We start from the raw sequence: 57,138 nt of genomic DNA on the forward strand, positions 1-57,138 counted from the left end.
GACCATGCTTTAGGGCAAAAACGCCGTACATCAGCTCAAGGCTGAACCAGACCGCCGGTACCGCCGTGCCTTCACGCAGCATGTAGAAGCGATAAAACGGCAGGTTTTTCCACCAGGTGGACGGCACAGGCCGCACATAGGCTTTGCGTTTAGTCGTCATCATGCACTCCTTAGCGTGGTTTCAGGGTAGCGATAAGAAAGTCTTTCGAACTTTCCACTTTACCCTGCTGAATTGCGGCGGCCGGGTCGACGTGCTTCGGACAAACTTCGGAGCAATAACCCACAAAAGTACAGCTCCAGACGCCGTTCTGGCTGTTAAGCTGCGCCATACGTTCTTTTTTGCCGTGATCGCGGCTGTCCTCGTTATAGCGGTGCGCCAGGGTAATGGCGGCCGGGCCGATGAACTCCTTGTTCAGGCCAAACTGTGGACAGGCGGCGTAGCAAAGACCGCAGTTGATGCAGCCGGAGAACTGATGGTATTTCGCCATCTGCGCCGGCGTCTGGGTGTTTGGCCCCTGATCCGGCGTGCGCGGATTACCAATGATGTACGGCTTAATGGCTTCCAGGCTTTCGATAAAGTGGGTCATATCGACCACCAGATCGCGTTCAATCGGGAAGTTGCCCAGCGCTTCGACCTTAATGCCTTTGGTGTATTCGCGCAGGAAGGTCTTGCAGGCCAGCTTCGGCACCTTGTTGACCATCATGCCGCAGGAGCCGCAGATTGCCATGCGGCAGGACCAGCGGTAGCTCAGGTCTGGCGCCAGGTTGTCTTTAATATAGCCGAGCGCATCCAGCAGGGAGGTTTGCTCGTCATAAGGGACTTCATAGAAAGCGCTGTGCGGTGCGGCGTCCACTTCCGGATTGTAGCGCACCACTTCAACCTTCATTTTTTGCATCTCAGCCATTCGCCTTCTCCTTCTTCTCGGCGGCTTCTGCTTCTGCACCGTACACGCGTTTAGCCGGCGGCAGCGTGGTGATTTTCACGTCGCTGTAGTCCAGACGTGTGGTGCCATCAGCATCGCGCCAGGCGAGAGTGTGTTTCAGGAAATTGACGTCGTCACGTTCGGTACAGCCTTCGTCCAGACGTTGGTGGGCCCCACGCGACTCTTTACGCGCCAGCGCAGAGTGCGCCATACATTCCGCCACGTTCAGGCCGTGGCCTAGCTCGATGGTGTAGAGCAGGTCGGTGTTGAACACGCTGGAGGTATCGGTGATGCGCACGCGCTTGAAGCGCTCCTGCAGTTCCGCCAGCTTGTCGACGGTTTTTTGCATCAGCTCTGGCGTACGGTAGATACCGCAGCCTTCTTCCATCGACAGGCCCATCTCGTCGCGGATCTTCGACCAGTTCTCGTTACCCTCCTGGTTCACCAGATCTTTCAGGCGTTTTTCAACGTCTGCGACCTGCGCATCCAGCGCGGCACCGTTGGCTTCGCCTGCTGTAGCTGCCCGCTCCATCGCGCGCTCACCCGCCATGCGGCCAAAGACGACCAGCTCCGCCAGCGAGTTAGAGCCGAGACGGTTGGCGCCGTGCAGCCCCACAGAGGAACACTCGCCGACGGCGAACAGGCCTTTAATTCGGGTTTCACACTGCTGGTCGGTTTCAATCCCGCCCATGGTGTAGTGCGCGGTTGGACGCACCGGAATCGGCTCTTTCACCGGGTCGACGCCCACGTAGGCTTTCGCCAGCTCGCAGATGAATGGCAGCCGTTCCAGTAGTTTTTTCTCGCCCAGATGACGCAGGTCGAGATAGACCACATCGCCGCGCGGCGTGGAGATGGTGTTGCCTTTGCGCCACTCGTGCCAGAAGGCCTGAGAGACTTTGTCGCGCGGGCCGAGTTCCATGTATTTGTTCTTCGGCTCGCCGAGCGGGGTTTCCGGGCCCATGCCGTAATCCTGCAGATAACGGTAGCCGTTTTTATTGACCAGAATACCGCCTTCACCGCGACAGCCTTCCGTCATGAGAATGCCGGAGCCTGGCAGGCCGGTTGGGTGATACTGGACGAACTCCATATCGCGCAGCGGTACGCCGTGGCTGAGCGCCATGCCCATGCCGTCACCGGTGACGATGCCGCCGTTGGTGTTATAACGATAAACGCGACCCGCACCGCCCGTCGCCATCACTACCGCGTTGGCGCGGATCTGGACAAGCGTGCCTTCCATCATGTTCATCGCCACCAGGCCGCGCGCCTGTCCGTCATCAACAAGAATGTCGAGGACGAAATGTTCATCGAAGCGCTGAATTTGTGGGAACTGAAGGGAGGTCTGGAACAGGGTGTGCAGCATGTGAAAGCCGGTTTTATCGGCGGCGAACCAGGTGCGTTCAATCTTCATTCCGCCAAAGCGGCGAACGTTGACGCTGCCGTCCGGACGGCGGCTCCACGGACATCCCCACTGTTCAAGCTGGGTCATTTCCGTTGGACAATGATGCACAAAGTAGTCAACGACATCCTGTTCGCAAAGCCAGTCGCCCCCTGCAACCGTGTCGTGGAAATGGTATTCAAAGCTGTCATGATCCTGCGCAACGGCGGCGGACCCTCCTTCTGCTGCCACTGTGTGACTACGCATTGGATAGACTTTTGAAATCAATGCGATTTTAGCGTTGGGATTAGCTTGTGCTGCAGCAATCGCAGCACGTAATCCAGCCCCGCCAGCGCCTATTACGGCAAGATCGGCTTGAAAAGTTTGCACGACATTCCTCCAGATTTTTGTTATTTCGCAACGCGACAAACTAAAGGTAGTTCACCCGTCCAAAAGGACGATTGCGAAAGCGTTTCCACTGCTCCTTTATGGGTAAAACAGTATAACCGTGAAGATTTCAGGGAAATTTGACGTGTTCGATTTTTTTGCTGTTCTGTCAGGCGATTTATCATGAAGATTGATGAAATACGTCACGAAAAAGTTCACCTAAATGAAATGCGCTTTTTTACTGCGCAAAATTTGTCTCTGCCCCTGCTAACGAGTAGACTTCGTGCCCTTGTCTGAAATCGGAGAACAACTCATGAGCGAAACGGCCACCTGGCAGCCGAGCGCGTCCATCCCTAATCTGTTAAAACGCGCTGCAATTATGGCGGAGATCCGCCGTTTCTTTGCCGACCGCGGAGTCCTGGAGGTGGAAACGCCGTGCATGAGTCAGGCAACGGTAACGGATATTCATCTGGTCCCGTTTGAAACCCGTTTTGTTGGCCCCGGCCACTCTCAGGGCATGAATTTGTATCTGATGACCAGCCCGGAATACCACATGAAACGCCTGCTGGCGGCGGGATGTGGCCCGGTGTATCAGCTGTGCCGCAGCTTCCGTAATGAAGAGATGGGGCGTCACCACAACCCGGAATTCACCATGCTGGAGTGGTACCGCCCGCATTATGATATGTACCGCCTGATGAATGAGGTGGACGATCTGCTCCAGCAGGTGCTGGACTGCTCAGAAGCCGAAACGCTCTCCTATCAGCAGGCTTTCCAGCGCCATCTGGAAATCGATCCGCTGTCGGCGGACAAAACGCAGCTGCGCGAAGTGGCGGCAAAACTGGATCTGAGCAACGTGGCGGATACCGAAGAGGATCGCGATACGCTGCTGCAGCTGCTGTTCACTTTTGGTGTTGAGCCGCAGATTGGCAAAGATCGTCCGACGTTTGTCTATCACTTCCCGGCAAGCCAGGCGTCACTGGCGCAGATCAGTACCGAAGATCATCGTGTCGCAGAGCGTTTTGAGGTCTATTACAAAGGCATCGAACTGGCGAACGGCTTCCACGAACTGACTGATGCCCGCGAGCAGCAGCAGCGCTTCGAGCAGGATAACCGCAAGCGAGCCGCGCGCGGTCTGCCTCAGCAGCCTATTGATGTAAATTTGCTTGAAGCATTAAAAGCAGGTCTGCCGGATTGCTCCGGCGTGGCGCTGGGTGTTGACCGTCTGGTGATGCTGGCCCTGGGCTCAGAGCAGCTTGGCGATGTGATTGCCTTTACCGTAGATCGAGCCTGAAGGCAGTTTACCCTCTCCCGTGGGAGAGGGTTGCACCCCTTACCTTACAAACTTCCCGCCGGGCGCGTACGCGTCGCTGACGTCAGCGTTCTTCCCGTTTTACGCCCGTCCAGGCTTTCCAGACGCATCTGGAACGGTGGGAACGGCATATCTATACCGTGCTCGCGGAAGCCCGCCAGAATCAGCTGGTGGATCTCATGGCGCAGCGGCATACGGTGTCCCATTTCGGCGGCGTAGATACGCAGCTCGAAAATCTGGATCCCCTGCTGTAAATCCACAAGGAATACTTCCGGTGCCGGGTTGTCAATTACCAGCGAGCAGCGCTCAGCGGCAGTGTAGAGGATCTGGGTGACCTCTTCGCTATTGGCGTCCGACGGCGCCGGTACCGTCAGTACCACGCGGGTAACGGAGTCTGACAGCGACCAGTTGATGAACTGCTCGGTAATAAACGCCTTGTTTGGCACGATGATCTCTTTACGATCCCAGTCGCTGATCGTCGTCGCGCGGGTGTTGATCTTCGTGATGCTGCCGGTCAGATCGCGGATCGTTACGGTATCGCCAATACGGATCGGTTTTTCGAACAGAATAATCAGGCCAGAGATGAAGTTGGCGAAAATCTCCTGTAAGCCAAAACCTAACCCAACACCGAGTGCCGCCACCAGCCACTGCAGCTTCGACCACTCAATACCGATCATCGAGAAGCCAACCAGTCCACCAAACAGCATGATCAGATACTTGGTAATGGTCGTGATCGCATAGCCCGTACCCGGCGTTAAATCCAGATGCTGCAGCAGCGCCAGCTCCAGCAGCGCCGGGAAGTTGCGCACCAGCTGCGTGGTGATGATCAGCACCAGGATGGCAATCAGCACTGCCCCTAAGGTGATCGGCTCCAGGCTTTCAACGCCCTGCACCGTTGACGTCACGTCCCACAGAGAGATGTTCTCCAGGAAGCCAAATGCGGAGTGGATCTCCGACCAGAGGAAGATGACCGACAGGAGGGCAATCAGCATCAGGATGGAGCGAACCAGACGCAGGGACTGGGTGCTGATGGCATCCAGATCCAGTTCGACCTCGTCTGCTTCCGTTGTCCCTTCCGTACTGTTGACGTGGTTTGGCTCTTCCTCACCTCGCGCACGCTGGGCGAGGATCTCTGCCCGGCGATGCTTGGCACGGTCAAACGCAAGACGGCGGCGCTGGATCAGCATCCAGCGGCGGATCACGTGGTACACCACCAGAAGCAGGAACCAGATGGCCACCGAGGTTTCCAGCCTCGCCAGCAGCGCCTGCGCGGTTGCCAGATAGCCCACCGCGGCTGCCAGCATCGCAAACAGCGGCGCGCTAAGCAGCAGGTTCCAGAGCAGCCGGTTGAACATGTTGTCGCCGCTGCCTGATTTATCCAGATAGAGCGGTATCTCGGCGCGTTTCAGGCTGAGCGTGACGATGGCCAGCGCCCCGCATATCAGCATAAAGCAGAGGCGGCCCAGCGAGCCTGAGAATTCACGGTCGTTGAGATTATCGAACATGATCAGCGCCATAATCAGCGGCACAATCAACCCGATGCTCATCAGGTAGTAGCGCATGGCGCGCGCAACGCGATTACGCGGCCAGCCAAAGTGGGTGATAAACAGGCCATTAGGGCGCGCGAAGGTGGCGCAAATCATGACCACCCACAGCAGCGGCACCGTAGCGGTGACGCCATCGCCAATCGCGACCGCGAGCGGATAGGGCCATGCTTCCCGCAGGCCATACCCCAGCGTCATCCACAGCACCGGCAGCGGGGAGGCGACGAGAATCGACCAGAATACGGTGCGCAACGTTAGCCAGAAGTGATCCTGGGTGACTTTCCCGACCCTGGAGCTGGAACGCTCCAGGAAACGGGTGAAATGTCTGCGTGAGTAAATGCTGAAGCCCACCAGAATCAACGCTCCCAGCAGCGGGAATATGGTCTCTTTGCTGGTGAACATCATTACGCTGGCCTGCCCCAGCTGGCTGAAGGTGTCGAGCGAAATCAGGCGACGCAGGTCCTGGACAATCTCAATCGGCCACGAGAAGGTCATCGGACGCACGTCGGACGTCCAGAAGAGATAACGGTGCGTAGCTTCGTTCACCTCTTTCAGCGCATCTTCCAGCTGACTATTGGATACTTTTAGCTTGGTCAGCTCCAGAATCAGCGTATCCCCGCCCTGGAGCAGGGAGTTCAGCAGTTCGCGCTGGGTACGCAGCTGGGCTTCCAGAATACGGTTTTGCTCGCTGGTCAGGGGCTGTCCGTCAGCCTGACGGATCTGGCGGATTTGCGGCTGTTTATTGAGGAGGTCTTCAAAGTGCAGTCGCTGAACGCGCAGCTGGGCCATCTCGGTATCCAGCTGTTGCGGCTTCGGCATTTCCGGCAGGCGCGCGACCTGGGCGCGCAACGCTTCGCCCAGCAGGTTTGATGACCCGAGCCACTGGGACTGCTCGCGCAGGGTGTTGAGCGCCTGGCGAACCTGAAGGGTTTGATTGGTGGCCTGACGCTGCTGCGAGGCAACCAGATCCATACGCTGCGCCTGCTGATTCAACGCGGCAGAAAGCTCGCGGTTGACCCTGAATTGTTCGTTGATACCGGCAGGCAGGTTTTCGCTGTTTTCAGCCAGCAGTTCGGTGCTTTCAAGGGCTCGCTCGGCTTCGCGCTGACGCTGGCTGTTGAGCTGATTTCGCAGCGCCTGGAGATACGCATCCAGCTGCTCGCTCTGCTTCTGCGCGAGTTCAGAGCGCATCCGCGACAGCTCCTGGCGGTTATTGGCGGAAAGCTGCGCCAGCTCCAGCTCATCGACAAGGGCCTTCAGGCGAGCCGATTCTGCCTGCAGGCCCAGATTTTGGGCCTGAGCCTGTGGCGTATTGCCGCTTTGCGTACCCACGCGACGCTCAACTTCATTAAGCTGGCGGCGGGCGTCGGTTTGCTGCTGCGGAAGTTGGCTGAGGGAGTCGGCAATTTCACGTGCTCGCTCCTGTTCCTGCTGGGCAAGGCGGCTCTTTTCCAGAAGCTGGCTGCTGACCTGCAGGATCTCCTGGTTCAGGGCGTCGGAGGTCATGCCTGCGGGCACGTCGCGCGGTTCGTCACGCAAATTATTGAGCTGCGCGCGCAGCGTCTGCGAGAGTTTGGGGAAGTTGTCGATAACCTGCTGATACTGCTGAGCGCGCTCAAGTGAGCCTTTCCGCTCCTCAAGCGCGTTCAGGGCAGCCTGGAGCGATTCGACGGTCTCTGGCTGAGCGGGTTTAGCCGCTTTTGCCTGCTCCAGTTCCTGGGTTATCTGTTTGGCGTCGGGGGCTGTCGCTGCGTACGCCCCCATGCTGAGGCACCAGGCCATCAGTAGAACGATAATCGGGCGCACGTCAGCGATCCTTCTGTTGTTAGCCTTCGTCTTTGTTGTCGTCAACCAGCGGGCTGGCGTTGTGCTCGGCGTTGATCTCTTCCTGTGACAGCGGAGCAGGTTCTGCATCTGGCATCACGAAGGTTTCGGTAGAGACCGCTAGCGGCTGACCCAGTTTGGTGACCGACAGGCTTTCGAGTTGTTCAGCCAGCTTCACTTTGCCCGGCGCAAACAGGTTGATTACGGTAGAGCCCAGCTTGAAGCGACCCATCTCCTGACCTTTCAGCAGGGCCACAGAGCCTTCCGCTTCACCGGCAGGCCAGGTCCAGCGTTTGATTACGCCTTCGCGCGGCGGGGTGATGGTGCCGGCCCAGACGGTTTCGATGCTGCCTACGATGGTTGCACCCACCAGAATTTGTGCCATAGGACCAAATTCAGTATCGAACAGACAGATGACGCGCTCATTACGGGCAAACAGATTCGGCACGTTCTGCGCGGTCAGGTGGTTTACGGAGAACAGGTCGCCCGGGACGTAAATCATTTCACGCAGGATACCGTTACATGGCATATGCACGCGGTGATAGTCGCGCGGTGAAAGATAGGTGGTGGCAAACGTACCGTTACGGAACAGATCCGCCATCAGGTAGTTACCTGCCAGCAGCGCTTCCAGACTGTAGTTATGGCCTTTCGCCTGCAGGATTTTGTCGTCTTCGATGTTACCCAACTGGCTGATCACGCCGTCTGCTGGCATCACCAGGACGTTAGGGTCGGTGTTCAACGGGCGCACTTCGTCACGCAGCGGACGCACGAAGAACTCGTTGAAGGTGCGGTAGCTGGCGGTGTCCGGCTTCTGCGCCTCTTTCATGTCGACCTTGTAATATTTTACGAAAAGATCGATGACCAGTTTGGTCAGCCAGCCCGCGCGTTTGCTTGCGCCCCAGCCCGCCAGGCGAGTGAGCCACAGTTTTGGCAGAATGTATTGAAGCGAAAGTTTAAATGCGTTTAACAAGGTAGCCTCCAGGCCATTGTTTTGTCGTTCCTGATCCGGCGTTAAGCCGCCGGAACCTAAAAAAAGGGGACGATTTTAGCGATGCTTATCTTAGTTGTCAGTTATCGGAATCAGAAAAGTTTTTACGCGTTTTTACGTCTTCCATGCTCTCAAGAATGCGGTGGTAATTCTCGAAGCGAGTTTCCGCGATCTCGCCTTTTTCAACCGCTTCACGGATAGCACAGCCTGGGTCGTTATCGTGTTTACAGTCCCGGTATTTGCAAGCACCTAAATAATCATGGAATTCGACAAATCCGTTAAAGATTTGTTCCGGCTCAAGGTGCCACAAACCGAACTCACGCACGCCCGGGGAGTCGATCACGTCGCCGCCGTGCGGGAAATGATACAGACGTGAGGCGGTGGTGGTGTGCTGGCCCAGACCCGAGACGTTGGACACATCGTTGGTCAGGATCTCTTGCTGGAGACCAAGCAGGTTGTTCAGCAGGCTCGATTTACCCACGCCGGACTGGCCCGCAAAGATGCTGATGCGGTCGGTCAGTGCCTCTTCTAACGGCTTAAGGCCATCTTTGGTGTGGCTGGAGACCATCAGCACGCGGTAACCAATCTTGCGGTAGATATCCATTTGCTCATTCACGAAGGCCATGCCGTCGTTATCCAGCAGATCGATTTTGTTCAACACGATGATAGGTTCAACCTGCAGCGTTTCGCAGGCGACGAGATATCGGTCGATAATATTGAGCGAAAGTTCGGGCAAAATCGCCGATACGATAACAATCTGGTTAATGTTGGCGGCAATCGGTTTGACCCCGTCGTAGAAATCGGGACGGGTTAATACGGACGTGCGCTCATGAACCGCTTCAACGATACCTTTTACCGTAACACCTTCTGCCGCCTCTTTACCCGGTCGCCAGACCACGCGATCGCCGGTAACCAGTGAACGGATGGTGCGACGGATATTGCAACGGTGAATATCCCCGTCGGCGGATTCGACATCGGCATGCATACCGAAACGGCTGATGACTACGCCCTCTGTCGCTTCACCAAACAGGTTGTCGTCATAATCCGGCTTCTCCGAAGTGGTTTTAAGACGGCGCTGGTGGTTGGCGTTTACGCGGCGCTGCTGCCCTTTGGAGAGTTTATTTTTACTCAATCGTGCTGGCTCCTGGTCGCCCGTAAGGGGCAAAACCTCTATGATACACTCTAATTAATACTAGTTAACCTGCTACTGCCGGTTATGCGAGAAGGGTGGAAAATAACATGAGCGCGGATGAAAACAACCTGATTTGGATCGATCTCGAAATGACCGGGCTGGATCCCGAGCGCGATCGCATCATTGAAATTGCTACTCTGGTGACGGACGCCAACCTGAATATCCTGGCTGAGGGGCCTACGATTGCAGTGCATCAGTCCGACGACCAGCTGGCTTTGATGGATGAATGGAACGTGCGCACCCACACAGGCAGTGGCCTGGTAGAGCGCGTGAAGACCAGCACGTTCGGCGATCGTGAGGCGGAACTGGCGACGCTTGAGTTTCTGAAACAGTGGGTTCCGGCAGGCAAATCGCCTATCTGTGGGAATAGCATCGGCCAGGATCGCCGTTTCCTGTTTAAGTACATGCCGGAGCTGGAGTCTTATTTCCACTACCGCTATCTGGATGTCAGCACCCTGAAAGAGCTGGCGCGTCGCTGGAAGCCTGAAATCCTCGACGGCTTCAAAAAGCAGGGGACCCACCAGGCGATGGACGATATCCGTGAGTCCGTGGCGGAGCTTTCCTACTACCGCGAAAACTTTATTAAGCTGTGATTTTGCGATCCGGCGCCTTGCGTGGCCGGGTTTTTGTCGTTAAATTGTGCAGCTTGCCCATTAAATAAGCATTTGAACTTAATTTCGAAAAAATCGCTTTAAGGGGGGTTGCAGCTAAAAGGATTTCTCGTATAATGCGCCTCCCGTAACGACAGAGAATTACACGTTACGACAGCAACAAAAGCAGTGCAGATTTGCGGGAATAGCTCAGTTGGTAGAGCACGACCTTGCCAAGGTCGGGGTCGCGAGTTCGAGTCTCGTTTCCCGCTCCAAAATTTGAAAAGTGCTTCCAAAGCACGGACCACCCAAGCGGGAATAGCTCAGTTGGTAGAGCACGACCTTGCCAAGGTCGGGGTCGCGAGTTCGAGTCTCGTTTCCCGCTCCAAAATTTGAAAGTGCTTCTAAAGCACGGACCACCCAAGCGGGAATAGCTCAGTTGGTAGAGCACGACCTTGCCAAGGTCGGGGTCGCGAGTTCGAGTCTCGTTTCCCGCTCCAAATTCTTCTTAATCTCTAAAATATCCACAGCGAAAAGAATCGTTGGGGACGTTTTCTATTGTCTCTGAAATATTCTTGTGAACAGAGTTATCCACAGAAACTGCGCTTTAGCGGAACAAGGTTAAAACTTAGCAGGGTGAATAATATCTTTTTAACATTCTGTTTTTAATGAATAAAATTTGATTTCAAAATGTTATTGAGATCACTTGACCTCTTCTCCAGCCCAGATGGCGCTTGAGTTTGTAATTTTATTCACAGGCTGTGAATAGTTCAGGCATCCCGCGGAAGCCCTTTTTCAATCACCCTCACCAGACGCTGTTTCTTCGGTAGCTGTACCTCGATCGCGCAGGCATTACGCTTCTCTATTTGCTGCGCAATCGCCCATTCTATGTGCTCATCAAGAAGTGGGTGCTCACCTCTGCGGCTTTCAAGCGCCCGAATATTGGCTTCATCCCACGGGGCATTACCCAGCGCGACGGCAACATTACGCAGCCAGCGCAGATGACCGATACGGCGAATAGCCGAACCTTCCGTCACTTTCAGGAACCAGGCTTCGGTCCAGGCGAATAACTCAATGAGCTGTGGCGCATGCAGCGCCTGACGCGGGCTGAAATCCTCTTCGTCCGTGAGCTGCGAATAGCGGTTCCACGGGCAGATCAGCTGGCAGTCGTCGCAGCCGTAGATACGGTTGCCGATAAGCGGTCGAAATTCCTCTGGAATGGCCCCTTCAAGTTCGATAGTGAGGTAGGAGATACAGCGGCGCGCATCAACGGTGTAAGGCTCAACGATGGCACCCGTCGGGCAGATGGTCATGCAGGCCACGCAGCGGCCACAGCCTTCCTCTACCGGGCCGTCCACCGGCAGCGGTAAATCAATCAGCAGTTCACCCAGGAAGAAGAACGAACCGGCGTCGCGGCTGAGGATAAGTGAGTGCTTACCTGTCCAGCCAAGCCCGGCTTTTTCGGCGATAGGTCGCTCAAGAATAGGCGCAGAATCGACAAAGGGTCTAAAATTCAGCGAAACACAGTGCTGCTGAATAGTTTCCCCGAGTTTTTTTAAACGGTTACGCAAGAGCTTATGGTAATCACGCCCCAGGGCGTACCGGCTGACGTAACCCAGTGAGGGATTTTTTAGCGTGCGCGCAAAGGCCGCATTGGCAGGTAGATAGTTCATGCGCACGCTGATGACGCGTAATGTGCCTGGCAAAAGCTCGTGAGGACGGGCGCGCATCATGCCATGACGCGCCATCCATTCCATTTCGCCGTGGTATTGTTTGTCCAGCCAGGCCTGCAGCTTTGGCTCGCTGGCGGAAAGGTCGGTATCGGTAATGCCCACTTTCTGGAAGCCAAGCTCAGCACCCCACTGTTTTATTTTTTGCGCTAATTCATTGAGATCGAGGGGCTGTGACATGACGGACCATACGGTGAAGAAAAACCCCGCAAGTATACCACATTCCATCTGGCATGCGGATGACCTCCGGCGCGCCGAAAAAGAGGCCGCAGACAGCCTCGGAATTACCCTTTATGAACTGATGCTGCGCGCGGGTGAGGCGGCGTTCAACGTTGCCCGCAGCGCGTACCCGCAGGCCGCCCACTGGCTGATTCTGTGCGGTCACGGCAATAACGGCGGCGACGGCTACGTCGTCGCCCGTTTAGCGGTTGCGGCAGGTATCCGCGTGACGTTGCTGGCCCTGGCGAGCGATAAACCGCTGCCGGAAGAGGCCAGCGCGGCGCGGGAGGCGTGGCTTAACGCAGGCGGTGTGATTCATGCGCCTGATATCGTCTGGCCGGAAGAGGTGGATCTGATTGTGGATGGTCTGCTGGGTACCGGTCTACGCTGTGCGCCTCGCGAGAACATTGCCGTGCTTATTGAACACGCTAACAGACATTCCGCGCCGATAGTCGCCCTGGATATTCCCTCTGGCCTGATTGCTCAAACCGGCGCGACGCCGGGAGCGGTCATTGAGGCTGCCCATACGGTGACCTTCATCGCCCTCAAGCCGGGGTTGCTGACCGCTAAAGCACGAGACGTCGTTGGCGTGCTGCATCACAATGCCCTGGGGCTGGAGAGCTGGCTGGCCGGTCAGGAAACGCACCTTGCGCGTTTTGATGCTTCGCAGCTTGCAGCGTGGCTTCCGCCGCGCCGACCAACGTCCCATAAGGGCGAGCACGGCAGGCTGGTGATTATTGGCGGCGATCGCGGAACGGCTGGTGCGATTCGCATGACCGGCGAAGCGGCTCTGCGCTGCGGTGCCGGATTAGTGCGAGTACTCACTCGCATTGAGAATATTGCGCCGATCGTTACGGCCCGACCGGAGCTGATGGTCCACGAGCTTACGCCCCAGGCGCTTGAAGAGAGCCTGGAATGGGCGGACGTGGTAGTGATTGGCCCCGGGCTTGGGCAACAGGCATGGGGCAAACAGGCCCTGCAAAAGGTCGAGAATTTTCGTAAACCGATGCTGTGGGATGCTGACGCGCTTAACCTTCTGGCAATAAACCCGGATAAGCGTCACAATCGCATTCTGACGCCACACCCCGGCGAAGCCGCGCGGCTGCTTAACTGCAGCGTGGCAGAAATTGAAAGCGATCGCTTACTTTCTGCCCAGCGTCTGGTAAAACGTTACGGAGGTGTTGCTGTTTTAAAAGGGGCAGGAACCGTTGTTGCCAGTGACGAGACGCAGGGCATTATTGATGCTGGAAATGCGGGCATGGCAAGCGGCGGCATGGGTGATGTGCTTTCCGGCATCATTGGCGCATTGCTTGGACAGAAACTTCCCCTTTATGATGCAGCCTGCGCGGGCTGCGTGGCCCACGGTGTCGCGGCGGATAAGCTGGCCGCGCGTTACGGAACACGCGGTATGCTGGCGACCGATCTTTTTTGCACGCTGCGGCGTGTTGTTAACCCGGATGTGATTGACGTAGAAAATGACTAATCGAGCGATTCCTTTACCTGATGAACAAGCCACTTTAGAACTCGGCAAGCGCGTGGCGCAGGCCTGTCAGGGGGCAACCGTCATTTATCTGTATGGCGATTTAGGTGCGGGTAAAACCACCTTCAGCCGGGGTTTTTTGCAGGCGTTAGGGCACAACGGGAATGTGAAAAGCCCAACCTACACGCTGGTAGAACCGTACACTCTTGAAAATCTCATGGTGTATCATTTCGATTTATACCGCCTTGCGGATCCTGAGGAGCTGGAATTTATGGGGATCCGTGATTATTTTGCCAACGACGCCATTTGCCTGGTGGAGTGGCCGCAACAAGGTGCGGGTGTGCTGCCTGACCCGGATGTCGAAATTCACTTAGATTACCAGGCACAAGGGCGTGAGGCACGCATCAGTGCTGTTTCCTCATCAGGCAGTTCCTTACTGGCGCGACTGGCCGGTTAAGCGTAGGGATGACGGGATGATAAATCGCGTTAAAGGTTGGTTGTTGGCTGCCACCGTGCTGCTGTGCGCGCAGGCCGGGGCGGCAAACCTCTCAGATATTCAGGTATCAAACGGCGAAAGCCAGGCCAGGATCACGTTCAGCTTTATGGGCGATCCTGAATATGCGTTTTCACAGCCAGACAGCCACAGCGTGGCGCTGGATATCAAACAGACTGGCGTGATCCAGGGGCTACCGCTGCGCTTCAGTGGTAACAACCTGGTGAAAAGTATCCGTTCGGGAACGCCGCAGGATAGCCAGTCGTTACGCCTGGTAGTTGATCTCACCGAAAAGGGCAAAACGAAGGCGGTGAAGCAGCAAAACGGGGCGAACTATACGGTGGTCTTTACCATCAATGCCGACGCACCGCCACCGCCGCCACCGCCTCCGGTTGTAGCGAAGCGCGTGGAAGAACCGGTGTATACGCCGCGTCCTTCAGAACCTGCGCGTAATCCGTTTAAATCGCAGAACGACCGAATTACTGCGGCAACCAGCAGCAATACGGTGACGCGCCCGGCGGCCAGCGCGCGGCGCGCGACGGTCAGCGGTGACAAGGTGATTATCGCTATTGATGCGGGGCACGGCGGGGAAGACCCGGGGGCGATTGGCCCGGGCGGCACGCGGGAGAAAAACGTCACAATCGCGGTGGCCCGCAAGCTCAGGGCGCTGTTAAACGACGATCCGATGTTTAAAGGCGTGTTAACCCGCGACGGGGATTACTTTATCTCCGTAATGGGACGCTCGGATGTGGCGCGTAAGCAAAACGCAAACTTCCTGGTCTCCATTCATGCGGATGCCGCACCGAATCGTAGCGCGACCGGCGCCTCGGTTTGGGTGCTGTCGAACCGTCGCGCCAACAGCGAAATGGCAAACTGGCTTGAAGAGCATGAGAAGCAGTCTGAACTTTTAGGCGGCGCGGGTGATGTGCTGGCTAATAGCCAGTCTGACCCGTATCTCAGCCAGGCGGTGCTGGATTTACAGTTCGGTCATTCCCAGCGCGTCGGGTATGATGTCGCCACTAACGTACTGAACCAGCTGCAGGGCATCGGGGCATTGCACAAGCGCCGTCCGGAGCATGCGAGCCTGGGGGTTCTGCGTTCGCCGGATATTCCATCGATCCTCGTTGAAACTGGCTTTATCAGCAATAACAGTGAAGAGCGTCTGTTGGGAAGCGACAGCTACCAGCAACAAATCGCCGAAGCGATTTATAACGGCTTGCGCAAATATTTTGAGGCGCATCCTCTGCAGTCCGCGCCGCAGGGCGGAGCAGCACAGACGGCCAGTGCCGCGCTGCCGGGCGAGATGACTGCGACAAACTAAGGAGAATTCATGCCGATTCAGGTTCTACCGCCGCAGCTTGCGAACCAAATCGCCGCCGGTGAGGTGGTGGAACGCCCTGCGTCGGTGGTGAAGGAGCTGGTGGAAAACAGCCTTGATGCGGGTGCGACCCGCATCGATATTGATATCGAACGCGGTGGCGCGAAGCTAATCCGCATTCGCGACAACGGCTGTGGCATTAATAAAGACGAGCTTGCGCTGGCGCTGGCCCGTCACGCCACCAGCAAAATTGCCTCTCTGGATGACCTGGAAGCGATCCTTAGCCTCGGTTTTCGCGGTGAAGCGCTGGCCAGTATCAGCTCGGTTTCGCGCTTAACGCTGACCTCCCGTACCGCTGAACAGCAGGAAGCCTGGCAGGCTTACGCCGAAGGGCGCGACATGGATGTGACGGTTAAACCCGCGGCGCATCCTGTCGGTACGACGCTTGAAGTTCTGGATTTGTTCTACAACACTCCCGCCCGACGCAAGTTTATGCGTACCGAAAAAACCGAATTCGGCCATATCGATGAGATTATTCGCCGTATTGCGCTTGCCCGCTTCGATGTCACCATTAACCTCAGCCATAACGGCAAGGTAATGCGCCAGTACCGTGCGGTGGCAGAAGGCGGGCAGAAAGAGCGCCGTTTGGGGGCAATCTGCGGTACGCCGTTCCTGGAACAGGCGCTGGCCATTGAGTGGCAGCACGGCGATCTGGCTTTACGCGGCTGGGTTGCCGATCCAAACGCGAGCAGTGCTGCGTTTGCTGAGATCCAGTATTGCTACGTAAACGGCCGCATGATGCGCGATCGTCTCATCAATCACGCGATTCGCCAGGCCTGCGAAGACAAACTCGGGGCCGATCAGCAGCCTGCTTTCGTCCTTTATCTGGAAATCGACCCCCATCAGGTGGATGTGAACGTCCATCCCGCCAAGCATGAGGTACGATTCCACCAGTCGCGTCTGGTTCACGACTTCATTTATCAGGGCGTAGCCACTGTGTTGCAGCAGCAGGCAGAGCCAACGCTGCCGCTGGAGAACGACGCCCCTGCACCGCGTCCGCTGCCAGAAAACCGTGTGGCGGCAGGGCGCAACCATTTTGCGGAGCCTGCCGTCGCGCGTGAACCGGAAGCCCCGCGTTTCTCCCCGGCAGAAACCGCACCGCGCTCGACGGGCGCTAACTATCCGAATGCCCAGCCTGGCTATCAGAAGCAGCAGGGAGCGTTGTACCGCAAACTGCTGGAAACGCCGGTCGTGGAGCGTAAAGAGCTCATTCCGGCCGCTCAGCCTTCTCTGGACGGCCATAGCCAGAGTTTTGGCCGGGTGCTGACGATTATTGCGCCGGATATGGCACTGCTTGAACGTGACGGTAAATTGATGCTTCTGGCATTGCCGGTCGCCGAACGCTGGCTCAAGCAGGTGCAGCTCACGCCAGGCGAAAATGCGGCCTGCGCGCAGCCGCTGCTGATCCCGGTTCGTCTGAAAGTATCCACTGAAGAGGTAAGGGTATTACGGCACGCCGAGCCGCAGCTGGCGCAAATGGGTATTGAAATGGTGCTCGAACCACAACATGTGACAATTCGTGCAGTGCCTTTACCCTTACGCCAACAAAATTTACAAAACTTGATTCCTGAACTGATAGGCTACCTGGCGCAGCAAACGTCGTTTGATGCCGCTAACACCGCGCAGTGGATCGCCCGCCACCTGGCAAGCGAACATTCGCCGTGGAGTATGGCACAGGCCATTAGCGTGCTGGCGGAGGTTGAACGCCTCTGCCCGCAGCTGGTGAAGACGCCGCCGGGTGGGTTATTACAACCTGTTGATTTACAAACGGCGATGAACGCCCTGAAACATGATTGACGTAAGTAAGGCGAGCCTGCCTAAGGCAATTTTTTTAATGGGCCCAACGGCCTCCGGCAAAACGGCGCTAGCCATTGAGTTGCGTAAAGTTTTGCCTGTAGAGTTGATTAGCGTTGACTCCGCCCTCATCTACCGAGGGATGGACATCGGCACGGCGAAGCCTGACGCAGAAGAGCTGCGTGCGGCACCGCACCGTTTGCTGGATATTCTCGACCCGGCTCAGGCGTACTCCGCAGCGGATTTTCGCCGGGATGCCTTAGCCGAGATGGCCGAGATAACGGCGGCGGGACGTATACCGCTGTTGGTTGGCGGAACCATGCTCTATTTCAAGGCGTTGCTGGAGGGGCTTTCTCCTCTTCCATCAGCGGACCCGGAAGTCAGAGCGAAAATTGAGCAGCAGGCGGCAGAGCAGGGTTGGGACGTTTTGCATAAGCAACTGGCTGAGATTGACCCGGTTGCGGCAGCGCGAATCCATCCAAATGATCCGCAAAGGCTTTCCCGGGCACTGGAAGTTTTTTTCATTTCGGGTAAAACTTTAACGGAACTGACGCAAACGTCAGGAGACGCTCTGCCGTATCAGGTGCATCAGTTCGCCATCGCCCCGGCGAGCCGTGAACTGCTCCATCAGCGAATTGAGCAGCGTTTTCATCAGATGTTAGCTTCAGATTTTGAAGCAGAAGTGCGGGCGCTATTTGCCCGTGGAGATTTGCATACGGACATGCCTTCCATTCGTTGTGTGGGATACCGCCAGATGTGGTCGTATCTTGAAGGTGAGATTTCATACGATGAAATGGTTTATAGAGGTGTTTGCGCCACGAGACAGTTAGCGAAGCGCCAAATCACCTGGTTGCGCGGTTGGGAGGGGGTTCACTGGTTAGACAGTGAAAAACCGCAACAGGCGTTAAACGAAGTGATTGAGGTTGTTGGTGATATCGCTCACTGAATGTGTACAATTGAGACGTATCGTGCGCAATTTTTCAGAATCGCAAGGTTCTAAGTACAAAACAAGCATATAAGGAAAAGATAGAATGGCTAAGGGGCAATCTTTACAAGATCCGTTCCTGAACGCATTGCGTCGGGAACGTGTTCCAGTTTCTATTTATTTGGTGAATGGTATTAAGCTGCAAGGTCAGATTGAGTCTTTCGATCAGTTTGTGATTCTGTTGAAAAACACGGTCAGTCAGATGGTCTACAAGCACGCTATTTCTACTGTTGTTCCGTCCCGTCCGGTATCTCATCACAGCAATAACGCTGGCGGCGGCACTGGTAGTAACTACCATCATGGCAGCAACGCGCAGGGTTCTTCAACGCCAGCGCAGGACAGCGACGAGACCGAATAAGGTTTCGCACTGTCATCCACACGGGGAGCCAGGGATCCTGCGTTCCCCGCTGATCTTTTTAGAGAGGTTTACGCTTGTTTGACCGTTATGATGCCGGTGAGCAGGCGGTGCTGGTACACATCTATTTTTCGCAAGACAAAGATATGGAAGACCTCCAGGAGTTTGAATCTCTGGTCTCTTCCGCCGGTGTCGAAGCAATGCAGGTGATTACCGGTAGCCGTAAAGCGCCGCACCCAAAGTATTTTGTTGGTGAAGGTAAAGCAGTCGAAATTGCGGATGCCGTAAAAGCAACCGGCGCGTCAGTCGTGTTGTTTGATCATGCGCTGTCTCCAGCCCAGGAGCGCAACCTGGAAGCCCTTTGCGAATGCCGTGTTATCGATCGCACGGGTTTGATTTTAGATATTTTTGCTCAGCGTGCACGTACCCACGAAGGGAAACTGCAGGTTGAGCTGGCGCAGCTGCGCCATCTGGCAACGCGTCTGGTGCGTGGTTGGACACACCTTGAAAGACAAAAAGGCGGGATTGGTTTGCGCGGCCCGGGTGAAACCCAGCTCGAAACCGACCGTCGTTTGCTGCGTGGCCGAATTACCCAGATCCTCTCACGTCTGGAACGTGTAGAGAAACAGCGTGAACAGGGACGTCGGGCGCGAACGAAAGCCGACATCCCGACGGTGTCGCTGGTGGGCTATACCAACGCCGGTAAATCCACCCTGTTTAACCAGATAACCGAGGCCCAGGTTTATGCCGCAGACCAGCTGTTTGCGACCCTGGACCCTACGCTGCGCCGTATTGACGTTGCAGACGTCGGTGAAACGGTGCTGGCGGATACAGTAGGGTTTATTCGCCACCTGCCGCATGACCTGGTGGCGGCGTTTAAAGCCACCCTGCAGGAGACGCGACAGGCGACGCTGCTGCTGCACGTGATTGATGCAGCAGACGTGCGCGTGCAGGAGAACATCGACGCGGTGAACGTGGTGCTCGAAGAGATCGACGCTCACGAGATCCCAACGCTGTTGGTCATGAACAAGATCGATATGCTGGACGATTTCGAACCGCGTATCGACAGAGATGAAGAAAACAAACCGATTCGGGTCTGGCTTTCTGCCCAGACCGGTATTGGTGTGCCACTGCTTTTCCAGGCTTTGACAGAACGTCTTTCCGGTGAGGTAGCTCAGCACACGCTGCGACTGCCGCCACAGGAAGGCAGGCTGCGCAGCCGGTTTTATCAGCTTCAGGCGATAGAAAAAGAGTGGATGGAGGATGACGGCAGCGTGGGGATGCAGGTGCGTATGCCGATCGTTGACTGGCGTCGCCTCTGTAAACAAGAACCTGCGCTGGTCGACTATATCGTCTGATCAGAAAGGGGATGCCTGAATAATTCGCCCTTGCATAACAAATATGGAGCATATACATGGCGTGGAATCAGCCCGGTAATAACGGACAAGACCGCGACCCGTGGGGAAGCAGCAAACCTGGCGGCAACTCTGAGGGAAATGGCAACAAAGGTGGTCGCGAGCAGGGGCCGCCGGATCTGGATGATATCTTCCGCAAACTGAGCAAGAAGCTTGGTGGCCTTGGCGGAGGAAAAGGTTCTGGCTCGGGTGGCAATTCCACTCAGAGTTCGCGTCCGCCAATGGGTGGCCGCGTAGTGGGCATCGTGGCCGCTGCGGTAGTCATCATCTGGGCAGCCAGCGGGTTCTACACCATTAAAGAAGCAGAACGCGGCGTGGTCACCCGTTTCGGTAAGTTCAGCCATCTGGTTGAGCCGGGTTTGAACTGGAAGCCGACCTTCATTGACGACGTGACCGCGGTAAACGTGGAATCCGTCCGTGAACTGGCCGCCTCTGGCGTGATGCTGACCTCTGACGAAAACGTGGTGCGCGTTGAGATGAACGTGCAGTACCGGGTGACCGATCCTGAGCGTTATCTGTTTAGCGTGACAAGCGCCGATGACAGCCTGCGTCAGGCAACCGACAGCGCCCTGCGTGGCGTTATCGGTAAATACACCATGGACCGTATCCTGACCGAAGGTCGTACCGTTATTCGTAGCGATACCCAGCGCGAGCTGGAGGAGACCATTCGTCCGTACAACATGGGTATCACCCTGCTGGACGTCAACTTCCAGGCTGCGCGTCCGCCGGAAGAGGTGAAAGCCGCATTTGACGATGCAATTGCTGCCCGTGAAAACGAACAGCAGTACATCCGTGAAGCAGAAGCGTACACCAACGAAGTGCAGCCGCGCGCTAACGGTCAGGCGCAGCGTATTCTGGAAGAAGCGCGCGCGTATAAGACCCAGACCATTCTGGAAGCTCAGGGTGAAGTGGCTCGCTTTGCGAAGATCCTGCCGGAATATAAAGCGGCACCGGAAATTACCCGTGAGCGTCTCTATATCGAGACCATGGAAAAAGTGCTGAGCCACACCCGCAAAGTGTTGGTTAACGACAGTAAAGGCGGAAACCTGATGGTTCTGCCGCTGGATCAGATGCTGAAAGGCAGTTCTGCGCCAGCAGCGAAAGGCGACACCAGCGGCGCGAACAACCTGCTGCGTCTGCCGCCAGCCTCAACGGGCAGCGCCAGCACGAACACAACGCCTTCTTCGAACGATGGTGACATTATGGACCAACGCCGTGCTAACGCGCAGCGTAACGACTACCAGCGTCAGGGGGAATAAGGATGCGTAAGTCAGTTATTGCGATCATCGTCATCGTACTGGTCGCGCTTTATACCTCGATCTTTGTGGTCAAAGAAGGCGAGCGTGGGATTAAGTTCCAGTTCAGCAGCGTCGTGCGTGATGGCGACAAACGTCCGGTGATTTACGAGCCGGGCCTGCACTTCAAGGTGCCGTTCATTCAGTCAGTGAAAACGCTTGATGCGCGTATCCAGACCATGGATAACCAGGCCGACCGTTTCGTGACCAAAGAGAAGAAAGACCTGATCGTTGACTCCTATATCAAATGGCGCATCAGCGATTTCAGCCGTTACTTCCTGGCAACGGGCGGCGGTGACGTTTCTCAGGCAGAAGTGCTGCTGAAACGTAAGTTCTCTGACCGTCTGCGTTCCGAGATTGGTCGTCTGGATGTGAAAGACATCGTGACCGACTCCCGTGGTCGTCTGACCCTGGAAGTTCGCGATGCGCTGAACTCCGGTACCGCGGGCACCGAAGACGAAGTTTCAACGCCGGCAGCAGATGATGCGATTGCCAAAGCGGCTGAACGCGTTCAGGCGGAGACCAACGGTAAAGTGCCGGTGATCAACCCGAACAGTATGGCTGCGCTGGGTATCGAAGTCGTTGACGTGCGTATCAAGCAGATCAACCTGCCAGTAGAAGTGTCCGAGGCGATTTACAACCGTATGCGCGCCGAGCGTGAAGCGGTAGCCCGTCGTCACCGTTCACAGGGTCAGGAAGAGGCTGAGAAGCTGCGTGCCGCAGCGGATTACGAAGTCACCAAGACGCTGGCGGAATCTGAGCGTCAGGGCCGTATCCTGCGCGGTGAAGGCGATGCCGAAGCGGCGAAGCTGTTCGCTGATGCCTTTAGCCAGGATCCTGACTTCTACGCCTTTATCCGTAGCCTGCGCGCTTACGAGAATAGCTTCCAGAGCAACCAGGATGTGATGGTGCTCAGCCCGGACAGCGATTTCTTCCGTTATATGAAGACGCCGACTAACGCAACGCGATAAACTCAGGCTCGTTTGAGTATTCAAACCACCGCTCTCAACGGAGCGGTGGTTTTCTTTTATAAGGACGAAAAATGAATTCAACGATTTGGCTCGCGCTGGCCCTGGTTTTGGTGCTTGAAGGTCTTGGACCGATGCTTTATCCGCGCGCCTGGCGCCGAATGATCGCCACGATGAGCCAGCTGCCGGATAATATTTTACGTCGTTTTGGCGGCGGTCTTGTGGTTGCGGGTATCGTTATCTACTACATGTTGAGGAAAACGATTGGCTGATCAAAAAGTAGGCGCAATCGGCGTATTTTGAGGTCAAAAAGTGCTGTATATCTGAAAAAGCGATGGTAGAATCCATTTTTAAGCAAACGGTGATTTTGAAAAAAATGGGTAACAACGTCGTCGTACTGGGCACCCAATGGGGTGACGAAGGTAAAGGGAAGATTGTTGATCTTCTGACTGAACGGGCTAAATATGTTGTACGCTACCAGGGCGGTCACAACGCAGGCCATACTCTCGTAATCAACGGTGAAAAAACCGTCCTCCATCTTATTCCATCAGGCATTCTTCGTGATAACGTCACCAGCATCATCGGTAACGGCGTTGTGCTGTCTCCTGCTGCGCTGATGAAAGAGATGAAAGGTCTGGAAGACCGTGGTATCCCTGTTCGTGAGCGTCTGCTGCTCTCCGAAGCCTGCCCGCTGATCCTGGATTATCATGTGGCGCTGGACGTAGCGCGTGAGAAAGCACGCGGCGCGAAAGCGATCGGCACTACCGGTCGTGGTATCGGCCCGGCTTACGAAGATAAAGTTGCACGTCGCGGTCTGCGCGTGGGTGACCTCTTCGACAAAGCAACCTTCGCTGAGAAACTGAAAGAAGTGATGGAATATCACAACTTCCAGCTGGTGAACTTCTACAAAGCTGACGCTGTTGACTACCAGAAAGTGCTGGATGACGTTATGGCGATCGCTGACATTCTGACCGGTATGGTTGTTGATGTGTCCGATCTGCTGGACCAGGCGCGCAAGCGTGGCGATTTCGTCATGTTCGAAGGTGCGCAGGGTACGCTGCTTGACATCGACCACGGTACCTATCCGTACGTAACCTCTTCTAACACCACCGCAGGTGGCGTGGCGACCGGCTCTGGCCTGGGTCCACGTTATGTGGATTACGTTCTGGGCATCATCAAAGCGTACTCCACTCGCGTGGGTGCGGGTCCATTCCCGACCGAACTGTTTGATGAAACCGGCGAGTTCCTGTGCAAGCAGGGTAACGAGTTTGGCGCGACCACCGGTCGTCGTCGTCGTACCGGCTGGCTGGATGCGGTTGCAGTGCGTCGTGCAGTGCAGATCAACTCCCTGTCTGGCTTCTGCCTGACCAAGCTGGACGTACTGGACGGCCTGAAAGAAGTGAAAATCTGCGTTGGCTACCGTATGCCAGATGGCCGCGAAGTGACTACCACTCCGCTGGCTGCTGACGACTGGGAAGGCATTGAGCCAATCTACGAAACCATGCCGGGCTGGTCTGAGACCACCTTCGGTGTGAAAGAGCGTAGCGGCCTGCCGCAGGCGGCGCTGGATTACATCAAGCGCATTGAAGAATTGACCGAAGTGCCGATCGATATTATTTCTACCGGCCCGGATCGTACTGAAACGATGATCCTGCGCGACCCGTTCGACGCATAATCTTCGTGACTGCTGGCCTGCGGGGGAACCCCCCCAGGCCGGATAAGCGTAGCGCCATACGGCGACCGCTCCCGGATCTCCGCTTTTTCGCCCCGTCTGTCAAATAAATTAGCCGCTAACTATCTGGCTGGTTTATCATCATTAATGAATATCTCTGCGGTTTGTCCGCGATTTCCCTTTTTCCTGAGGTTGATGTGCAGTTAACAAGTTTCACCGATTACGGCTTACGTGCGCTGATTTACATGGCGTCGTTACCCGAGGGGAAGATGACCAGTATCTCTGAAGTTACAGAGGTCTACGGCGTATCCCGTAATCATATGGTCAAAATAATCAATCAACTTAGTCGTGCCGGATACGTTGCTGCCGTCCGCGGGAAGAATGGTGGGATCCGTCTCGGTAAACCAGCACAGAGTATTCGTGTTGGCGATGTGGTACGTGAACTGGAGCCGCTGTCTCTGGTGAACTGCAGCAGCGAGTTCTGCCACATCACGCCCGCTTGCCGCCTGAAAAAGGCGCTTTCAAAGGCCGTGCAAAGTTTTCTCATGGAGCTGGATAACTACACGCTGGCCGATTTGGTTGAAGAGAATCAACCGCTTTATAAATTATTGCTGGTGGAATGAAGAAAATTTCCACCGGAGCTGACAACGGAGGAACCGACATGTCACAAGATCCTTTCCAGGAACGCGAAGCCGAAAAATACGCGAATCCTATTCCCAGCCGCGAGTTCATCATTGAACACTTAACAAAACGCGAAAAACCCGCCAATCGTGAAGAACTTGCCGTTGAATTAAACATTGAAGGTGAAGAGCAAATTGAAGCCCTTCGCCGCCGCCTGCGCGCGATGGAGCGTGACGGGCAACTGGTCTTTACCCGCCGCCAGTGCTACGCGCTGCCAGAACGCCTCGATCTGCTGAAAGGGACCGTCATTGGTCACCGCGATGGCTTCGGCTTTCTGCGCATGGAAGGCCGTAAGGACGATCTGTACCTCTCTTCTGAACAGATGAAAATGTGCATCCACGGCGACCAGATCCTGGCGCAGCCGCTGGGCGCTGACCGTAAAGGCCGCCGCGAAGCGCGCGTGGTACGCGTTCTGGTACCAAAAACCAGCCAGATCGTTGGCCGCTACTTTACCGACGCGGGCGTGGGCTTCGTGGTGCCGGACGACAGCCGTCTGAGCTTCGACATCCTGATCCCACCTGAAGAGGTGATGGGCGCCCGCATGGGCTTTGTGGTGGTGGTGGAACTCACCCAGCGCCCAACCCGTCGCACCAAAGCGGTAGGTAAAATCGTCGAAGTACTGGGCGATAACATGGGCACCACGATGGCCGTTGATATGGCGCTGCGTACCCATGAAATTCCTTACATCTGGCCGAAAGCGGTTGAAGAGCAGATCGAAAGCCTGCGCGAAGAAGTCCCGGAAGAGTCCAAAGCGGGCCGCGTGGATCTGCGCTCCCTGCCGCTGGTCACTATCGATGGTGAAGACGCCCGCGACTTCGATGACGCCGTCTACTGCGAGAAAAAACGCGGCGGTGGCTGGCGCCTGTGGGTCGCTATTGCAGACGTTAGCTACTATGTTCGTCCGCACACCCCGCTGGATAACGAAGCGCGCAGCCGCGGTACCTCGGTCTACTTCCCGTCTCAGGTCGTGCCGATGCTGCCGGAAGTGCTGTCTAACGGCCTGTGTTCCCTGAACCCGCAGGTTGACCGCCTCTGTATGGTTTGCGAGATGACCATCTCCACCAAAGGGCGCTTAACCGGCTACAAGTTCTACGAAGCGGTGATGAGCTCGCACGCGCGTCTGACCTATACCAAGGTCTGGCATATGCTGCAGGGCGATCAGGATCTGCGTGAACAGTACGCGCCGCTGGTCAAACACATCGAGGAGCTGCATAACCTCTACAAAACGCTGGATCAGGCGCGCGAAGAGCGCGGCGGGATCTCGTTTGAGAGTGAAGAAGCGAAATTCATTTTCAACGCAGAACGCCGCATTGAGCGTATCGAGCAGACCCAGCGTAACGATGCGCACAAGCTGATCGAAGAGTGTATGATTCTGGCGAACATCTCGGCGGCACGATTCGTCGAGAAAGCTAAAGAGCCTGCGCTGTTCCGTATTCACGATAAGCCGACCACGGAAGCTATTACGTCGTTCCGCTCCGTGCTGGCCGAACTCGGTCTGGAGCTGCCAGGCGGTAACAAGCCAGAGCCGCGCGATTACGCCGAGCTGCTGGAATCCATTAGCGATCGTCCGGATGCAGAAATGCTTCAGACGATGCTGCTGCGCTCTATGAAGCAGGCGATTTACGATCCGGAAAACCGCGGCCACTTCGGCCTGGCGCTGCAGTCGTATGCCCACTTTACGTCGCCGATCCGTCGTTATCCTGACCTCTCTCTGCACCGAGCGATCAAGTATCTGCTGGCGCAGGAGCAGGGCCATAAAGGGAACACCACCGAAACCGGCGGCTACCACTATTCGATGGAAGAGATGCTGCAGCTGGGTCAGCACTGCTCCATGGCCGAACGTCGTGCCGATGAGGCAACACGTGACGTGGCGGACTGGCTGAAGTGTGACTTTATGCTGGACCAGGTGGGTAACGTCTTTAAAGGCGTGATTGCCAGCGTGACCGGCTTTGGTTTCTTCGTTCGTCTGGACGAGCTGTTCATCGACGGTCTGGTGCACGTGTCCAGCCTGGATAACGACTACTACCGCTTCGACCAGGTCGGCCAGCGCCTGATTGGCGAATCTGGTGGTCAGACCTATCGTCTGGGCGACCGTGTGGAAGTGAAGGTTGAAGCCGTGAATATGGACGATCGTAAAATCGACTTCAGCCTGATCTCCAGCGAGCGCGCGCCGCGTAACGTCGGTAAAACCGAGCGTGAAAGGGCGAAAAAAACCGGTAACGGTAAACCGGGCGGCGGTAAACGTCGTCAGGCGGGCAAGAAGGTAAACTTCGAGCCGGACAGCGCGTTCCGCGGCGAGAAGAAACAGAAGCCGAAGGCGGCGAAGAAAGAAGCCCGCTCAGCGAAAAAACCTTCCGCGAAAACGCAGAAAATCGCTGCCGCCACCAAAGCGAAGCGCGCGGCCAAGAAAAAGCAGGCGGAGTAAATTCTCCCCTCACCCTGACCCTCTCCCCAACGGGGGGAGGGGGAATATTTATTACGAGAACCATCAATGAGTGAAATGATTTACGGCATCCACGCGGTGCAGGCCCTTCTCGAGCGCGCACCGGAGCGTTTTCAGGAAGTGTTTATTCTGAAAGGGCGTGAAGATAAGCGTCTGATGCCGCTGATCCACGCGCTGGAAGCGCAGGGCGTGGTGATCCAGCTGGCGAACCGCCAGTTCCTGGATGAGAAAAGCGAAGGCGCGGTTCACCAGGGGATCATTGCCCGCGTGAAGCCGGGCCGTCAGTATCAGGAAAACGATCTGCCGGATCTGATTGCCGAGCTGGATAACCCGTTTTTCCTGATCCTCGATGGCGTTACCGATCCGCATAACCTCGGCGCGTGCCTGCGTAGCGCCGATGCGGCGGGCGTGCACGCGGTGATCGTGCCGAAAGATCGCTCCGCGCAGCTGAACGCGACGGCGAAGAAAGTGGCCTGCGGCGCGGCGGAAAACGTTCCGCTGATCCGCGTGACTAACCTGGCGCGCACCATGCGTCTGCTGCAGGAAGAGAACATCTGGATCGTCGGTACCGCCGGTGAAGCGGATCATACTCTGTACCAGAGCAAAATGACCGGCCGTCTGGCGCTGGTGATGGGGGCGGAAGGCGAAGGCATGCGTCGTCTGACCCGCGAGCACTGCGACGAGCTGATCAGCATCCCGATGGCGGGCAGCGTGTCGTCCCTGAACGTTTCCGTTGCGACGGGCATCTGCCTGTTTGAAGCGGTGCGTCAGCGCGGAGAATAAACAGCAAGGCCGTCCGCAGGACGGCCTTTTGTGTTTTCTCCCTCTCCCGCTGGGAGAGGGCTCCAGACGGTGATAGCCTCACTCCTCCAGCGACCGCAAATGGTCATCCTTCCTCAACGTCATCAGCGCGAAAATACTCACTACCGCCGTTGCCATCACGTAATACGCCGGAATATCCAGGTTGCCCGTCTGCTTAATCAGCCCGGTAATGATTAGCCCTGCGCATCCCGAGAAAATCGCGTTCGACAACGAGTAGGCCAGCCCCAGCCCGGTATAGCGCACGCGCGTCGGGAACATCTCAGACAGCATCGCCGGGCCCGGACCCGCCAGCATGCCCACCAGACCGCCCGCAATCAATACCACACCAGCCTTCACCGCCAGCGTACTCGACTCCGCCTGAAGAATTTTCAGCAGCGGCAGGGCGAGGATCAGCAGCAGCGCGGTGGCGATAATCATCACCGTGCGGCGCCCGATCCGATCGCTCAGGATCCCCGACGGAATGATGGTGAGCGCAAAACCAATATTCGAAATCACCGCTATCAGCAGCGCCTGGTTAAACCCGGTGTGCAGCGCCGACTGCAGATAGGTCGGCATAATCACCAGGTATGTGTACCCCGCCGCAGACCAGACCATGACGCGCCCAATCCCCATCACGATGGCCCGGAGCGTGGCGGCAGTATCCGCCTGAGCGACAGCAGGTTTATCCTGCTGCTGCACAAAGCTGGGTGTCTCCTCCATGCTGACCCGAAGCCACAGCGCAACGACGCCCATGGGCAGCGCCAGGAAGAAAGGAATGCGCCAGCCCCAGTCGTGCAATGCCTCAGGCGTGAGGAGGGCGGAGAGCAGCGCCACGATACCTGCGCCTGCTAACAGCCCCAGCGCCACGGTAAAGGATTGCCACGCGCCATAGAGCCCACGCTTGCCGCGCGGGGCGAACTCCGTCATCAGCGAGACCGCACCGCCGTACTCACCGCCCGCGAACAGACCCTGCAGGATGCGCAGCAGCGTAATAATGAGCGGTGCGGCAATCCCGATGCTGGCGTAGACCGGAACAATGCCTATAGCGGCGGTAGCGAGCGTCATCAGCACCAGCACGATGATTAGCGTCGGTTTACGGCCAATCCGGTCGCCGATGCGGCCAAACACCACCGCACCCAGCGGGCGGAAGAAGAAGGCGATGGCAAACGAGGCGTAGGTGAGGATCAGGCTGGTCAGCCCCGCCTCACCTTCAAGCTGGAAGAAGTTCTTCGCAATAACGGTCGCCAGAAAACCGTAGACCGCAAACTCATACCACTCGATAAAGTTACCAATGGAGCCTGCAATTAATGCTCGCTTGTGCGCATCCGGTTGCATAACGATCCTCACTGAAAAGGGTAAGAATAAATTATTCAACAAAAGCGAGGTCATGAAATAGTTTATTCTTATGTTCTGTGAGCTATTTCACGAATGATATCAGCGTGATCGTGAACGTGTGACTCCCCTCCCATGCAGCGTGTGCGCGGTCTGTCCATACTTATCGTCATTGCCACTGAAGGAGGGAGACAGTATGTACTGGCAGACCCATACCGTTTTCAATCAACCCGCACCACTCTCTAACAGCAACCTTTTCCTCTCGGACTGCGCCCTGCGCGATGCGGTGGCGCGTGAAGGGGCCGAGTGGGATATCGAGCTGCTCGCCAGCATCGGACAACAGTTAGGCACCGCGGAGTCGCTCGAGCTGGGCAGGCTGGCGAACGTCAATCCGCCGGAGTTACTTCGCTATGACACCACCGGAGAGCGGCTGGATGATGTCCGCTTTCACCCGGCATGGCACCTGCTGATGCAGGGGCTGTGTGCCAATCGGGTACACAACCTGGCATGGGAAGAGGAGGCGCGTAAAGGGGCGTTTGTCGCCCGGGCCGCACGCTTTGTGCTTCATGCTCAAGTGGAGGCGGGCACGCTTTGCCCGGTCACCATGACGTTTGCCGCGACGCCGCTGCTGCAGCAGGCGCTCCCCAAAATATTTCACGACTGGCTGACGCCGCTGCTCAGCGATCGCTACGATCCGCATCTGGCCCCCGGTGCGCAAAAGCGCGGCCTGCTGGTTGGCATGGGGATGACGGAAAAGCAGGGTGGCTCGGACGTGCTCAGTAATACCACCAAAGCGGAAAAATGCAGCGACGGCAGCTACAGGCTGGTGGGGCACAAATGGTTTTTCTCCGTCCCGCAAAGCGATGCGCATCTGGTGTTGGCCCAGGCGAAGGGCGGGTTGTCCTGCTTTTTTGTACCGCGCTTTTTGCCTGGCGGACAGCGCAACGCCGTGCGTCTTGAGCGCCTCAAGGACAAGCTTGGGAACCGCTCCAACGCCAGCAGCGAGGTGGAGTTTCTTGATGCCTCCGGCTGGCTGTTGGGGGAAGAGGGCGAAGGGGTACGGCAGATCCTCAAAATGGGCGGTCTGACGCGCTTTGACTGCGCGCTGGGCAGCCACGGGCTGATGCGTCGGGCGCTCTCGGTGGCGCTGTACCATGCCCATCAGCGGCAAACCTTCGGCAAAAATCTCATCGATCTGCCGCTAATGCGCGACGTGTTAAGCCGGATGGCGCTGGTGCTGGAGGGGCAAACGGCGCTGCTGTTCCGCCTGGCCAGGGCGTGGGACAAACGCGCGGATCCGCAAGAGGCCGCCTGGGCGCGGCTGTTTACCCCAGCGGCGAAATTTAGCGTGTGCAAAGCAGGTATCCCGTTTGTGGCTGAAGCAATGGAGGTGCTCGGGGGAGCAGGGTACTGCGAGGAGAGTGAACTTCCCCGCCTGTACCGCGAGATGCCGGTGAACAGTATCTGGGAAGGGTCAGGGAATATCATGTGCCTTGACGTGCTGCGGGTGCTGGCGAAGCAGCCGGGTATTCACGACCTCCTTGCCGACGAGTTTGCGCAGGTGAAAGGGCAGGACCGACATTTCGACCGCAGCTGGCGACAGCTTCAGCAAAAACTGCGTAAACCGCAGGAGGCGCAGGGGCGGGAGATCGCGCAGCAGCTTTTCTTGCTGGGTGCCGGAAGCCAGATGCTGCGGCACGCATCGCCTCCGGTGGCGCAGGCGTGGTGCCGCATGATGCTGGATACCCGTGGCGGTACGCTGATGAGCGAGCAGGTACAAAGCGACCTGCTGCTGCGTGCAACGGGCAGAGTCGGTTAGCCTTTTAGCTGGAACAGGCTCACCAGTTGAGTCAGGTGTGAACCCTTCTCGCGCAGCGTTTGAGCGGTTTGTTCGCTGCGTGAGATGCGATCGGCATTGATATGCGACGCTTCGCCAATATGGGTCATGGCGAGGTTCACCTGGCCGATCCCGGCGGACTGCTCGCGGGAGGCATGGTTAATCTCGGTGACCAGCTGGCTGATGTTATCGATATGAATGATGATGTCATCCATCGCCAGGCGGGTCTGTTCAGACAGCGCATGGCCCTCGCTCACTTTTCTGAGCGTATCGCCAATAAGCTGTTCAATCTCCTTCACCGCGTTAGCGCTGCGTCCCGCCAGGGCGCGAACTTCCTGCGCGACCACCGCAAACCCTTTGCCGTGCTCGCCTGCGCGGGCCGCTTCCACTGCCGCATTCAGCGCCAGAATATTGGTCTGGAAAGCGATTGACTCGATCACGCGGGTGATGTCTTCGATGCGTTTTGACGCTTCGCGAATGTCGTCCATGGTCGACACCGCGTGGGTGACCGTCTCGCCGCCCTGATGGACCGCGAGCGAGGTTTCACCTACCAGCTGCTGCGTTTGCTCCATGTTGGCGGCATTTTGCTGCACGGTGGCGGCCAGCTGCTCCATGCTGGCGGAAGTCTCTTCCACGCTGCTGGCCTGCTTGTTGATCTGCTCTGAAATCTCGCCAGTGTCGGCGGCCAGCGCGTTGGTGCCCAAATGGATCTCGCCTGCGGCCTCACGAACCTGCAGAACAATTTTTTGCAGGCCGCCGCCGATGCCGTTGATAGCGTCGATCAGCTGGCCGACTTCGTCCTTGCGCGTCACGGGCAGGCTGGAACGGAGATCCCCTGCGGCATATTGTCGGGCGAGATGGATCACATTGCGCAGCGGTCGGGTCAGCACGCGGCGAATAATGACCACGAACAGGCCAGCAAAAAGGATGGATAAGACCACGCCGGCCAGCAGGAAACGATCGCGCATGGCGGTGACGCTTGAGAGCAGCACCGATTTATCCACTTCGCCTACGATAGTCCAGTTCCAGCCTGGCAGCGGGGTATAGGCCATTTTCAGCGTGCGACCGTCGTCGCTTGTACGCTCCAGCGTGCCGGGTTTGTCACTCAGAAGCTGTTGCTGCGTCGCGCCGTCCCACTTCGGGAGTTTTCCCTCTTCGCTGGCGTGGAACAGGTATTGCCCGCGCGTTTTGCCGTTGCTGCGATCCAGCACAAAGAAGTGACCGCTCTCGCCCAGTCGGCGGTTGAGGATTTTCTCACGCATGACGTTCCAGGAGTGGGTGATGTCCACCCCGACAAAGACAATCGCAATGACCTGTCCTTCGGCGTTTTTAACGGGCTGGTACTGGGTGATGTAGCGTTTGCCGAACAGCAGCGCCAGGCCGCGGTAGACTTCACCTTTGTTGACGGCGGCAAAGGCCGGGCTGGCGTTATCCAGAACGGTACCGATTGCCCGATCGCCATTCTCCTTGCGCAGGGACGTGGCAACGCGAATAAAGTCGTTACCGCTGCGTACAAACAGCGTCGAAATGGCTCCCGTACGGTTCAGGAACTCGTCAGAAAGGGTGTTATTTTCATGCAGCCCGATGTCTCCGCCTTTCAGAAGCGGAACGCTGTGTCCGTTAATCGTCTGGGGTTGGGAATTATCAATGTTCAGAGGCTGCGGTAAAAAGGTGGTAAACAGACGGGTATAGCTCTCAACCTCTTCACTCAGGCTGGTGTTAAACATCTGCACCATGTCGACCATGCCGGTGGACTGATTATGCAGATCTTCGACCGCAAGGGCTTCAAGCTGCTGGCTGGCTTTTTGGCTGAGCAGAAAAGTGAATAGCAGAAACAGCGTGGCGACACTGACGCCAGTCAGCAGCGAGAGTTTCGACCCCAGGCCCGCACGGCGGAAAAAGTTGATCATAAATTGCTCATCATTGAAAAGTTATGGTTCTTCAACGGCAGAGCGGGGATTACGTTTACTGTTTTAATGTAACAAAATGTTAGTTAATTGTTCTTTATTGGTTTTATATAAGATAAAAAATTTGCAAAAACGAAAAGCCACTAAAAGTAAGTGGCTTTTATCAGGAGGGAGATTACACGTAGAGAATGGCCTGTACCCGCCAGTGGTCGATATGGTTATCTTCCTGCATCTGGATGATGCGATACCATGAAGCACCCTGCTCATCGGCCTTTAATGCCACGACACGTTCAACGTCTTGCGGGCTCCCCGAGATATTATTCACGGAGATCTGGCCAATTTCATTCAGGCCAGTCACACAATCAGCACTGGCGAATTCTGCTGACTGCGCGGTGGTGCTCACCAGGCCTGCGGAAAGTAACAGAGAGGTCAAAGCAAGAGTTCGTTTCATCGTCAGCTCCATTTCACATATTTCCGGTATCCGCCGGGCAATCCTTCGCGAATAAACTCCCATCCCTTGTTGTTGCTGGCATGGAGTTTATTGTGGACAGGAAAATGTCTATGGACGCAAAGCAGTGTAAATCTCGTTTAAATGAAAACCATTATTTACGGTACAAAATGGCCTGTGAATACCACTGTCCCGTAATGATGGTTTCGTCGATCATAATGATGACGTAATAATCTGCTTTGGCGGCGACGGCTTGTGCTTTTATTGCCGCTTCTGCGTCATCCGGAGAGCCGCGAACCTGCGCGGAGATGGTGCCCATTCGTTGTAATCCTTCCGTCTGATTACGTCGAATCTCCTGTGGATGATCGGCGACCGGTGGAGCGGGTTGCGGCGTTCCCTGCAGCGCGCTACAGCCAGTCAGCAGAAACACCAGCAATAAAGCAGTAAGCCTGCGCATAACCATATCTCGTTTCCTGATAGCCATAGTGTAGTTGTCTGTGAATTTAGTTTTGGGGGAATGTTCCCGAAGTGTTATCTGGGACGTATATTTCGAATGAAAATGACGTGAAAGCGTAACCCAGTTCTCAACATTATGAATCATACATTCGCACAGGGTCGACAATGATTGAAATTGAAATACGCCACCTCGGCGACCATGAAATTTTACACGCGATGCCAGCGGGTAAACGTGATAAACCGCTGCCTGTAGTGGTTTTTTACCACGGGTTTACCTCATCGAAGCTGGTTTATAGCTATTTTGCGGTCGCGCTGGCGCAAGCGGGGTTTCGCGTGGTGATGCCAGATGCACCCGACCACGGCGCCCGCTTTACGGGTAATGAACAGGCGCGGCTGGGGCAGTTCTGGCAGATACTGCACGGTAGCCTGACCGAGTTTGCCGGGCTGCGCGATGCGCTTTATGAGGCAGGGCTGGTGGCCGACAATCGTCTGGCCGTGGCCGGGGCGTCGATGGGGGGGATGACGGCGCTGGGAATTATGACGCATCATTCTGAAGTGAAGTCGGTCGCCTGCCTGATGGGCTCGGGCTATTTTACGTCGCTTGCGAAGACCCTTTTTCCCCCTCAGGATTTAGCGGAAATCACCGCGATGCTGGAAGAGTGGGAAGTAACTCGGGCATTGCCGCACCTGGCGGATCGCCCTCTGCTGCTGTGGCACGGTGACGCGGATGATGTGGTCCCGCCCGAGGGAACCTTCCGCCTGCAGCAGGCGTTAATGAATGAAGGACTGGACGGTAATCTGACCTGTTTGTGGGAAGCGGGCGTCCGCCACCGCATCACGCCAGCGGCGCTGGACGCCACGGTAGCGTTTTTTCGCCAGCACCTTTAAACGCGCAGGACTTTGACGCCCTGATCTTCCCGTTTCTGGAGGATCTCAGGGTTGGCGCCTTTGCCGGCGGTATTCCGTAACCATTGACAAAAAAAAGCCCCCGGGCAGGGGGCAACGTCAACTATGGCTATGTTCTCGTTGTTGGCTTTCCTGGTGCTAGCGTTATCGGTAAATATCTGCACTGGCGTGCATATTGCCGTTGCTGCCGGGCTCACGGGTTAACATCACGTGGTAATAGGTTGCGCCCTGCGCATCGGTTTCTTCGTTAAGGGCCTGATCTGCTTCACTTTCCGTGGCGAAATTATGATTGATGTAAATGACGCCCAAGCTTTGCACATCATCCATGTTTCTGGCCTGTCGGCTATCTATCTTGATGGCTGCCATCGCGTTTGCACTGAGCAAAAGCGCAGCCATTATGGCTAATGCGATTTTTTTCATGATATGCGCTCCACGACTGCGTGCTGCGAGAGAGGGGATGCTCCTTATTTAATTCAGGTTATCTCTGATTAAAGTGTAATCGCTGATCCGGAGGGGATGCGTGACCATTTCTGATGCAGTTGTTCAAAAAAACAGCGCTTCCGCGTGTGAGTAATTTTAAATCACCCACTTAGACCCGCTTCGCGCTTTGTGCGAATTATTTGTGCAATCAGCTTGAGTTTCCGGGGGCGCGCAAGTATTATGACGCGTCAATTTTTCAGCCGACCTTTAACACGTTCCTTGCCTCCCCGGGCCTCGGCTGACCCAGACAGGAGGCTGAATAATCCGTAAGGAGCAATTCGATGCGTCATTACGAAATCGTTTTTATGGTCCATCCTGACCAGAGCGAACAGGTTCCGGGTATGATCGAGCGTTACACTGCTGCCATCACTGGTGCAGAAGGTACGATCCACCGTCTGGAAGACTGGGGCCGCCGTCAGCTGGCTTACCCGATCAACAAACTGCACAAAGCACACTACGTTCTGATGAACGTTGAAGCGCCGCAGGAAGTGATCGATGAGCTGGAAACTACCTTCCGCTTCAACGATGCCGTTATCCGCAGCATGGTTATGCGTACCAAAAACGCAGTTACCGAAGCATCTCCGATGGTTAAAGCGAAAGACGAGCGCCGTGAGCGTCGCGATGATTTCGCAAACGAAACCGCAGATGATTCTGATGCTGGGGATTCTGAAGAGTAATTTCTGATGACCAACCGTCTGGCGTTGTCCGGCATCGTATGCAGGGCTCCCCTTCGAAAGGTCAGTCCATCAGGAATTCCGCATTGCCAGTTCGTGCTTGAGCATCGTTCTGTGCAAGAGGAAGCCGGGTTTCACCGGCAGGCGTGGTGCCAAATGCCCGTTATTATTAGCGGACACGAAAACCAGGCCATTACTCACAGTTTAACGGTCGGTAGCGCAGTAATCGTTCAGGGGTTCATCTCTTGCCACAAGGCAAAGAACGGCCTGAGCAAAATGGTTCTGCATGCCGAGCAGATTGATTTGATAGATTCTGGAGACTAGCCATATGGCACGTTATTTCCGTCGTCGCAAGTTCTGCCGTTTCACCGCGGAAGGCGTTCAAGAGATCGACTATAAAGATATCGCAACGCTGAAAAACTACATCACCGAAAGCGGTAAGATTGTCCCAAGCCGTATCACCGGTACTCGTGCAAAATACCAGCGTCAGCTGGCTCGCGCTATCAAACGCGCTCGCTACCTGTCCCTGCTGCCGTACACTGATCGTCATCAGTAATCGGGCACGGTCCATTAATACGACTTTAAGAGGATAAGGTAATGCAAGTTATTCTGCTTGATAAAGTAGCAAACCTGGGCAGCCTGGGTGATCAGGTTAACGTTAAAGCGGGTTACGCACGTAACTTCCTGGTTCCACAGGGTAAAGCTGTTCCAGCTACCAAGAAAAACGTAGAGTTTTTCGAAGCACGTCGCGCTGAACTGGAAGCCAAACTGGCTGACGTTCTGGCGGCTGCTAACGCTCGCGCTGAAGCAATCAACGCACTGGGCACTGTTACCATCGCTTCCAAAGCTGGCGACGAAGGTAAACTGTTCGGTTCCATCGGTACCCGCGATATCGCTGATGCAGTTACTGCAGCAGGCGTTAAAGTGGCTAAGAGCGAAGTTCGTCTGCCGAACGGCGTTCTGCGTACCACTGGTGAGCACGAAGTTGACTTCCAGGTTCACAGCGAAGTGTTCGCTAAACTGGTTGTTAACGTTGTAGCTGAGTAATTTCTTACTCTGCTCACGTTGAAACGCCGGCCTTGCGCCGGCGTTTTGCTTTTTACAGTTTCGGCTCTTAACGCACCCTGATAAAACTGCCGTCTGACTGGCGGGTAAACAGCACCTGTTGTCCGTTTCCTGTATCAATCGTTAATCCTGTCACCACCCCGCTGGCATTCTGGCGAATCTGCACCATCTGACCATTCTGCAGGTTACTAAGCGGTTTACCCGCACCTTCTACTTTCGCCATGGCATACACGTCGGTTGGCGGCAGGTTATGGTCGCGGAACAGCTGTGCCAGGGTTTTGCCCGGCTCTACGCGATAGGAACGCCACTGTTGCTCAATGCCGGTGGGTTGTTGCGTCTGAGGCTGTGATGGGGCGGCGGCTTGATCCTGCGGCTGTTCATCCTGAATAGGTTCTGGCTCAACCGGCGCGACCTGACCCGGATCGTTAGACGGGGTGACAAGCTGCGTCTGCATCGGCTGTGCGTCAGGCTGTGGCCGCGTCTGCGACTGAATGTCCAGTTGAGCATTTCGGGTGACGGGTGTGGTATCAACATCATCGCCCCCGGAAGGAAGCAGGAAGCCCACGATCACCATCAGCGCGCCAATGATGATCCCTCTGCGATGCAAAGGAGGCAGCGGGTCCATGATGCGAAAATTGTCCGGCGCCTGCCAGATTTTCGCCAGGGTAGGTTTCAGTTCAAATCGCCCGGGCATGGCACTCCTCCTGCTCCGCGTATTTTTTATCCTGTGCCCCGAAGTATAGTTTGCTAACTGCCTGAACGGCGTAGTAAACCCGACATCCGTGACATCAGTTCGGGATTAATCCTGGTTATCTCTATTGTTTCTGTTTCGTCGCGGTTTGTCACCTTAACTTCAGACAAAGTTTTACCCATAAGGGCATGGCTGATATGCTGCCCGCTACTTTAAATGTGATGGAAGGAAAACCCATGACCACCCCGACTTTTGACACTATCGAAGCGCAGGCAAGTTACGGTATCGGCTTGCAGGTAGGACAGCAGCTGAGCGAATCCGGCCTGGAAGGTCTGTTACCAGAAGCGCTGGTGGCGGGTATCGCTGACGCGCTGGAAGGCAAACAGCCTGCTGTTCCGGTTGACGTCGTGCACCGTGCGCTGCGTGAAATCCACGAACGTGCTGACGCCGTGCGTCGCGCGCGCTTCGAAGAGATGGCGGCCGAAGGTGTGAAATATCTGGAAGAGAACCGTGAGCGTGAAGGCGTGAACAGCACCGAATCCGGTCTGCAGTTCCGCGTGATCAACCAGGGCGACGGCGCAATCCCTGCGCGTACCGACCATGTTCGCGTACACTACACCGGTAAGCTGATCGACGGTACCGTCTTTGACAGCTCCGTGGCGCGCGGCGAACCGGCAGAATTCCCGGTCAACGGCGTGATCGCAGGCTGGATCGAAGCTCTGACCCTGATGCCGGTCGGTTCCAAATGGGAACTGACTATCCCGCATAATCTGGCCTACGGCGAGCGCGGCGCTGGCGCGTCCATCCCGCCATTCAGCACCCTGGTCTTTGAAGTCGAGCTGCTGGAAATTCTGTAATCGACTTTTCTTATTTCCTCTCCCCGATTGGGGAGGGGAAAATAGCGTGAAAACCTATAGTTACGACGTAATCAATATTTTATCTTGCAAACGAAACTGTTGCGTGTATTTTTGTGAGCTGTTTCGCGCTGTATGAGTGATATGACACTCACTTCCAACATATTATTAACATAATATCTAAATCATAGTATTCATCCCGCCGATTCTTACCTAATATCGATTAGCCCTTACAAGGGAACGTCATCTTTTGACGTATTTAAAGGCCAGAAGAGCCTTAACAACACAGTCAGGCATAAACAGGAAAATATCACATGGTAGATCAGGTCAAAGTCGTCGCCGACGAAGAGGCGTCGTCTGAACAGTCGCTACGGCGCAATCTCACAAACCGTCATATTCAGCTCATTGCCATCGGGGGTGCCATCGGTACCGGGCTGTTTATGGGGTCAGGCAAAACCATCAGTCTCGCCGGGCCGTCGATCATATTCGTTTATATGATCATCGGTTTTATGCTGTTCTTCGTGATGCGTGCAATGGGTGAACTGCTGCTCTCGAACCTCGAATACAAATCCTTTAGCGACTTCGCTTCTGACCTGCTCGGGCCGTGGGCTGGCTATTTCACCGGCTGGACCTACTGGTTCTGCTGGGTGGTCACCGGTATGGCGGACGTCGTGGCGATTACCGCCTACGCGCAGTTCTGGTTCCCGGGGCTGTCGGACTGGGTCGCCTCGCTGGCGGTCATTATTCTGCTGCTGAGCCTGAACCTCGCCACCGTCAAAATGTTCGGTGAGATGGAGTTCTGGTTCGCGATGATCAAAATCGTGGCCATCGTTGGGCTCATCGTTGTGGGTCTGGTGATGGTGCTTACCCACTTCCAGTCGCCAACGGGCGTTCAGGCGTCGTTTACCCATCTGTGGAATGACGGCGGCTGGTTCCCGAAAGGCATTAGCGGCTTCTTTGCCGGCTTCCAGATCGCGGTGTTCGCGTTTGTGGGAATTGAGCTTGTCGGAACGACCGCTGCGGAAACCAAAGATCCGGAGAAGTCCCTGCCGCGCGCCATCAACTCCATTCCTGTGCGTATCATCATGTTCTACGTCTTCGCGCTGGTCATCATTATGTCCGTGACGCCGTGGAGCTCCGTGGTACCCACCAAGAGCCCGTTCGTTGAGCTGTTCGTGCTGGTAGGCTTGCCTGCTGCCGCGAGCCTGATTAACTTCGTGGTGCTGACCTCTGCGGCCTCTTCCGCGAACAGCGGGGTGTTCTCCACCAGCCGCATGCTTTTTGGTCTGGCGCAGGAAGGCGTAGCGCCGAGCGCGTTCGCTAAGCTTTCTAAGCGTGCGGTACCGGCAAAAGGGCTGACCTTCTCCTGCATGTGTCTGCTGGGCGGCGTGGTGATGCTCTACGTGAACCCAAGCGTGATTGGCGCGTTCACCATGATTACCACGGTCTCTGCGATTCTGTTTATGTTCGTATGGACCATCATCCTCTGTTCATACCTGGTGTACCGCAAGCAGCGTCCACACCTGCATGAAAAATCGATTTACAAGATGCCGCTGGGCAAGCTGATGTGCTGGGTGTGCATGGCGTTCTTCGTCTTCGTGCTGGTTCTGCTGACGCTGGAAGATGATACCCGTCAGGCACTCATCGTCACGCCGCTGTGGTTTATCGCGCTGGGGCTGGGCTGGGTGTTTATCGGTAAGAAACGTATGGCAGGCGTAAGGTAAAAGCAAAACGGCAACTTCGGTTGCCGTTTTTAGTTTTTCTATTCCCCAGCTAATGCCCGCGGGAACAGAACGTTGTTCTCAAGACTGATGTGTTCCATCAGGTCGTCGATCATCTCGTTAATGCCGTTGTACATCGCTTTCCACGTTGTGCACGCTTCTGGCGGCGGCGTGACGTTGTGGGTGGTGTGTTTGATCACTTCCAGCAGTTCGCCCGCGTCATCATGCTCGCTTTCCATTACGCTGATAGGCCCCATCGCCTGGCTGCCCATTCCATGTTTGATCATCGGGAAGAGGATCTGCTCTTCTTTCATCATATGGCTGGAAAGCTCTTCGTGCAGCAGGGTCAGGTACTTTGCCAGACCGCGCGGTACGGAAGGTTTGTCGGCATGTACGCGCTCAACTTTGGTCGCCTGCAGGATCAGTTCCGGCAGCTGTTCACGGTGACGGTCATGGTAACGTACGATGATATGGTCGATGATTTCAGCGAGCGGGGCGGTTCGCCAGTCTTTGTCGACGGGCTGCTCGGCCAGCAGCGCCAGCTCTGCTTCAATCACCTCAACGTCCAGCTCTTTGCGTGAGGCCGCATGCGCAAGGGTTTGCTTACCGCCGCAGCAGTAATCCATATCGTATTTACGGAACAGCGCAGAAGCGCGAGGGATGGAGAGCGCCAGCTCGCCAAGGGGTTGGTCGCGAAAGGCCATAGCAGTTACCTCGTCATCAATAATATAAGATGCATATTAAATGCATCTTTATCGCGGCGCTATAACCCTTTAGAGGGAAGGGAGAAAGTGAGATGCAGATCACAAAAAAATACTGCATTTAACTCTCTGAATGGACTTAGGAAAGTGGTTTAGAAACTTTTTAAAGGTGTAGAAACAGTAAACAACCCGCCGTGCCTGCCGATATATCCACGTCAGACAAACCTGCATATAACAAAGGCAACGCATGTTTAAACGTATAAAAGTCATTACCCTTCTGATTTCGGTGCTGCTTGTGCTCGGGATCATGCAAGTGATTTCCGCCGGTATCTTTATCAACGCGCTGAATAACGATAAAGACAACTTCACCGTGTCGCAGCTCTCCAGCAAGAACGTGGCGGAGTTTACCGATGCGTGGATCAGTCTGAACCAGGCGCGCGTCACCCTGAACCGCGGGATGTTGCGCCTGCAAAGCAGCATGGCCTCTCAGATTAACGGCGGTCAGCTCAATGAGTTGGTCAACACGGCGAAAAATCTGCTCGCCGATGCGCAGGTCCATTACGATAAATACTATGCCCTGCCAAATACGCCCGGCCTGGATGAGAACCTGACTAACCAACTCGAAGAGCAGTACCGCATGTACTCTGCAACGCTGACGCAAATGAACGTTCTGCTGAGCCAGGGCAATCTGGAAGATATGTTCAAGCAGAACGCGGAGCAAAAGCAAAACGCGATGCAGAAGGTTTATCGTGAATGGCGCGAGGCGCAGGCAACGCTCACCGATAAAGGCATCCAGGACAATGAAAGTGATTACAAGCACATCCTGTGGATCCTCTCTGCGGTTATGCTGCTGGTGATAGTGGTGATTATTTCCAGCTGGGTAGCCATGCGCCGCGTGCTGTTGCTGCCTCTGGAAGAGGTGATTAACCATATTCGTGCCATTGCGGCGGGGGATTTAACCCAGCCGATTCAGGCTGAAGGTAAGAACGAAATGGCTATCCTGGCGCGCAACGTTCAGGAGATGCAAACCTCGCTAGCGAACACAGTAGGCGTGGTGCGTGAAGGCGCAGATACGATTTACACCGGTGCAGGAGAAATCTCTGCGGGCAGCAACGATCTCTCTTCACGTACCGAGCAGCAGGCCGCTTCTCTGGAAGAAACGGCAGCCAGCATGGAACAGCTGACGGCAACCGTGAAGCAGAACGCCGATAACGCGCGTCAGGCTTCCCGTCTGGCGCTGGACGCCTCCTCTACGGCGAAGAAGGGCGGAAACGTGGTTGAAGGCGTGGTGCGTACGATGGACGAAATCGCCACCAGTTCCAGTAAAATCGCGCAAATTACTAACGTGATCGACGGTATTGCCTTCCAGACTAACATCCTGGCGTTGAACGCGGCGGTGGAAGCGGCGCGCGCGGGCGAGCAGGGCCGTGGTTTTGCGGTGGTGGCAGGGGAAGTGCGTACTCTCGCCCAGCGCAGCGCCCAGGCGGCGAAAGAGATCAAAGCGCTGATCGATGATTCCGGTGAACGCGTGAGCGCGGGCTCCCAGCTGGTTAACGAAGCCGGGGAGACGATGGCAGAGATCGTCAATGCGGTCACCCGCGTCACCGACATCATGGGTGAAATTGCCTCGGCCTCTGACGAGCAGAGCCGCGGTATCGACCAGGTGGGCCAGGCGGTAGCCGAGATGGACCGCGTGACCCAGCAGAACGCCTCGCTGGTAGAGGAATCTGCAGCCGCGGCTGCGGCGCTGGAAGATCAGGCTGCACGCCTGAACGAAGCGGTGGCGGTGTTCAAAATTACCCGTAACCAGGCGGTCAAAGCGGCGCCGGTGAAAACCTATGTGCCAAAAGCGCAGCCTGTAGCGACGGCATCAGAAGGGAACTGGGAAACGTTTTAACATCATGCCGGGTAAGGCAAAGCCGCCCCCCGGCAAAAATCACATCTCCGAAGCCGGAACGACCCTCGCTTTTTCCGGCTTCGCTCTTACCGCCATCACCACCCCCACCACCAGCAGCGCGATCCCGCAGGCCGTGAATAACGGCGGCACGCTCTGGCGCATCAGGAAGGTATAAAGCAGTCCGGCCAGAGTTTCGAAGACAATCAGCGGCCCTAAAATCACCGTCGGCAGCTTCTGGCTGGCAATGTTCCAGCACAGCGCGCCCACCCACGAGCACAGCACCGCAATCGCAACCATTAAGCCAGTAAACACCCACGGTCTTGGCCCGAAGGGCTGGGCGAAGTCTGGCTGTTGATGGCCTAACCAGATGCACGCGCCGGCATATCCCACCAGTGAGACGGGCAGCGTGACCAGCGCCTGCGCCGTCGCCCACATCATCGGGTGCTTGTCCGGGTTCTCCCGCAGCCAGCGCGCGTTGCGCAGGGCATACCATGCCCAGCACGCCACGGAAATGAACGCCAGCACAATGCCAGTACCGTAACGCCACAGGTCAACACCAGCCTGCCCGTGACGTAGCTCAGCAATATTGACGCATACCAGCCCCACGGCGGTACATACCAGCGCTGGCGCCATTTTTGACCACGCCAGTTTGCCATCGCGGTGGCTGTAGAGCAGGTTAGCAAAGACGGGGATGACGACCGGCAGCGTGCCGATAATCATGGTAGATACCGGAGCACCGGTACGCTGAATGGCACTCGCGAGGCAAACGTAGTAGATAAGATTGCCCATCATGGTCAGCGCCAGCGCGGTCCCCCAGTCCTGACGGCTGAGCTGACGCAATCGCGTGCGTCCCAGCCACGCCAGGGGCAGAGCAATCAGCCCGAGCGCCAGATAACGTCCGGTCGACTGCAGTATTGCCGGATACTCGGGCACGATCAGCGGGCCGACAAAAATCAGTCCCCACATCATCCCGGCCAGCAGGGCATACAACACTCCACTAATCATTTTTTCCATCCACAGGTATTTACGCTGTATGCAGTGTAGGAGGGGAAAATGCGCGCGTATTGTATGAGGTTGCGCATTAGCGCCGGGTGACCTGCTTCTGGTAGCGGACGGGGGTAATGCCGTAGCGGTGGGTAAACGCGCGGGTTAAATGCGACTGGTCGGTCAGTCCGGTCGCGGCGGCGACCTCTGCCGCGGGCATGCCGTGCGTGAGGAACGCTTTGGCGCGCCAGAGGCGAATGGCCATCAGCATCTGGTGCGGCGTCACGTGAAAATGGGCTTTGAACTGGCGCTGGAAGTGGTACGGGCTGAGCGAAACGACGCTGGCCAGCTCGTCCAGCGTCAGGGCGCGCATATAGTTGTCGTGCAGATACTCGCGCACGCGTTCGAAGCGGTGCGCGCCTTCCTGAACCACTGGCGCATGATGGGCAAACGGCCGGAAGGTCTCAATCAGATCCAGCAGTAATCCTTTTTGCGCAAGCGGATCGTCCGTATGCCACAAGCCGTAAATGAGCCTGCCAATTTGCTGCGAGCGCAGCGGGTCATGACGCGTGACATCGCTAAACCACCAGTGCCGGAGGCCGGTCACCTCTTCCAGCAGATCGGGTTCGATATAGACCATCCGGTAGCGCCAGCCGCCTTCGGTGGCGGATTCGCCGGTATGGATCTCGTCCGGGTTCATGGTGACGACGGATTTTTCCACCGCGAGATGCTGGGTACCGCGATAGCGAAAGCGCTCGGCACCGGTTTCAATCGTGCCGATCCCGAAGGCTTCATGGGTGTGAGGCTCAAAGGCGTAGTCAGAAATATGCGCATGATAAAGCTCCAGGCCCGGCAGCTGTGCCAGATGGCGAAAGCGTGCGCTGTCTCTTTCATCATTAAACTGTTCCGGTACGCCTTGCACGGTGAGCCTCCTCGTGGTCATCTTTTCATTATCAGAGATGATCGGGGTTTATGCACTAAACATCTTTGCCCGAACGGTTTTACGGTAATCCCCCGGTGAAACCGTTGTTTTATGCTTAAACTGGCGATTGAAGTGCGCAATATCCTGATATCCAACCGCATTCGCGATTTCCTGAATGCTTAGATTGGTGGATTGCAGCATTGTCATGGCGGATTCAATTCTGGCGGTTAATAAATACTGCAGAGGGGACATGTCGGTGGCATTTTTAAAGCGGCGATTAAAGTTGCGCAAACTCATGCCAGCCATATCTGCAAGATTTTGCATAGATATATCCGATGCGCAGTTGGCTTTTATCCAGATTTGAATTTGCACGATATCTTCATCCGGATGGGGTTTGTTTTCTTCACTGTAGCATTGACGCTCAAACTGGCTACGAATTTCATGGAAAAATGTCCGTTGAGTATGTGTGGCTACGCGCTTCCCGTATATCGTTTCTATAAAATGGATCGTCAGATCTGACAGGGCCTTAACGCTTGCGGCGCAGAAAATATTATCGGCCTGCGTGAGAAAATGCTTTGTTTGTAATTTTACGCTGGGGTAGTCGCGCGCGAATTGTTTGAAGTAATGCCAGTGGGTGGTGGCGGGCTTCCCGTTGAGCAGTCCCGACTCCGCCAGAAAACAGCACCCCGTTCCGACGGCGGCAATGCGGGTTCCTCGCGCGGCCTGCTCGGTCAGCCATTCCAGAAGTTCAGGCTGTTGTCTGACCACTGCGCGAGGATTGCGCCACAGGGCAGGAAGATAGATAACGTCATAGTGCCTGTATGCGGCAAGGGTGGTATCGGCGATAATACTAAAGCCGCTGTGCGTCAGGATGGGCTCGCTGTTTATGCCAATGGTGTTCACCTTCAGAATATTCTCCGGGCGACAGAGCCTGAAGGGTGACTTCTCCTGTTTGTGCGTGACTGCGTGGGATGTTATTTTTTGCTCGGCTAAATAGCTACTGGCTGCGGCTTTCCACATTTCAATCGGAAGACTGAGACCGGAACTTAGCATGCGTTCGCATAACACAAATCCTATTTGTGTATTTGTCATTTATTATTAATACCTGTTTTGACTATTATTTTTGGCAGTTCATCGTTGTCCTGGCCAAAAAAGTCAGCATTTTGGCTGGATTTTCATATTAGCTTTTGTTGGTAATTTGTAAACTGATATCTGAAATTATCGCACTTACTTAATCAAATAAATTCACGACCACTACAGGATGAATTATGGTGAAATTACCCGTAATAACGGCTTTTGGCGGCTATAGTCCAGCTGGTCGTAGTTCTTCACATCATGCATTTCGGCGAATGATTATTGAGTCATTATCAGAAGAAGAAAGGCAGGAGACGTTATTATCGCTATCCGTCCTGATGGGCATGCTTAAATATGATGGAGATGGCTATTGCGATATTTCTGGTAAAAGACTTACACCCGCTCAGGCCGCAGAGAAGATAAAAGACGAGGTGCTTGAGGGAACCCTTATTAGAGAAATTACGCGCGACTATTTTAATGTCAATGCTATTGTCAGCCATGCAAAACTGAATATGGCTTCAGGCGAAGAAGGATTCAGTTTTAATATATCTGCCAGACAATTACCTCACCCCTTGCCGGCGGGATGGCACGTTGAAGAATTAGCGGATCGGCGTGTCCGTATCACCGTTCAGGGAGAGATGGACTGTAATATTGAGGCGTTGCTGCGCACGGAGGTTCAGGCGGCAGGGCTGTTGCCGCAGGGATTCCGCCCGGGTGACCATTACAATTCGCAGTTCCATCCGCGGGCGCTACAAATTGCGATTGTCGGCGCGTCAGACGCCATCAACGCCCTGGGGATCCCGTGGCGAGAGATACAGGCAAAAATCGCGCCGGATCGGCTCGGTGTCTATTCGGGCAATATCATGGGGCAGCTCGACGATTATGGCTTTGGCGGAATGCTGCAGTCGCGCCTTAAAGGCCAGCGCGTCAGCGCCAAACAGTGTCCGCTGGGCCTGAACAGCATGTGCGCCGATTTCCTCAATGCGTATGTGCTGGGTAGCGTCGGTCATACCAGCGCCACGCTGGGGGCGTGCGCCACGTTTCTGTATAACCTGAATGCGGCAGTTGAAGATATCAAGGCGGGACGCATTCGCGTGGCCGTTGTGGGCAGCGCCGAAGCGCCGGTCACCTCCGAAGTGATTGAAGGATTCGACGCCATGGGCGCCCTGGCAACGGAGAGCAAGCTTAAGCACATTGATGAAACGGAAACGGCCGACTGGCGCAACAGCAGCCGCCCGTTTGGCAACAGCTGCGGTTTTGTGATCGCAGAGTCCAGCCAGTATGTCGTGTTAATGGACGACGAACTGGCGCTGCAGCTTGGCGCAGAGATCCACGGTTCGGTGGGGAATGTCTTCATTAATGCTGACGGCTTTAAACGTTCTATTGCGTCACCGGGGCCGGGGAACTACATCACCATGGCGAAAGCCGTAGCCTCTGCGGTATCGATGGCCGGGATCGAGACGGTGCAGAAGGGATCGTTTATTCAGGCGCATGGATCAAGCACGCCGAAGAATTGCGTCTCCGAGGCGGATATTTTTGACCGCGTTGCGCAAGCCTTTTCAATTCGCAACTGGCCGGTGACGGCGGTGAAATCATATCTCGGTCACTCCCTGGGGCCCGCCAGCGGCGACCAGCTCATCAGCTGCCTCGGCGTCTTCCGCTATGGTATTTTGCCGGGAATTAAAAGCCTGTCGCACATTGCGCCGCAGGTGAATAACGCACGCTTAACCATTCCTGTTCAGGACTGCAAATTAGAGGAAGGCCAGGGGCAAATCGCCTTTATTAATTCAAAAGGCTTTGGCGGGAATAACGCCACGGGGGTGGTTTACTCGCCAAAGCTTACCCATCAATGGTTGCGCAAACGCTACGGGGACGCGGTGTATGCGGATTATCAGCAGCGTAACCGCCTGGTGCGACGTCAGGCGAACGCATACGACGAGGCGGCGTCGCAGGGTGAGCTCAATGTCATTTATCTGTTCGGCCAGCAGGGAATAAATGAGGAAGATATTAAGATTGATATGAACGGCATCACCATTCCCGGATTTGAAAAACCGATAACGTACGCGAAGGATAAAGAATACCCGGACTTTTAATCGTTATATCTGATTTTATTAATAATAAAGATGAGCGGGCCGGGTAAGGGAAATCACCCGGCCGCAGGAAAGAACGGTGACACCGTTAAAGAATGGCTTTAATGCTCTGGGCCAGCGGCGTCGTTGCGCGCCCGATCAGTTTGCTCAGCGTATGGCTATCGTCAAACAGTCCCCCTTTAGACGCGCCCACATCGGAATCCGCCAGCATATCGGCTAGTCCGGCAGGCAGGCCGACGCTTTTCAGCGCGGCGGCAAAATCCGCTTCACTGAGATTCTGGTAGGTGACCGGCTTTCCGCTCTGTTTGCTGAGTTCAGCCGCCAGTTCGCTCAGCGTCCAGCCGTGGTCGCCCGCCAGTTCATACACCTTGCCTTCATGCCCCTCTTCAGCAATCACTTTGGCTGCCGCCGCGGCATAGTCTGCACGGGTCGCAGAGGCAATTTTGCCTTCGCCTGCCGCACCAATAAATACGCCGTGTTCCAGCGCAGGCGGCGCGCTCGCCAGATAGTTTTCGGTATACCATCCATTGCGCAGCAGGGCATAAGGAATGCCGGATTCCGCCAGCGCTTTTTCAGTGGCAACGTGTTCAACGTGCAGACCGAGCGGCGATTTGTCCGCATGCAGCAGGCTGGTGTAGGCGATAAATTTCACGCCTGCCGTTTTGGCGGCGTTAATTACATTCTGGTGCTGGGTTGCGCGCTGGCCGACTTCGCTGGACGAGATCAGCAGGAGCTTATCCACGCCGCTGAGCGCGGCGGTCAATGCGGCTTCATCCGTGTAGTCTGCCTGACGTACCACAATTCCCTGCTGGCTTAAGGCTTGCGCTTTCGCCGGGTTACGTACGATGGCCACAATCTGGTTGGCCTGTACGGTTTTCAACAGCTGTTCGATAACGAGATGGCCAAGCTGGCCGGTAGCGCCGGTAATCGCGATCATGATGAATCTCCTTCGTGTTTATCAGGTGTTGTGGCACACTAGCACCATAGCTAACTTTTAGTAAGTACGTACAAAAAGGTAAGTATGAAAACAACGATATTGACCCTCAGCGAACAAATGCGCGATGGCAATCTTTTCGCGGAGCAGTGCCCTTCACGCGAGGTGCTCAAACACGTGACCAGCCGCTGGGGTGTACTGATTCTGCTGGCCCTGCGCCAGGGAACGCATCGCTTTAGCGATCTGCGCCGTAAAATGGGCGGGGTGAGCGAAAAAATGCTGTCCCAGTCGCTCCAGGCGCTGGAGCAGGACGGGTTTGTCGATCGCGTATCCTATCCGGTGGTGCCGCCGCACGTAGAGTATAGCCTGACGCCGATGGGCGTTGAGGTGAGCGAGAAGGTCGCTGCGCTGGCGGACTGGATTGAGGTGAATACGCCGAAGGTGATGGCGAATCGGGACGATCGCGCGGCGTAAACGCCGGGTAAGTAGGGCCTGATGCCCTCACCCTGACCCTCTCCCACAGGGAGAGGGAACAAAGTTGCCGTTTTGTTTTTACTTACTCAAATCCACCTGATAAATCGCGAACCCAATATCATCCGTTGCGACCTGTTTCATCGGATACTGTGCCTTGTCCTTAATGAACGCGGCAGCCTTATCGGACGGTGACGTTTCAAAGCGGATATCCAGTTTCGTTTCGCTGTGGATCGGTGCCAGACGCCAGTTGTTGTCCACCGCCGGATGAATTTCGCCCGCCTTCTTCGACTCCGCGCTGATCCACGCCGCCAGCACCGAGCGGTTCTCGTCCGGCGAGGCAAAGGCGATGTGGCTATCTCCCGTACCGGCAAACTTACCGCCGTAGGCGCGGTAGTTATTGGTCGCCACCAGGAAGGTTACATTCGGGTCGATCGCCTTGCCGTTGAAGGTCAGATTTTTGATGCGCTCCGCCTGCGGGTTAATGGCCTGACATTCGCCGTCATATTTCGCCGGCTGGGTGACGTCAATCTGGTAGTCCACGCCGTCGATCACGTCGAAGTTATAGGTACGGAAGCCGTCCCAGTTAATCAGCGACTGCGGCTTACTGCTGTGCGGGTCAATCTGGTTAAACTGTCCGGCAGAGCACTCCAGCCACTCTTTCACCTCCTGGCCCGTCGCTTTTACCACCACCAGCGTGTTTGGATAGAGATAGAGATCGGCGGCGTTACGGAAGGTCAGCTGGCCCTTTTCGACTTCCACATAGCTTGCCGGGTCATTCTTACGCCCGCCCACCTTGAATGGTGCTGCGGCTGACAGGACAGGCAGTTTTGCCAGATCCGGATCGCCCTGCACAAAGTGTTTGGCATAGGCTTTCTGCGCCATGTTGACGACCTGAACGGTCGGGTCGTCCTGCACCAGCGCCAGGAAGCTGTACATGTTGTCGGCGGATTTGCCGATCGGCTTGCTGACGAATTCGCGCGTGGCGTCGTGATCGTGCTTCAGCACGTCGACCAGTTTTTTATCTTCCGCCGCCAGAGATTTTTTAGCCGCAGCGTCGTAAATCGGGCGCGCTTCGGCTTTTGACTGCGTCACCTTCCAGCTGCCGCCGTCGTTATTCAGCACCAGATCCACCACGCCAAGATGGTCGCCCCACATGCCCGGCATCACCGACGGCACGCCGTTGAGCGTCCCTTTCACTATATCCGCCCCTTTGATGCTGGCGAAATCTTTGCCCGGGAAGACCGCGTGGGCGTGACCGAACAGGATCGCGTCGACGCCCGGAACTTCACTCAGATAGTAAACGGAGTTTTCTGCCATGGCCTGATACGGATCGGCGGAGAGACCCGAGTGGGCGACAACGACCACCAGATCGGCACCTTTTTCGCGCATTTCCGGCACGTATTTGCGCGCGGTATCGGTGATGTCGTTAACGATCACCTTACCGTCGAGGTTGGCCTTATCCCACGTCATGATCTGCGGCGGGACAAAACCGATATAGCCGATTTTCAGCGTCTGTTTGTTACCGTCCTGGTCGACGACGTTTGTCTCTTTAATGAGGTAAGGAGTGAAGAGCGGTTTTTGCGTCTTAACGTCGATGATATTGGCGTTAACGTACGGGAATTTCGCACCGGCGAGCGCATCGTGCAGGTATGTCAGACCGTAGTTGAATTCGTGGTTACCGAGGTTGCCGACGGTGTAATCCAGGGTGTTCATCGCTTTATAAACAGGATGGATCTCGCCTTTTTTCAGTCCCCTTGTCGCCATGTAATCCCCGAGCGGACTACCCTGAATGAGATCGCCATTGTCGACCAGCACGCTATTTTTCACTTCACCGCGCGCGGCATCGATCAAGCTTGCCGTGCGTACCAGGCCAAATTTTTCCGTCGGAGTATCTTTGTAGTAATCGAAGTCCATCATGTTGCTGTGCAGATCGGTCGTTTCCAGAATACGCAGATCTACCGTCGCCGCCTGCGCGCTCGTTGCAATCAGCGTCACCAGAAGCGTTGCACTAAACTTAATCATCAGAGGAGTCCTTTTTTCGATGCAGACCACAAAAGAGTATGTATCTATAGCTTGTTGCTTACAGAAATGTGAATCCTGACAGAAAAAAGTAACCTGAAACCAGAATTGCTTCACAGATAGCGGAATTATTCACATTACGATATAACTAAAACAAAGAGTTAACCTCACTGCGTTAACAAAGAGGTGGAAAATGCTAGATAAAATTTGTCAGCTCGCACGGGATGCGGGAGATGCCATCATGCAGGTGTATGACGGCAGTAAACCTGTGGAGGTTGTCAGCAAAGCCGACGATTCTCCGGTCACGGCAGCGGATATTGCGGCGCATAAGGTGATCCTGAAAGGGTTACAGGCCTTAACGCCGGACATCCCTGTTCTGTCAGAAGAAGCGCCGCAAAGCTGGGACGAACGCCAGCACTGGCAGCGCTACTGGCTGGTCGATCCGCTGGACGGGACAAAAGAGTTCATCAAGCGCAACGGTGAATTTACCGTCAATATCGCCCTGATTGAGAAGGGTAAAGCGGTGCTGGGCGTGGTCTACGCGCCGGTGATGAAAGTGATGTACAGCGCTGCAGAAGGGAAGGCATGGAAGGAAGAGTGCGGCGTGCGCAAGCAGATCCAGGTGCGCGATGCGCGTCCACCGCTGGTGGTAATTAGCCGCTCGCACGGCGACAGCGAACTGCGGGAGTACCTGCAGCAGCTGGGTGAACACCAGACCACCTCGATTGGCTCATCGCTGAAATTCTGCCTGGTAGCGGAAGGTCAGGCGCAGCTGTATCCTCGCTTTGGGCCAACCAACGTCTGGGATACCGCGGCTGGTCATGCCGTTGCCGCGGCCGCCGGGGCGCATGTTCATGACTGGCAGGGCAAGCCGCTGGACTATACCCCGCGCGAATCCTTCCTCAACCCCGGCTTCCGCGTCTCTATTTACTGAGCCAGCAGCTTATGCAGCAGGTCGACAACCTGCTGCACCTCTTCCTGGGTTAACGCGCCGTCTTTCGCCCACTGTACGCGGCCCTCTTTATCCAGCACGATAATCGCAGAGCTCTCTTCCTCCAGCTGCCAGGCCTTACGGGTTACGCCGTTGCTGTCGACGATAAACTGCGACCACGGATAGAGCTTTTTATTGCTCTCAAGGCTGGAGCGCACAAACATCCCGGATCCCGGAATGGCGTCATCGGTATTCACAATTGTGGTGGTCTGGTAGCGGTCATGCGGGAATTTTGCAGATTTGATCGCTTCCACCAGGCTGGCATTTTTCTCTTTTGCGGATGTACGACCGGCAATATGTTGTACAACTCTCACTTTGCCCGCGAGCTGCGCGCTATTCCAGGGTTTGTAGCTAAACTTATCATTGTCGAGAATCAGTTCTCCCCGGTCAGCAATGCCGACTGGCGGTACACGTTGTCCTTTTTCAATGCTGTGAGCGGAAGCCCACAGGGGCAGTAGCAGGCAGGCTGCTGCAAGGATATTACGTAGGGTCATGGCGTTTCCTTATTGTTTGCAGGTGATCTGACCACTTGGTCTTACGCTTTTAATCATAAGTGCGATCAATGGGGTTTTCCCGCAATCCCGATGCCAGTTTGCGGGCGAACGCACATATCCATGAAAAAACGACGGCTTATACTGCGCCCGGTCACGCTTTGCAAAGATTATTCTGAATAATTGTAATCAAACGGTAAATAAACTTATGCACACTGGGTAACACCGTAGTTCTGGTCTATAGTCATTGGGCATCAAAATTTGCGCTCAGGACAGTCGGGCCGATTGTGGCACCGCATGAGCGTATGATTCGCAGGAGATACAAGAATGAAAATTTTCCAACGCTACAACCCGCTTCAGGTGGCGAAGTACGTGAAGATCCTGTTCCGTGGACGGTTGTATATCAAGGATGTTGGCGCTTTTGAGTTTGATAAGGGCAAGATCCTTGTCCCAAAAGTGAAGGACAAACAGCACCTTTCTGTGATGTCCGAAGTCAACCGTCAGGTTATGCGTCTGCAAACTGAGATGGCTTAACCAAAGTGCTATGCAGTAGTTAAAAAAACGGCTCCCAATGGGAGCCGTTGATGTTTGTAGGGGGGCGCTTTACGCCGACACCTTCTCTTCCGCGTCCGGCAACTTCGGTACCAGTACGGTCGGTTTGTTGTCGATGCGCGTCACCAGCAGCTGATCGATGCGGTAGTTATCAATATCCACCACCTCAAACTTGTAGCCGGAGAACTTCACCGAGTCGGTACGTTTCGGGATCTTACGCAGCATAAACATCATAAAGCCGCCGATGGTCTCGTAGTTGCCGGACTGCGGGAACTCGTCGATATCCAGCACGCGCATTACGTCTTCAATCGGTGTGCCGCCATCAATCAGCCATGAATTATCGTCACGCTGAACAATCTGCTCTTCCAGCCCCTGGCCAACCAGGTCGCCCATCAGCGTGGTCATCACGTCGTTCAGGGTGATAATCCCCACCACCAGCGCGTATTCGTTCATGATAACCGCGAAGTCTTCCCCGGCGGTTTTGAAACTTTCCAGCGCTTCTGAGAGCGTCAGGGTGTCCGGTACAATCAGGGTGTTACGGATCTGCACGCCGCTGTTGAGCGCCAGGCTTTGGTTTGCCAGCACGCGGTTCAGCAGGTCTTTGGAGTCGACATAACCGATGATGTGGTCGATATCTTCATTACAGACCAGGAACTTAGAGTGCGGATGCTGCGCTACTTTGTTCTTCAGGCTCTGCTCATCTTCATGTAAATCGAACCAGATAATGTTCTCACGGCCCGTCATGGAAGACGGCACGGTACGGGATTCCAGTTCGAATACGTTCTCAATCAGCTCGTGTTCCTGCTTGCGCAGCACCCCGGCCAGCGCGCCGGCTTCCACGACCGCATAAATGTCGTCAGACGTGATGTCGTCTTTACGCACCATCGGCAGCTTAAAGATGCGGAAAATGACGTTTGCCAGGCCGTTGAAGAACCACACCAGCGGACGAAACACGTACAGACAGAAGCGCATCGGGTTGATGATACGCAAAGCCACAGCTTCTGGCGCAATCATACCGATGCGTTTCGGGGTCAGGTCTGCAAAGAGGATGAACAGGCCGGTTACCAGCGAGAAGGAGAGGATAAAGCTCAGCTGTTCGGCCAGTTCAACGGACATGTACTGCACAAACAGGCTATAAAACGCCGGGGAAAACGCCGCATCACCCACGATACCGCCGAGGATGGCGACCGCGTTGAGGCCAATCTGCACCACGGTGAAGAACATGCCGGGGTTTTCCTGCATTTTCAGGATGCGGGTGGCATTGATGTTGCCTTCATCGGCAAGCAGCTTCAGTTTGATTTTACGGGACGCGGCCAGCGAGATCTCAGATATCGAGAAAAACGCGCTGACGGCAATCAGACAAAGTATTACTAAAATACTGTTTAACATAGTTTATCCGGCTTCTCGCCAGATCCTCAGAAGGGGAGTTGATACCATTCGTGTGAAAACACATTGAAAATCAGCTCGTAGCGTTGAGCCGATTATTTCAGCGGGTAGTATAGCGTAAAGAGATGTAAATCTGCCAGAGGTCACATTTTTACGCTTAAGTACCGAGAAGTGTTGTGCTTGGGAATTGATGGGAACCATTCTCATTTAAAGAGGGTTTTCATGCAATCTTTACCAGATCTTTATCCAATCTTTATACAGCAAAATGTGCGTTTTTTAGACAGGACAGCTTCCTCTGAACGCTCTTTTATGTGGCAGCGTCGATTAGCTGGGAAACTTCTTCGAGTTAGCCTACGCACTCAGGACAGAAATGTGGCTCAGTATCGTGCCGTAAAGCTCACTGAAGCCTTTATAAGGCTCTCTCAGCTAATGGGAAATACAAATCCACTATTGATTCGTGAAACGCTTCTAAAGGCCAGAGATAAGCAAATAGAGGATGAATTTTTATCCGCCGCCTCTGTATGTCATGTCTCGCCGCATCCAGTAATACAAGAAAAGAGCATTTCCCCTTTATTGTCATCAGTACTTAATGAGTGGCTTGAGGAGATGAGTTCTGATTGGGCGAAGAGTACCAAAGTGCTTAATGAGAGAACGGTGAATGGTTTCCTGGAATGGTGTGGGGATATCCCAGTAGCTTCAGTTACGAAAAAGACGGTGAGTACTTATAAAAAGTTTCTTGATAAGTCGGGTAAGTCACCTCGATCCAGACAAGATGCCATTATTAAGGTTTCTGCGATGTTCAATTTCGCTATGAAGCAACGTGATTACATCGTGAAGAATCCTTTTTTGGGGATGAACTATAAGAATGTTGAAAATGTGAGTATTAAAACGGGTGTTTCATTAAGGGAGCATCAAAAAATAATTTCTTCTGAGCATGTTGGTAATACCAGGTCCTTATGGTGGTTACTAAACCTACTTTTTTACACAGGAGTACGTATCGGTGAGGCGATCCAAATCTCTTCAAATGATTATATTGAGAAAGAAGACCAAGGAATACTCATCAAGTGTATCAGCATTAATGATGCGGGTACTAAAACCGTTAAGAATAACGAGTCAATTCGCGATATACCTTTAAGTGATAGTCTTCTAAAGGCTGGTATATGGGAAGAGAAACCAATATATCATTGGGTTAATAATTCATCTGCAAGTAATGCCGTAAGCAAGGCTTTCAAAAAAGCAGGTATGAAACATACAGCACATGACTATAGATATGGCTTGTCAGACCGATTGAGAGATCTTCAAGAAGTACCAGACCATATAAGATTCTCGATACTTGGACATGCTCATCGAACAATGACGGATAGAACATACAGGAGTAAACAACCACTTCTGCAAATGAAACAAGTGATTGATCGTATCTGAATTAAAAGCAAGCACATGGATGTGTTATCGGGAGGTACATTACTTTAAATCATTCGTGAAATTCTTTCCCTTTATATCCTATACTAAAAGGGGTAATGAATTTATAAAAATGTGAGGTTTAAATTATGAGAATGAAAGAATATTATTATGATAAGGCACTATCTTATTATAAGTTATTAGAAGAAGAGTATGAATGTATTATAAGGAATGAGGAAAGAGTGTTTTCTAAAGGCAGCAATAAGAAGTTGTTAATAAAATCAAATATAAGCAATGCTAAAAAATAATCCACATTCATTTTTATTTTATGGGTTTTTATATGTGCTGAATATTTTTGTCACTGTTCATTTTTATTCTTTGGTTATGACATTGAAATTTACATCATATTTTCAATGGGTAACCGATTCCTTAGTTTTTATGTTTTACGATAGAAACAGGTGCGTTGCTATTATTCCATAATCTAAAGGCGGGTTACTTAGCAACACTTATTAATACAAGCCATTAAATATAAATGTACTAAAAAACACATATTTCATCCCCTATAAATATCTACCGATATTTATAGGGAGAGAAGAAAAAAATGAAATGAATTTAAATTATGTCCTATACTATATGTATAGTTAAAAATCCTGTTGGTGTACCCGTTAGTCGTGGGTTAATGATAAGAGCGTCATTATCCTTGGTATAATAAATTAAAACCTGATCCTATCGACAAGTAGATGGCAGATGAGTTGTTCAACAGAACGCAGTGCAAATGAAACCCGTGCAAATTTCCCGAGCGTAAATTCCAGACAAAAAAGACGAAAACGCAGGAGTCACGGCAATGTGGCACTATAAAGGAATCGGATAATACCCCGTAGATTCCCTTGATAGACATATAAGGCCAATCCTTACCAAATGGTATAAGGGAGTCTATTACTTCTAATAGATTCTGTGGCGAATTTATACAATATAGATCCGTCCAGAATTTGAGAAGTACTTAGACGCTTATA

At 54.8% G+C, this 57,138-nt stretch carries 51 protein-coding genes and 3 tRNA genes (1 of these 54 only partly in view); 33 read left to right on the forward strand and 21 right to left on the reverse strand.

All coding sequences use genetic code 11. From position 1 onward, the window contains the following. The 3 genes in view from frdC to frdA are tightly spaced (at most 10 nt apart) and all read right to left on the reverse strand, a layout consistent with a single transcriptional unit that may run on beyond the window. On the reverse strand, positions 1-160 hold the beginning of the coding sequence (gene frdC, locus KGP24_RS02195) for a fumarate reductase subunit FrdC (RefSeq protein ID WP_223563442.1). It extends 236 nt beyond the left edge of the window; the window shows 160 of its 396 coding nt (coding positions 1-160); its start codon is at positions 158-160; the stop codon falls past the left edge of the window. A 10-nt stretch (positions 161-170) separates the two neighbouring features. After that, complete coding sequence (locus KGP24_RS02200; protein WP_023310124.1) at positions 171-905, reverse strand: succinate dehydrogenase/fumarate reductase iron-sulfur subunit; 735 nt, start codon at positions 903-905, stop codon at positions 171-173. Further along, the gene (gene frdA, locus KGP24_RS02205; protein WP_024907346.1) at positions 898-2,688 is read right to left on the reverse strand and encodes a fumarate reductase (quinol) flavoprotein subunit; all 1,791 of its coding nucleotides are present in this window, start codon (positions 2,686-2,688) and stop codon (positions 898-900) included. The genes KGP24_RS02200 and frdA overlap by 8 nt, the downstream gene beginning before the upstream one ends. 310 nt (positions 2,689-2,998) lie before the next feature. On the opposite strand from frdA, the gene epmA reads away from it, so the two are divergent. Continuing rightward, entirely contained in the window at positions 2,999-3,976 is a 978-nt protein-coding gene (gene epmA / locus KGP24_RS02210) for an elongation factor P--(R)-beta-lysine ligase (RefSeq protein WP_223562229.1), read from the forward strand. 44 nt (positions 3,977-4,020) lie between these two features. On the opposite strand, the gene mscM is transcribed toward epmA, so the two are convergent. From mscM to rsgA, 3 genes are all read right to left on the reverse strand, one after another. Continuing rightward, on the reverse strand, positions 4,021-7,344 hold the full coding sequence (gene mscM / locus KGP24_RS02215; RefSeq protein WP_223562230.1) for a miniconductance mechanosensitive channel MscM: 3,324 nt from the start codon (positions 7,342-7,344) through the stop codon (positions 4,021-4,023). A gap of 19 nt (positions 7,345-7,363) precedes the next feature. After that, the gene (gene asd, locus KGP24_RS02220) at positions 7,364-8,332 is read right to left on the reverse strand and encodes an archaetidylserine decarboxylase (RefSeq protein ID WP_223562231.1); all 969 of its coding nucleotides are present in this window, start codon (positions 8,330-8,332) and stop codon (positions 7,364-7,366) included. Positions 8,333-8,429: 97 nt separating this feature from the next. Next, complete coding sequence (rsgA, locus tag KGP24_RS02225) at positions 8,430-9,482, reverse strand: small ribosomal subunit biogenesis GTPase RsgA (RefSeq protein ID WP_223562232.1); 1,053 nt, start codon at positions 9,480-9,482, stop codon at positions 8,430-8,432. A 107-nt stretch (positions 9,483-9,589) separates the two neighbouring features. Here rsgA and orn point away from each other — a divergent pair, with 107 nt between their 5' ends. The 4 genes from orn (at position 9,590) to KGP24_RS02245 (ending at position 10,632) form a co-directional block, all read left to right on the forward strand. Then, positions 9,590-10,135 carry an oligoribonuclease gene (gene orn / locus KGP24_RS02230; RefSeq protein WP_223562233.1) on the forward strand — a complete coding sequence of 182 codons (546 nt, stop codon included), beginning with the start codon at positions 9,590-9,592 and terminating at the stop codon, positions 10,133-10,135. A gap of 196 nt (positions 10,136-10,331) precedes the next feature. Beyond that, positions 10,332-10,407: transfer RNA gene (locus tag KGP24_RS02235), tRNA-Gly, on the forward strand. Positions 10,408-10,444: 37 nt separating this feature from the next. Further along, a tRNA-Gly gene (locus KGP24_RS02240) sits at positions 10,445-10,520 on the forward strand. Between the two features lie 36 nt (positions 10,521-10,556). Next, positions 10,557-10,632 (forward strand) — tRNA-Gly (locus tag KGP24_RS02245). 270 nt (positions 10,633-10,902) lie between these two features. On the opposite strand, the gene queG is transcribed toward KGP24_RS02245, so the two are convergent. After that, positions 10,903-12,042 (reverse strand): tRNA epoxyqueuosine(34) reductase QueG, encoded by a 1,140-nt coding sequence (gene queG, locus KGP24_RS02250; protein ID WP_223562234.1) that lies wholly within the window; start codon positions 12,040-12,042, stop codon positions 10,903-10,905. Between queG and nnr the strand changes: the two genes are divergently transcribed. The 14 genes from nnr (at position 12,041) to rlmB (ending at position 27,823) form a co-directional block, all read left to right on the forward strand. Then, a complete protein-coding gene (gene nnr / locus KGP24_RS02255; RefSeq protein ID WP_223562235.1) occupies positions 12,041-13,564 on the forward strand; it encodes a bifunctional ADP-dependent NAD(P)H-hydrate dehydratase/NAD(P)H-hydrate epimerase in 1,524 nt (507 codons plus the stop codon). The two genes, queG and nnr, sit on opposite strands and share 2 nt — an antisense overlap. Then, on the forward strand, positions 13,557-14,018 hold the full coding sequence (tsaE, locus tag KGP24_RS02260; RefSeq protein WP_013095283.1) for a tRNA (adenosine(37)-N6)-threonylcarbamoyltransferase complex ATPase subunit type 1 TsaE: 462 nt from the start codon (positions 13,557-13,559) through the stop codon (positions 14,016-14,018). The genes nnr and tsaE overlap by 8 nt, the downstream gene beginning before the upstream one ends. A 16-nt stretch (positions 14,019-14,034) precedes the next feature. Further along, entirely contained in the window at positions 14,035-15,375 is a 1,341-nt protein-coding gene (amiB, locus tag KGP24_RS02265) for an N-acetylmuramoyl-L-alanine amidase AmiB (protein ID WP_223562236.1), read from the forward strand. Between the two features lie 9 nt (positions 15,376-15,384). After that, positions 15,385-17,229 carry a DNA mismatch repair endonuclease MutL gene (gene mutL / locus KGP24_RS02270; protein WP_223562237.1) on the forward strand — a complete coding sequence of 615 codons (1,845 nt, stop codon included), beginning with the start codon at positions 15,385-15,387 and terminating at the stop codon, positions 17,227-17,229. Then, complete coding sequence (gene miaA / locus KGP24_RS02275) at positions 17,222-18,172, forward strand: tRNA (adenosine(37)-N6)-dimethylallyltransferase MiaA (RefSeq protein WP_059311858.1); 951 nt, start codon at positions 17,222-17,224, stop codon at positions 18,170-18,172. The genes mutL and miaA overlap by 8 nt, the downstream gene beginning before the upstream one ends. Before the next feature lie 85 nt (positions 18,173-18,257). Continuing rightward, positions 18,258-18,569 (forward strand): RNA chaperone Hfq, encoded by a 312-nt coding sequence (gene hfq, locus KGP24_RS02280; RefSeq protein WP_008502919.1) that lies wholly within the window; start codon positions 18,258-18,260, stop codon positions 18,567-18,569. 74 nt (positions 18,570-18,643) lie between these two features. Continuing rightward, positions 18,644-19,924, forward strand: a complete 1,281-nt coding sequence (gene hflX, locus KGP24_RS02285) for a ribosome rescue GTPase HflX (RefSeq protein WP_023310136.1) — start codon at positions 18,644-18,646, stop codon at positions 19,922-19,924. Positions 19,925-19,980: 56 nt separating this feature from the next. After that, positions 19,981-21,240 (forward strand): FtsH protease activity modulator HflK, encoded by a 1,260-nt coding sequence (hflK, locus tag KGP24_RS02290; RefSeq protein ID WP_048977329.1) that lies wholly within the window; start codon positions 19,981-19,983, stop codon positions 21,238-21,240. A gap of 2 nt (positions 21,241-21,242) precedes the next feature. Continuing rightward, positions 21,243-22,247 carry a protease modulator HflC gene (hflC, locus tag KGP24_RS02295; protein ID WP_023334250.1) on the forward strand — a complete coding sequence of 335 codons (1,005 nt, stop codon included), beginning with the start codon at positions 21,243-21,245 and terminating at the stop codon, positions 22,245-22,247. 71 nt (positions 22,248-22,318) lie between these two features. Continuing rightward, positions 22,319-22,516 carry a DUF2065 domain-containing protein gene (locus KGP24_RS02300; protein WP_003855996.1) on the forward strand — a complete coding sequence of 66 codons (198 nt, stop codon included), beginning with the start codon at positions 22,319-22,321 and terminating at the stop codon, positions 22,514-22,516. 104 nt (positions 22,517-22,620) lie between these two features. After that, positions 22,621-23,919: an adenylosuccinate synthase gene (locus KGP24_RS02305; protein ID WP_024907332.1), complete on the forward strand. Its 1,299-nt coding sequence runs from the start codon at positions 22,621-22,623 to the stop codon at positions 23,917-23,919. A 194-nt stretch (positions 23,920-24,113) separates the two neighbouring features. After that, positions 24,114-24,539 carry a nitric oxide-sensing transcriptional repressor NsrR gene (nsrR, locus tag KGP24_RS02310; RefSeq protein WP_023334253.1) on the forward strand — a complete coding sequence of 142 codons (426 nt, stop codon included), beginning with the start codon at positions 24,114-24,116 and terminating at the stop codon, positions 24,537-24,539. 38 nt (positions 24,540-24,577) lie between these two features. Then, positions 24,578-27,022, forward strand: a complete 2,445-nt coding sequence (gene rnr, locus KGP24_RS02315; protein WP_223562238.1) for a ribonuclease R — start codon at positions 24,578-24,580, stop codon at positions 27,020-27,022. Positions 27,023-27,088: 66 nt separating this feature from the next. After that, the gene (rlmB, locus tag KGP24_RS02320) at positions 27,089-27,823 is read left to right on the forward strand and encodes a 23S rRNA (guanosine(2251)-2'-O)-methyltransferase RlmB (protein WP_010427468.1); all 735 of its coding nucleotides are present in this window, start codon (positions 27,089-27,091) and stop codon (positions 27,821-27,823) included. A 78-nt stretch (positions 27,824-27,901) separates the two neighbouring features. On the opposite strand, the gene KGP24_RS02325 is transcribed toward rlmB, so the two are convergent. Further along, positions 27,902-29,176, reverse strand: a complete 1,275-nt coding sequence (locus KGP24_RS02325; RefSeq protein WP_202770988.1) for an MFS transporter — start codon at positions 29,174-29,176, stop codon at positions 27,902-27,904. Positions 29,177-29,369: 193 nt separating this feature from the next. Between KGP24_RS02325 and KGP24_RS02330 the strand changes: the two genes are divergently transcribed. Continuing rightward, complete coding sequence (locus KGP24_RS02330; RefSeq protein WP_223562239.1) at positions 29,370-30,992, forward strand: isovaleryl-CoA dehydrogenase; 1,623 nt, start codon at positions 29,370-29,372, stop codon at positions 30,990-30,992. Here KGP24_RS02330 and KGP24_RS02335 read toward each other — a convergent pair. The 3 genes from KGP24_RS02335 to bsmA all read right to left on the reverse strand — a co-directional run bounded on the left by KGP24_RS02335 (position 30,989) and on the right by bsmA (position 33,849). Next, positions 30,989-32,920 carry a methyl-accepting chemotaxis protein gene (locus tag KGP24_RS02335; RefSeq protein ID WP_223562240.1) on the reverse strand — a complete coding sequence of 644 codons (1,932 nt, stop codon included), beginning with the start codon at positions 32,918-32,920 and terminating at the stop codon, positions 30,989-30,991. The two genes, KGP24_RS02330 and KGP24_RS02335, sit on opposite strands and share 4 nt — an antisense overlap. 172 nt (positions 32,921-33,092) lie before the next feature. Continuing rightward, positions 33,093-33,368, reverse strand: a complete 276-nt coding sequence (yjfN, locus tag KGP24_RS02340) for a DUF1471 family protease activator YjfN (RefSeq protein WP_008502907.1) — start codon at positions 33,366-33,368, stop codon at positions 33,093-33,095. Between the two features lie 151 nt (positions 33,369-33,519). Continuing rightward, a complete protein-coding gene (gene bsmA, locus KGP24_RS02345) occupies positions 33,520-33,849 on the reverse strand; it encodes a biofilm peroxide resistance protein BsmA (protein ID WP_223562241.1) in 330 nt (109 codons plus the stop codon). A 137-nt stretch (positions 33,850-33,986) separates the two neighbouring features. On the opposite strand from bsmA, the gene yjfP reads away from it, so the two are divergent. Continuing rightward, entirely contained in the window at positions 33,987-34,709 is a 723-nt protein-coding gene (gene yjfP, locus KGP24_RS02350) for an esterase (RefSeq protein WP_223562242.1), read from the forward strand. 162 nt (positions 34,710-34,871) lie between these two features. Here the strand turns inward: yjfP and yjfY are convergent, their stop codons facing one another. Further along, positions 34,872-35,147 (reverse strand): DUF1471 family protein YjfY, encoded by a 276-nt coding sequence (gene yjfY, locus KGP24_RS02355; RefSeq protein ID WP_010427445.1) that lies wholly within the window; start codon positions 35,145-35,147, stop codon positions 34,872-34,874. Between the two features lie 341 nt (positions 35,148-35,488). Between yjfY and rpsF the strand changes: the two genes are divergently transcribed. The 4 genes from rpsF to rplI are packed head-to-tail and all read left to right on the forward strand — an operon-like array spanning position 35,489 to position 36,928. After that, complete coding sequence (gene rpsF / locus KGP24_RS02360) at positions 35,489-35,884, forward strand: 30S ribosomal protein S6 (RefSeq protein WP_080328808.1); 396 nt, start codon at positions 35,489-35,491, stop codon at positions 35,882-35,884. Between the two features lie 6 nt (positions 35,885-35,890). Continuing rightward, entirely contained in the window at positions 35,891-36,205 is a 315-nt protein-coding gene (gene priB / locus KGP24_RS02365; protein WP_008502895.1) for a primosomal replication protein N, read from the forward strand. A gap of 4 nt (positions 36,206-36,209) precedes the next feature. Further along, positions 36,210-36,437, forward strand: coding sequence for a 30S ribosomal protein S18 (gene rpsR / locus KGP24_RS02370; protein WP_000135199.1), 228 nt, complete (start codon positions 36,210-36,212; stop codon positions 36,435-36,437). A 41-nt stretch (positions 36,438-36,478) separates the two neighbouring features. Next, positions 36,479-36,928 (forward strand): 50S ribosomal protein L9, encoded by a 450-nt coding sequence (gene rplI / locus KGP24_RS02375; protein ID WP_003856039.1) that lies wholly within the window; start codon positions 36,479-36,481, stop codon positions 36,926-36,928. A 67-nt stretch (positions 36,929-36,995) separates the two neighbouring features. Here rplI and KGP24_RS02380 read toward each other — a convergent pair whose 3' ends face one another. Further along, a complete protein-coding gene (locus KGP24_RS02380) occupies positions 36,996-37,640 on the reverse strand; it encodes an OapA family protein (protein WP_223562243.1) in 645 nt (214 codons plus the stop codon). A 233-nt stretch (positions 37,641-37,873) separates the two neighbouring features. On the opposite strand from KGP24_RS02380, the gene fklB reads away from it, so the two are divergent. Together fklB and cycA are read left to right on the forward strand one after the other, a co-directional pair. Then, positions 37,874-38,494: an FKBP-type peptidyl-prolyl cis-trans isomerase gene (gene fklB, locus KGP24_RS02385; RefSeq protein WP_008502892.1), complete on the forward strand. Its 621-nt coding sequence runs from the start codon at positions 37,874-37,876 to the stop codon at positions 38,492-38,494. 311 nt (positions 38,495-38,805) lie between these two features. Further along, positions 38,806-40,215, forward strand: coding sequence for a D-serine/D-alanine/glycine transporter (gene cycA / locus KGP24_RS02390; RefSeq protein WP_223562244.1), 1,410 nt, complete (start codon positions 38,806-38,808; stop codon positions 40,213-40,215). Positions 40,216-40,253: 38 nt separating this feature from the next. Here cycA and ytfE read toward each other — a convergent pair whose 3' ends face one another. Then, positions 40,254-40,916: an iron-sulfur cluster repair protein YtfE gene (gene ytfE, locus KGP24_RS02395; RefSeq protein WP_223562245.1), complete on the reverse strand. Its 663-nt coding sequence runs from the start codon at positions 40,914-40,916 to the stop codon at positions 40,254-40,256. 244 nt (positions 40,917-41,160) lie between these two features. Between ytfE and KGP24_RS02400 the strand changes: the two genes are divergently transcribed. Then, complete coding sequence (locus KGP24_RS02400; RefSeq protein WP_223562246.1) at positions 41,161-42,810, forward strand: methyl-accepting chemotaxis protein; 1,650 nt, start codon at positions 41,161-41,163, stop codon at positions 42,808-42,810. Between the two features lie 39 nt (positions 42,811-42,849). Here the strand turns inward: KGP24_RS02400 and KGP24_RS02405 are convergent, their stop codons facing one another. The 3 genes from KGP24_RS02405 to KGP24_RS02415 form a co-directional block, all read right to left on the reverse strand. Then, complete coding sequence (locus tag KGP24_RS02405; RefSeq protein ID WP_223562247.1) at positions 42,850-43,815, reverse strand: DMT family transporter; 966 nt, start codon at positions 43,813-43,815, stop codon at positions 42,850-42,852. A gap of 76 nt (positions 43,816-43,891) precedes the next feature. Further along, positions 43,892-44,716: an AraC family transcriptional regulator gene (locus tag KGP24_RS02410; protein WP_223562248.1), complete on the reverse strand. Its 825-nt coding sequence runs from the start codon at positions 44,714-44,716 to the stop codon at positions 43,892-43,894. A 48-nt stretch (positions 44,717-44,764) separates the two neighbouring features. Then, positions 44,765-45,808 carry a helix-turn-helix domain-containing protein gene (locus KGP24_RS02415; protein WP_223562249.1) on the reverse strand — a complete coding sequence of 348 codons (1,044 nt, stop codon included), beginning with the start codon at positions 45,806-45,808 and terminating at the stop codon, positions 44,765-44,767. 620 nt (positions 45,809-46,428) lie between these two features. Here KGP24_RS02415 and KGP24_RS02420 point away from each other — a divergent pair. Then, positions 46,429-47,883, forward strand: a complete 1,455-nt coding sequence (locus KGP24_RS02420) for a beta-ketoacyl synthase (RefSeq protein WP_223562250.1) — start codon at positions 46,429-46,431, stop codon at positions 47,881-47,883. Between the two features lie 85 nt (positions 47,884-47,968). On the opposite strand, the gene KGP24_RS02425 is transcribed toward KGP24_RS02420, so the two are convergent. Beyond that, positions 47,969-48,817: an SDR family oxidoreductase gene (locus KGP24_RS02425; RefSeq protein ID WP_223562251.1), complete on the reverse strand. Its 849-nt coding sequence runs from the start codon at positions 48,815-48,817 to the stop codon at positions 47,969-47,971. An 84-nt stretch (positions 48,818-48,901) separates the two neighbouring features. On the opposite strand from KGP24_RS02425, the gene KGP24_RS02430 reads away from it, so the two are divergent. Continuing rightward, a complete protein-coding gene (locus KGP24_RS02430) occupies positions 48,902-49,288 on the forward strand; it encodes a helix-turn-helix domain-containing protein (protein ID WP_223562252.1) in 387 nt (128 codons plus the stop codon). A 78-nt stretch (positions 49,289-49,366) separates the two neighbouring features. On the opposite strand, the gene KGP24_RS02435 is transcribed toward KGP24_RS02430, so the two are convergent. Then, a complete protein-coding gene (locus KGP24_RS02435) occupies positions 49,367-51,310 on the reverse strand; it encodes a bifunctional 2',3'-cyclic-nucleotide 2'-phosphodiesterase/3'-nucleotidase (RefSeq protein WP_223562253.1) in 1,944 nt (647 codons plus the stop codon). A gap of 190 nt (positions 51,311-51,500) precedes the next feature. On the opposite strand from KGP24_RS02435, the gene cysQ reads away from it, so the two are divergent. Then, the gene (gene cysQ, locus KGP24_RS02440; RefSeq protein WP_194401569.1) at positions 51,501-52,241 is read left to right on the forward strand and encodes a 3'(2'),5'-bisphosphate nucleotidase CysQ; all 741 of its coding nucleotides are present in this window, start codon (positions 51,501-51,503) and stop codon (positions 52,239-52,241) included. On the opposite strand, the gene KGP24_RS02445 is transcribed toward cysQ, so the two are convergent. After that, on the reverse strand, positions 52,235-52,792 hold the full coding sequence (locus tag KGP24_RS02445; RefSeq protein ID WP_194401568.1) for a YtfJ family protein: 558 nt from the start codon (positions 52,790-52,792) through the stop codon (positions 52,235-52,237). The two genes, cysQ and KGP24_RS02445, sit on opposite strands and share 7 nt — an antisense overlap. Positions 52,793-53,116: 324 nt before the next feature. Here KGP24_RS02445 and KGP24_RS02450 point away from each other — a divergent pair, with 324 nt between their 5' ends. Continuing rightward, entirely contained in the window at positions 53,117-53,323 is a 207-nt protein-coding gene (locus KGP24_RS02450; RefSeq protein ID WP_008501430.1) for a DUF1107 domain-containing protein, read from the forward strand. Between the two features lie 69 nt (positions 53,324-53,392). Here KGP24_RS02450 and KGP24_RS02455 read toward each other — a convergent pair whose 3' ends face one another. Further along, complete coding sequence (locus tag KGP24_RS02455; protein ID WP_194401567.1) at positions 53,393-54,730, reverse strand: hemolysin family protein; 1,338 nt, start codon at positions 54,728-54,730, stop codon at positions 53,393-53,395. Between the two features lie 219 nt (positions 54,731-54,949). On the opposite strand from KGP24_RS02455, the gene KGP24_RS02460 reads away from it, so the two are divergent. Then, on the forward strand, positions 54,950-56,149 hold the full coding sequence (locus KGP24_RS02460) for a phage integrase SAM-like domain-containing protein (RefSeq protein ID WP_223562254.1): 1,200 nt from the start codon (positions 54,950-54,952) through the stop codon (positions 56,147-56,149). Positions 56,150-57,138: the final 989 nt, after the last annotated feature.

The organism is Enterobacter sp. JBIWA008 (genome assembly GCF_019968765.1).
Classification (GTDB): Bacteria; Pseudomonadota; Gammaproteobacteria; order Enterobacterales; family Enterobacteriaceae; genus Enterobacter.

Excerpts from the sequence above, each read along its gene's own strand:
- nnr (WP_223562235.1), top strand. The coding sequence starts at position 12,041 with ATGACGGACCATACGGTGAAGAAAAACCCCGCAAGTATACCACATTCC.
- bsmA (WP_223562241.1), bottom strand. The coding sequence starts at position 33,849 with ATGGCTATCAGGAAACGAGATATGGTTATGCGCAGGCTTACTGCTTTA.
- cycA (WP_223562244.1), top strand. The coding sequence starts at position 38,806 with ATGGTAGATCAGGTCAAAGTCGTCGCCGACGAAGAGGCGTCGTCTGAA.
- KGP24_RS02200 (WP_023310124.1), bottom strand. The coding sequence starts at position 905 with ATGGCTGAGATGCAAAAAATGAAGGTTGAAGTGGTGCGCTACAATCCG.
- KGP24_RS02400 (WP_223562246.1), top strand. The coding sequence starts at position 41,161 with ATGTTTAAACGTATAAAAGTCATTACCCTTCTGATTTCGGTGCTGCTT.
- epmA (WP_223562229.1), top strand. The coding sequence starts at position 2,999 with ATGAGCGAAACGGCCACCTGGCAGCCGAGCGCGTCCATCCCTAATCTG.
- fklB (WP_008502892.1), top strand. The coding sequence starts at position 37,874 with ATGACCACCCCGACTTTTGACACTATCGAAGCGCAGGCAAGTTACGGT.
- rplI (WP_003856039.1), top strand. The coding sequence starts at position 36,479 with ATGCAAGTTATTCTGCTTGATAAAGTAGCAAACCTGGGCAGCCTGGGT.
- amiB (WP_223562236.1), top strand. The coding sequence starts at position 14,035 with ATGATAAATCGCGTTAAAGGTTGGTTGTTGGCTGCCACCGTGCTGCTG.
- KGP24_RS02450 (WP_008501430.1), top strand. The coding sequence starts at position 53,117 with ATGAAAATTTTCCAACGCTACAACCCGCTTCAGGTGGCGAAGTACGTG.
- KGP24_RS02455 (WP_194401567.1), bottom strand. The coding sequence starts at position 54,730 with ATGTTAAACAGTATTTTAGTAATACTTTGTCTGATTGCCGTCAGCGCG.
- KGP24_RS02325 (WP_202770988.1), bottom strand. The coding sequence starts at position 29,176 with ATGCAACCGGATGCGCACAAGCGAGCATTAATTGCAGGCTCCATTGGT.
- KGP24_RS02305 (WP_024907332.1), top strand. The coding sequence starts at position 22,621 with ATGGGTAACAACGTCGTCGTACTGGGCACCCAATGGGGTGACGAAGGT.
- yjfN (WP_008502907.1), bottom strand. The coding sequence starts at position 33,368 with ATGAAACGAACTCTTGCTTTGACCTCTCTGTTACTTTCCGCAGGCCTG.
- mutL (WP_223562237.1), top strand. The coding sequence starts at position 15,385 with ATGCCGATTCAGGTTCTACCGCCGCAGCTTGCGAACCAAATCGCCGCC.
- KGP24_RS02415 (WP_223562249.1), bottom strand. The coding sequence starts at position 45,808 with ATGACAAATACACAAATAGGATTTGTGTTATGCGAACGCATGCTAAGT.
- KGP24_RS02425 (WP_223562251.1), bottom strand. The coding sequence starts at position 48,817 with ATGATCGCGATTACCGGCGCTACCGGCCAGCTTGGCCATCTCGTTATC.
- hfq (WP_008502919.1), top strand. The coding sequence starts at position 18,258 with ATGGCTAAGGGGCAATCTTTACAAGATCCGTTCCTGAACGCATTGCGT.
- hflK (WP_048977329.1), top strand. The coding sequence starts at position 19,981 with ATGGCGTGGAATCAGCCCGGTAATAACGGACAAGACCGCGACCCGTGG.
- rpsF (WP_080328808.1), top strand. The coding sequence starts at position 35,489 with ATGCGTCATTACGAAATCGTTTTTATGGTCCATCCTGACCAGAGCGAA.
- ytfE (WP_223562245.1), bottom strand. The coding sequence starts at position 40,916 with ATGGCCTTTCGCGACCAACCCCTTGGCGAGCTGGCGCTCTCCATCCCT.
- KGP24_RS02460 (WP_223562254.1), top strand. The coding sequence starts at position 54,950 with ATGCAATCTTTACCAGATCTTTATCCAATCTTTATACAGCAAAATGTG.
- rlmB (WP_010427468.1), top strand. The coding sequence starts at position 27,089 with ATGAGTGAAATGATTTACGGCATCCACGCGGTGCAGGCCCTTCTCGAG.
- KGP24_RS02430 (WP_223562252.1), top strand. The coding sequence starts at position 48,902 with ATGAAAACAACGATATTGACCCTCAGCGAACAAATGCGCGATGGCAAT.
- KGP24_RS02420 (WP_223562250.1), top strand. The coding sequence starts at position 46,429 with ATGGACTGTAATATTGAGGCGTTGCTGCGCACGGAGGTTCAGGCGGCA.
- yjfP (WP_223562242.1), top strand. The coding sequence starts at position 33,987 with ATGATTGAAATTGAAATACGCCACCTCGGCGACCATGAAATTTTACAC.
- miaA (WP_059311858.1), top strand. The coding sequence starts at position 17,222 with ATGATTGACGTAAGTAAGGCGAGCCTGCCTAAGGCAATTTTTTTAATG.
- tsaE (WP_013095283.1), top strand. The coding sequence starts at position 13,557 with ATGACTAATCGAGCGATTCCTTTACCTGATGAACAAGCCACTTTAGAA.
- KGP24_RS02405 (WP_223562247.1), bottom strand. The coding sequence starts at position 43,815 with ATGATTAGTGGAGTGTTGTATGCCCTGCTGGCCGGGATGATGTGGGGA.
- KGP24_RS02335 (WP_223562240.1), bottom strand. The coding sequence starts at position 32,920 with ATGATCAACTTTTTCCGCCGTGCGGGCCTGGGGTCGAAACTCTCGCTG.
- rnr (WP_223562238.1), top strand. The coding sequence starts at position 24,578 with ATGTCACAAGATCCTTTCCAGGAACGCGAAGCCGAAAAATACGCGAAT.
- priB (WP_008502895.1), top strand. The coding sequence starts at position 35,891 with ATGACCAACCGTCTGGCGTTGTCCGGCATCGTATGCAGGGCTCCCCTT.
- KGP24_RS02445 (WP_194401568.1), bottom strand. The coding sequence starts at position 52,792 with ATGACCCTACGTAATATCCTTGCAGCAGCCTGCCTGCTACTGCCCCTG.
- KGP24_RS02435 (WP_223562253.1), bottom strand. The coding sequence starts at position 51,310 with ATGATTAAGTTTAGTGCAACGCTTCTGGTGACGCTGATTGCAACGAGC.
- KGP24_RS02380 (WP_223562243.1), bottom strand. The coding sequence starts at position 37,640 with ATGCCCGGGCGATTTGAACTGAAACCTACCCTGGCGAAAATCTGGCAG.
- KGP24_RS02300 (WP_003855996.1), top strand. The coding sequence starts at position 22,319 with ATGAATTCAACGATTTGGCTCGCGCTGGCCCTGGTTTTGGTGCTTGAA.
- hflC (WP_023334250.1), top strand. The coding sequence starts at position 21,243 with ATGCGTAAGTCAGTTATTGCGATCATCGTCATCGTACTGGTCGCGCTT.
- cysQ (WP_194401569.1), top strand. The coding sequence starts at position 51,501 with ATGCTAGATAAAATTTGTCAGCTCGCACGGGATGCGGGAGATGCCATC.
- KGP24_RS02330 (WP_223562239.1), top strand. The coding sequence starts at position 29,370 with ATGTACTGGCAGACCCATACCGTTTTCAATCAACCCGCACCACTCTCT.
- yjfY (WP_010427445.1), bottom strand. The coding sequence starts at position 35,147 with ATGAAAAAAATCGCATTAGCCATAATGGCTGCGCTTTTGCTCAGTGCA.
- queG (WP_223562234.1), bottom strand. The coding sequence starts at position 12,042 with ATGTCACAGCCCCTCGATCTCAATGAATTAGCGCAAAAAATAAAACAG.
- orn (WP_223562233.1), top strand. The coding sequence starts at position 9,590 with ATGAGCGCGGATGAAAACAACCTGATTTGGATCGATCTCGAAATGACC.
- rpsR (WP_000135199.1), top strand. The coding sequence starts at position 36,210 with ATGGCACGTTATTTCCGTCGTCGCAAGTTCTGCCGTTTCACCGCGGAA.